Annotated in this window: 53 protein-coding genes and 1 riboswitch (2 of these 54 only partly in view); of the genes, 24 read left to right on the forward strand and 29 right to left on the reverse strand. The window is 69.5% G+C overall.

Annotated features, from left to right (window positions below):
• The 4 genes in view from dacB to hpt are tightly spaced (at most 10 nt apart) and all read left to right on the forward strand, a layout consistent with a single transcriptional unit that may run on beyond the window.
• On the forward strand, positions 1–852 hold the 3' portion of the coding sequence (dacB, locus tag ACSDQ9_RS04795; RefSeq protein ID WP_435144295.1) for a D-alanyl-D-alanine carboxypeptidase/D-alanyl-D-alanine endopeptidase. Its footprint begins 597 nt before the window's first position; only the last 852 of its 1449 coding nucleotides appear in the window; its start codon lies off the left edge, out of view; the stop codon is at positions 850–852.
• Positions 804–1889 (forward strand): zinc-dependent metalloprotease, encoded by a 1086-nt coding sequence (locus ACSDQ9_RS04800; protein ID WP_435144297.1) that lies wholly within the window; start codon positions 804–806, stop codon positions 1887–1889. Before dacB ends, ACSDQ9_RS04800 begins: the two co-directional genes overlap by 49 nt.
• Complete coding sequence (locus ACSDQ9_RS04805; protein WP_435144300.1) at positions 1889–3064, forward strand: tRNA lysidine(34) synthetase; 1176 nt, start codon at positions 1889–1891, stop codon at positions 3062–3064. The genes ACSDQ9_RS04800 and ACSDQ9_RS04805 overlap by 1 nt, the downstream gene beginning before the upstream one ends.
• Before the next feature lie 10 nt (positions 3065–3074).
• Entirely contained in the window at positions 3075–3626 is a 552-nt protein-coding gene (hpt, locus tag ACSDQ9_RS04810; RefSeq protein ID WP_435144301.1) for a hypoxanthine phosphoribosyltransferase, read from the forward strand.
• A 25-nt stretch (positions 3627–3651) separates the two neighbouring features.
• On the opposite strand, the gene ACSDQ9_RS04815 is transcribed toward hpt, so the two are convergent.
• Entirely contained in the window at positions 3652–4011 is a 360-nt protein-coding gene (locus ACSDQ9_RS04815; protein ID WP_435144303.1) for a DUF202 domain-containing protein, read from the reverse strand.
• Between the two features lie 14 nt (positions 4012–4025).
• Positions 4026–4415, reverse strand: a complete 390-nt coding sequence (locus ACSDQ9_RS04820) for a YidH family protein (RefSeq protein ID WP_435144305.1) — start codon at positions 4413–4415, stop codon at positions 4026–4028.
• A gap of 58 nt (positions 4416–4473) precedes the next feature.
• Here ACSDQ9_RS04820 and ACSDQ9_RS04825 point away from each other — a divergent pair, with 58 nt between their 5' ends.
• The 10 genes from ACSDQ9_RS04825 (at position 4474) to ACSDQ9_RS04870 (ending at position 14997) form a co-directional block, all read left to right on the forward strand.
• Positions 4474–6543 (forward strand): DUF2207 domain-containing protein, encoded by a 2070-nt coding sequence (locus ACSDQ9_RS04825; RefSeq protein ID WP_435144306.1) that lies wholly within the window; start codon positions 4474–4476, stop codon positions 6541–6543.
• A gap of 58 nt (positions 6544–6601) precedes the next feature.
• Positions 6602–7714, forward strand: a complete 1113-nt coding sequence (locus ACSDQ9_RS04830) for an alcohol dehydrogenase catalytic domain-containing protein (protein WP_435144309.1) — start codon at positions 6602–6604, stop codon at positions 7712–7714.
• Between the two features lie 28 nt (positions 7715–7742).
• Positions 7743–9116 carry an NAD-dependent succinate-semialdehyde dehydrogenase gene (locus ACSDQ9_RS04835; RefSeq protein ID WP_435144311.1) on the forward strand — a complete coding sequence of 458 codons (1374 nt, stop codon included), beginning with the start codon at positions 7743–7745 and terminating at the stop codon, positions 9114–9116.
• 122 nt (positions 9117–9238) lie between these two features.
• Positions 9239–11323 carry an ATP-dependent zinc metalloprotease FtsH gene (gene ftsH / locus ACSDQ9_RS04840; RefSeq protein ID WP_435144313.1) on the forward strand — a complete coding sequence of 695 codons (2085 nt, stop codon included), beginning with the start codon at positions 9239–9241 and terminating at the stop codon, positions 11321–11323.
• Between the two features lie 6 nt (positions 11324–11329).
• Positions 11330–11905 carry a GTP cyclohydrolase I FolE gene (folE, locus tag ACSDQ9_RS04845; RefSeq protein ID WP_435144933.1) on the forward strand — a complete coding sequence of 192 codons (576 nt, stop codon included), beginning with the start codon at positions 11330–11332 and terminating at the stop codon, positions 11903–11905.
• On the forward strand, positions 11902–12744 hold the full coding sequence (gene folP / locus ACSDQ9_RS04850; RefSeq protein ID WP_435144315.1) for a dihydropteroate synthase: 843 nt from the start codon (positions 11902–11904) through the stop codon (positions 12742–12744). Before folE ends, folP begins: the two co-directional genes overlap by 4 nt.
• 57 nt (positions 12745–12801) lie before the next feature.
• On the forward strand, positions 12802–13170 hold the full coding sequence (folB, locus tag ACSDQ9_RS04855) for a dihydroneopterin aldolase (protein ID WP_435144317.1): 369 nt from the start codon (positions 12802–12804) through the stop codon (positions 13168–13170).
• Positions 13160–13699, forward strand: coding sequence for a 2-amino-4-hydroxy-6-hydroxymethyldihydropteridine diphosphokinase (gene folK, locus ACSDQ9_RS04860; RefSeq protein WP_435144319.1), 540 nt, complete (start codon positions 13160–13162; stop codon positions 13697–13699). The genes folB and folK overlap by 11 nt, the downstream gene beginning before the upstream one ends.
• Entirely contained in the window at positions 13696–14214 is a 519-nt protein-coding gene (locus ACSDQ9_RS04865) for a DUF3180 domain-containing protein (protein ID WP_435144321.1), read from the forward strand. The genes folK and ACSDQ9_RS04865 overlap by 4 nt, the downstream gene beginning before the upstream one ends.
• 75 nt (positions 14215–14289) lie before the next feature.
• Positions 14290–14997 carry a hypothetical protein gene (locus ACSDQ9_RS04870; RefSeq protein WP_435144323.1) on the forward strand — a complete coding sequence of 236 codons (708 nt, stop codon included), beginning with the start codon at positions 14290–14292 and terminating at the stop codon, positions 14995–14997.
• A gap of 21 nt (positions 14998–15018) precedes the next feature.
• Here ACSDQ9_RS04870 and ACSDQ9_RS04875 read toward each other — a convergent pair whose 3' ends face one another.
• Entirely contained in the window at positions 15019–16095 is a 1077-nt protein-coding gene (locus ACSDQ9_RS04875) for an NADH-quinone oxidoreductase subunit D-related protein (protein ID WP_435144326.1), read from the reverse strand.
• Between the two features lie 209 nt (positions 16096–16304).
• Here ACSDQ9_RS04875 and ACSDQ9_RS04880 point away from each other — a divergent pair, with 209 nt between their 5' ends.
• Together ACSDQ9_RS04880 and ACSDQ9_RS04885 are read left to right on the forward strand one after the other, a co-directional pair.
• On the forward strand, positions 16305–16628 hold the full coding sequence (locus ACSDQ9_RS04880) for a histone-like nucleoid-structuring protein Lsr2 (RefSeq protein ID WP_435144329.1): 324 nt from the start codon (positions 16305–16307) through the stop codon (positions 16626–16628).
• A 182-nt stretch (positions 16629–16810) separates the two neighbouring features.
• On the forward strand, positions 16811–19312 hold the full coding sequence (locus ACSDQ9_RS04885) for an ATP-dependent Clp protease ATP-binding subunit (RefSeq protein WP_435144332.1): 2502 nt from the start codon (positions 16811–16813) through the stop codon (positions 19310–19312).
• A gap of 15 nt (positions 19313–19327) precedes the next feature.
• Here the strand turns inward: ACSDQ9_RS04885 and ACSDQ9_RS04890 are convergent, their stop codons facing one another.
• Complete coding sequence (locus ACSDQ9_RS04890; protein ID WP_435144334.1) at positions 19328–20014, reverse strand: Type 1 glutamine amidotransferase-like domain-containing protein; 687 nt, start codon at positions 20012–20014, stop codon at positions 19328–19330.
• Positions 20015–20095: 81 nt separating this feature from the next.
• On the opposite strand from ACSDQ9_RS04890, the gene ACSDQ9_RS04895 reads away from it, so the two are divergent.
• Positions 20096–23008 carry a DUF3604 domain-containing protein gene (locus ACSDQ9_RS04895; protein WP_435144337.1) on the forward strand — a complete coding sequence of 971 codons (2913 nt, stop codon included), beginning with the start codon at positions 20096–20098 and terminating at the stop codon, positions 23006–23008.
• The gene (locus ACSDQ9_RS04900; RefSeq protein ID WP_435144340.1) at positions 22981–23892 is read left to right on the forward strand and encodes a dihydrodipicolinate synthase family protein; all 912 of its coding nucleotides are present in this window, start codon (positions 22981–22983) and stop codon (positions 23890–23892) included. Before ACSDQ9_RS04895 ends, ACSDQ9_RS04900 begins: the two co-directional genes overlap by 28 nt.
• A 27-nt stretch (positions 23893–23919) precedes the next feature.
• Here the strand turns inward: ACSDQ9_RS04900 and ACSDQ9_RS04905 are convergent, their stop codons facing one another.
• The 5 genes from ACSDQ9_RS04905 to ACSDQ9_RS04925 form a co-directional block, all read right to left on the reverse strand.
• The gene (locus tag ACSDQ9_RS04905; RefSeq protein ID WP_435144343.1) at positions 23920–24558 is read right to left on the reverse strand and encodes a TMEM175 family protein; all 639 of its coding nucleotides are present in this window, start codon (positions 24556–24558) and stop codon (positions 23920–23922) included.
• Positions 24559–24628: 70 nt separating this feature from the next.
• Positions 24629–26164: an FG-GAP-like repeat-containing protein gene (locus ACSDQ9_RS04910; protein WP_435144345.1), complete on the reverse strand. Its 1536-nt coding sequence runs from the start codon at positions 26162–26164 to the stop codon at positions 24629–24631.
• Positions 26165–26360: 196 nt separating this feature from the next.
• Positions 26361–29462 (reverse strand): DUF3427 domain-containing protein, encoded by a 3102-nt coding sequence (locus ACSDQ9_RS04915; RefSeq protein ID WP_435144348.1) that lies wholly within the window; start codon positions 29460–29462, stop codon positions 26361–26363.
• Positions 29463–29532: 70 nt separating this feature from the next.
• Positions 29533–30951 carry an HNH endonuclease signature motif containing protein gene (locus tag ACSDQ9_RS04920; RefSeq protein ID WP_435144351.1) on the reverse strand — a complete coding sequence of 473 codons (1419 nt, stop codon included), beginning with the start codon at positions 30949–30951 and terminating at the stop codon, positions 29533–29535.
• A 97-nt stretch (positions 30952–31048) separates the two neighbouring features.
• Positions 31049–31690: a TetR/AcrR family transcriptional regulator gene (locus ACSDQ9_RS04925; RefSeq protein ID WP_435144354.1), complete on the reverse strand. Its 642-nt coding sequence runs from the start codon at positions 31688–31690 to the stop codon at positions 31049–31051.
• Between the two features lie 101 nt (positions 31691–31791).
• Here ACSDQ9_RS04925 and ACSDQ9_RS04930 point away from each other — a divergent pair, with 101 nt between their 5' ends.
• Complete coding sequence (locus tag ACSDQ9_RS04930; protein WP_435144356.1) at positions 31792–32424, forward strand: DUF4386 domain-containing protein; 633 nt, start codon at positions 31792–31794, stop codon at positions 32422–32424.
• Between the two features lie 15 nt (positions 32425–32439).
• Here the strand turns inward: ACSDQ9_RS04930 and ACSDQ9_RS04935 are convergent, their stop codons facing one another.
• From ACSDQ9_RS04935 to ACSDQ9_RS04950, 4 genes are all read right to left on the reverse strand, one after another.
• Positions 32440–32928 (reverse strand): glutathione peroxidase, encoded by a 489-nt coding sequence (locus tag ACSDQ9_RS04935; protein WP_435144358.1) that lies wholly within the window; start codon positions 32926–32928, stop codon positions 32440–32442.
• 48 nt (positions 32929–32976) lie between these two features.
• Positions 32977–33849, reverse strand: coding sequence for a phytanoyl-CoA dioxygenase family protein (locus ACSDQ9_RS04940; protein ID WP_435144361.1), 873 nt, complete (start codon positions 33847–33849; stop codon positions 32977–32979).
• Positions 33850–33950: 101 nt separating this feature from the next.
• A complete protein-coding gene (locus tag ACSDQ9_RS04945; protein ID WP_435144364.1) occupies positions 33951–34814 on the reverse strand; it encodes a phosphatase PAP2 family protein in 864 nt (287 codons plus the stop codon).
• A 31-nt stretch (positions 34815–34845) separates the two neighbouring features.
• On the reverse strand, positions 34846–35559 hold the full coding sequence (locus ACSDQ9_RS04950) for a PIG-L deacetylase family protein (RefSeq protein WP_435144367.1): 714 nt from the start codon (positions 35557–35559) through the stop codon (positions 34846–34848).
• 68 nt (positions 35560–35627) lie between these two features.
• On the opposite strand from ACSDQ9_RS04950, the gene ACSDQ9_RS04955 reads away from it, so the two are divergent.
• The 3 genes from ACSDQ9_RS04955 (at position 35628) to ACSDQ9_RS04965 (ending at position 39247) form a co-directional block, all read left to right on the forward strand.
• Positions 35628–37370: a pyruvate dehydrogenase gene (locus ACSDQ9_RS04955; RefSeq protein WP_435144370.1), complete on the forward strand. Its 1743-nt coding sequence runs from the start codon at positions 35628–35630 to the stop codon at positions 37368–37370.
• Between the two features lies 1 nt (position 37371).
• On the forward strand, positions 37372–38271 hold the full coding sequence (locus ACSDQ9_RS04960; RefSeq protein WP_435144372.1) for a TIGR01777 family oxidoreductase: 900 nt from the start codon (positions 37372–37374) through the stop codon (positions 38269–38271).
• A 91-nt stretch (positions 38272–38362) separates the two neighbouring features.
• Positions 38363–39247 carry a DUF559 domain-containing protein gene (locus ACSDQ9_RS04965; RefSeq protein ID WP_435144374.1) on the forward strand — a complete coding sequence of 295 codons (885 nt, stop codon included), beginning with the start codon at positions 38363–38365 and terminating at the stop codon, positions 39245–39247.
• A 98-nt stretch (positions 39248–39345) separates the two neighbouring features.
• On the opposite strand, the gene ACSDQ9_RS04970 is transcribed toward ACSDQ9_RS04965, so the two are convergent.
• The 11 genes from ACSDQ9_RS04970 to ACSDQ9_RS05020 all read right to left on the reverse strand — a co-directional run bounded on the left by ACSDQ9_RS04970 (position 39346) and on the right by ACSDQ9_RS05020 (position 49632).
• Positions 39346–40494, reverse strand: coding sequence for an RNA polymerase sigma factor (locus ACSDQ9_RS04970; protein WP_435144935.1), 1149 nt, complete (start codon positions 40492–40494; stop codon positions 39346–39348).
• 5 nt (positions 40495–40499) lie between these two features.
• On the reverse strand, positions 40500–40937 hold the full coding sequence (locus tag ACSDQ9_RS04975) for a YciI family protein (protein WP_435144376.1): 438 nt from the start codon (positions 40935–40937) through the stop codon (positions 40500–40502).
• Between the two features lie 74 nt (positions 40938–41011).
• Positions 41012–41473, reverse strand: a complete 462-nt coding sequence (locus tag ACSDQ9_RS04980) for a hypothetical protein (protein WP_435144379.1) — start codon at positions 41471–41473, stop codon at positions 41012–41014.
• Complete coding sequence (locus ACSDQ9_RS04985; RefSeq protein WP_435144381.1) at positions 41470–42009, reverse strand: nucleoside/nucleotide kinase family protein; 540 nt, start codon at positions 42007–42009, stop codon at positions 41470–41472. Before ACSDQ9_RS04985 ends, ACSDQ9_RS04980 begins: the two co-directional genes overlap by 4 nt.
• Before the next feature lie 53 nt (positions 42010–42062).
• Positions 42063–42812: an energy-coupling factor transporter transmembrane component T family protein gene (locus ACSDQ9_RS04990; RefSeq protein WP_435144384.1), complete on the reverse strand. Its 750-nt coding sequence runs from the start codon at positions 42810–42812 to the stop codon at positions 42063–42065.
• A complete protein-coding gene (locus ACSDQ9_RS04995; RefSeq protein WP_435144387.1) occupies positions 42809–44251 on the reverse strand; it encodes an ABC transporter ATP-binding protein in 1443 nt (480 codons plus the stop codon). Before ACSDQ9_RS04995 ends, ACSDQ9_RS04990 begins: the two co-directional genes overlap by 4 nt.
• Positions 44252–44272: 21 nt before the next feature.
• Positions 44273–44917, reverse strand: coding sequence for an ECF transporter S component (locus ACSDQ9_RS05000; protein ID WP_435144389.1), 645 nt, complete (start codon positions 44915–44917; stop codon positions 44273–44275).
• Between the two features lie 41 nt (positions 44918–44958).
• Positions 44959–45067, reverse strand: a riboswitch (TPP riboswitch).
• A gap of 186 nt (positions 45068–45253) precedes the next feature.
• Entirely contained in the window at positions 45254–46603 is a 1350-nt protein-coding gene (locus ACSDQ9_RS05005; RefSeq protein ID WP_435144392.1) for an ABC transporter substrate-binding protein, read from the reverse strand.
• A gap of 57 nt (positions 46604–46660) precedes the next feature.
• Entirely contained in the window at positions 46661–47572 is a 912-nt protein-coding gene (locus ACSDQ9_RS05010; protein WP_435144394.1) for a carbohydrate ABC transporter permease, read from the reverse strand.
• Positions 47569–48513, reverse strand: coding sequence for a carbohydrate ABC transporter permease (locus ACSDQ9_RS05015; RefSeq protein ID WP_435144397.1), 945 nt, complete (start codon positions 48511–48513; stop codon positions 47569–47571). Before ACSDQ9_RS05015 ends, ACSDQ9_RS05010 begins: the two co-directional genes overlap by 4 nt.
• Positions 48514–48726: 213 nt before the next feature.
• Positions 48727–49632, reverse strand: a complete 906-nt coding sequence (locus tag ACSDQ9_RS05020; RefSeq protein ID WP_435144399.1) for an A/G-specific adenine glycosylase — start codon at positions 49630–49632, stop codon at positions 48727–48729.
• Positions 49633–49698: 66 nt separating this feature from the next.
• Here ACSDQ9_RS05020 and ACSDQ9_RS05025 point away from each other — a divergent pair, with 66 nt between their 5' ends.
• Positions 49699–50403 carry a hypothetical protein gene (locus ACSDQ9_RS05025; RefSeq protein ID WP_435144401.1) on the forward strand — a complete coding sequence of 235 codons (705 nt, stop codon included), beginning with the start codon at positions 49699–49701 and terminating at the stop codon, positions 50401–50403.
• 8 nt (positions 50404–50411) lie between these two features.
• Here ACSDQ9_RS05025 and ACSDQ9_RS05030 read toward each other — a convergent pair whose 3' ends face one another.
• From ACSDQ9_RS05030 to ACSDQ9_RS05050, 5 genes are all read right to left on the reverse strand, one after another.
• The gene (locus tag ACSDQ9_RS05030) at positions 50412–51224 is read right to left on the reverse strand and encodes a GSU2403 family nucleotidyltransferase fold protein (protein WP_435144404.1); all 813 of its coding nucleotides are present in this window, start codon (positions 51222–51224) and stop codon (positions 50412–50414) included.
• On the reverse strand, positions 51217–52122 hold the full coding sequence (locus ACSDQ9_RS05035) for a hypothetical protein (protein WP_435144407.1): 906 nt from the start codon (positions 52120–52122) through the stop codon (positions 51217–51219). The genes ACSDQ9_RS05030 and ACSDQ9_RS05035 overlap by 8 nt, the downstream gene beginning before the upstream one ends.
• Before the next feature lie 339 nt (positions 52123–52461).
• Complete coding sequence (gene disA / locus ACSDQ9_RS05040; protein WP_435144410.1) at positions 52462–53526, reverse strand: DNA integrity scanning diadenylate cyclase DisA; 1065 nt, start codon at positions 53524–53526, stop codon at positions 52462–52464.
• Positions 53513–54955 (reverse strand): DNA repair protein RadA, encoded by a 1443-nt coding sequence (gene radA, locus ACSDQ9_RS05045; RefSeq protein ID WP_435144413.1) that lies wholly within the window; start codon positions 54953–54955, stop codon positions 53513–53515. Before radA ends, disA begins: the two co-directional genes overlap by 14 nt.
• Positions 54956–55003: 48 nt before the next feature.
• Positions 55004–55642, reverse strand: coding sequence for a VOC family protein (locus tag ACSDQ9_RS05050; RefSeq protein WP_435144416.1), 639 nt, complete (start codon positions 55640–55642; stop codon positions 55004–55006).
• A gap of 66 nt (positions 55643–55708) precedes the next feature.
• Between ACSDQ9_RS05050 and ACSDQ9_RS05055 the strand changes: the two genes are divergently transcribed.
• Positions 55709–56467, forward strand: the 5' portion of a protein-coding gene (locus tag ACSDQ9_RS05055; protein WP_435144419.1) for a sugar phosphate isomerase/epimerase family protein. The gene runs 222 nt beyond the window's last position; only the first 759 of its 981 coding nucleotides appear in the window; the start codon lies at positions 55709–55711; its stop codon lies beyond the right edge, outside the window.

Raw genomic sequence — 56467 nt, forward strand, 5'->3', positions numbered from 1 at the left:
CAGGCCGGGGTGACCAGCGTGAGCCTGGGCTACGACGACACCCTGTTCAGCGGCCCCGACTGGCACCCGAGCTGGCCTGCGGGCTACTCCGACCAGGTGGCCCGCATCTCGTCGCTCTCGCTCGACGCCGGCCGCACCGTCGACCAGGACGGCGTGCGGGTGCCCGGCACCGGGTTGTCGCAGCAACCGGCCGCCGAGACGGCCACCAGGTTCGCCCAGCAGCTGAGGGCGGCCGGCATCACCATCACCGGCAAGGTCGGCCGGCGCGCCGTCGGCGAGAAGCCGGCCACCGAGCTCGCCGCCGTGCAGTCGATGCCGCTGATCGACATCGCCACCGAGGTGATGGTGCACTCCGACAACTTCGGCGCCGAGGTGCTCTTCCGCCAGCTCGCCCTCGCCGCCGGCCAGCCCGGCTCGTTCGCGGGGGCCTCGTCCGCCCTGCAGCACGCCCTGACCGCCGACGGACTGTGGACGAAGGGCGCCGTCACGACCGACGGGTCGGGGCTGTCGCGTGACAACCGGGTGACCGCACTGATGCTGGCGAGCGCCTGGCAGAAGATTTCGCGCAACGATTCGCTGAAGGGTCTGCTGGTCTCGACCCCCGTCGCCGGGGTGAGCGGCACGCTGGCCGATCGGTTCCGCACTGACTCCGGCGCCGCGGTCGGGCGCGGCTGGGTGCACGCCAAGACCGGCACGCTGACCGGCGTCTCGACCCTGTCGGGCTGGACCGTCAGCACCGACGGGCAGCCGCTGATCCTGGCGATCATGGTCAACGACTCCACCAACGACTGGTTCGCCCGCCTGTGGATCGACCAGGTGGCGTCGGCCGCGACCGGCTGTGGGTGCCGCTGATGCTCGACTGGATCGACCGTGCCGCCGTCGAAACCATCGGACGAGGCCTGACCGGCCCCGGGCCCCACGCCACCAAGGCCGAACGCGACGAACTGGTTGCCGAACTGCACCATGCCGCCGCCTCGGTGCCTGAGCTGATCGCCCGGACGGCCGAGCTGCCGGCGACCGCGGGCACCGACGACCTGCGTGTGCTGGTGGTCGACCGTCGCCGCTGGGTGCAGGCGAACACCCGGATGAGTTTCTCGATCCTCGACCGGCTGGGGCATCCCGCGGCGCCCCGACATCTGGCCGACCGGGCCGCCGGTGGCGCGCGAGCGGTGCAGTTGGGCGGCGTGCTCGGGCTGGTCAGCCGCCGGGTGCTGGGTCAGTACGACCCGTTCTCGCCGCGGCCGGGGCTGCTGCTGGTGGCGCAGAACGTGCTCGAGGTCGAGCGCGCGTTGAAGCTCGATCCGTCGGACTTCCGGGTGTGGGTGTGCCTGCACGAGCAGACCCATCGGGCGCAGTTCCTGACGGCGCCGTGGCTGGTCGACCACGTGGTGGGCCTGGTGGCCGACGTGCTCGATGCCGAGGGGCAGGAGAACCTGTCCGCGGTGCTGCAGCGGGTGCGGGGTCGCCTGGCCAGAGGGGATGGGGCCGGAGCAAATGCGGAGCCGAGCAACGGGCTCGTCCTCGATCTGGCCTCCGGCCCCGAGGCGAGGCGGGCGATCGACCAGCTGACGGCCGTGATGTCGCTGCTCGAGGGCCACGCCGACGTGATGATGGACCTCGCCGCCCCCGAGGTGATCGGCACCCTCGCTCAGATTCGAGCGAGGTTCGAGGCCCGGCGGGGGGCCACCGGCGCCGGCGCGCGGTTCGGACGCCTGCTCGGCCTCGACGCCAAGCTCGCGCAGTACCGCGACGGCGCCGCCTTCTGCCGGGCCGTGATCCACGAGGCCGGGCTCCCCGGGCTGAACCTGGTGTGGCAGCAGCCGCGCAATCTGCCGCGCCGCCACGAGTTGGACGACCCGCGCGGTTGGTTGCGCCGGGTGGGCGGCTGATGGCGGCCCGCACCCTGTCGCAGGCGCAGCTGCGGGTGGTCGGGGCGGTGCAGGCGGGGCGGGAATCCGGAGCATTGGGACCCGGTGCGGTGGTGCTGGGCGTGAGCGGCGGCGCCGACTCGTTGGCCATGGCCGCCGCCGTCGCTTGGTGTGGGGAGTCGCTGCGGCGCCGCGGGTTGCCGGTGCCGGCGATCGAGGCCGTCGTGGTCGACCACGGGTTGCAGCCTGGGTCGGGTGAGGTCGCCGAGAAGGCGCGCCAGCAGGTGCTCGGGCTGGGGCTGGACTGCCGGGTGGTTTCCGGTGAGGTGCCGCGCGGCGATGCGGGCCCAGAGGCCGCCGCCCGCGACCTTCGCCGCCGCCTGCTGGCCGAGGTCGCCGAGCAGCACCGAGCGGAAATGGCGTCGCCCTGCGAGTTCTTGCCACCAGATGGCAAGAACTCGCAGGGTAACGCCGTTATGGATCGGTGTGGGTCAGGGAGGCGCGAGTCGGGGAGGCGCGAGTCGGGGAGGCGTGAATCGGGCCAGTGTGAGTCGGGGAGGGGCGAACACCAACCCGGCGCCGCACCCGTCGAGATCTGGCTCGCCCACACCCGCGACGACGTTGCCGAACAGGTCCTGCTCGGCCTCGCCCGCGGCTCCGGGGCCCGCTCGCTCGCGGGCATTCCCCCTCGTCAGCGGCTGGTGCCAGGTGTCGAGTGGGTGCGTCCGCTGCTCGGGGTGACCCGCGCCGAGACGCGGCAGGCGTGCCTCGATGGGGGCCTCACCCCCTGGGACGACCCGCACAACGACGACCCCCGGTTCACCCGCGTCCGCGTGCGCTCCCGGGTGCTCCCCGCCCTCGAGCGCGAGCTCGGCCCCGGCATCGCCGACGCCCTCGCCCGCAGCGCCGACCTGCTGCGCGACGACGCCGACCTGCTCGACACCCTCACCGCGGGCTGGCTGCGCGAGGCGAGCGAGCGGGACGACCTGCGGGTCGCCGCCCTCGTCGACCAGCCGGCGGCGCGAGTCTCGCGGGTCGTCCGGGCCTGGTTGCTCGAACGGGGGGTCGGCCAACCGACCCGGGCGCAGGTGATGGCGGTCGCCGATCTGGTCACCCGGTGGCACGGTCAGGGTGGCGTCGACCTGGCCGGGGGGCGGGTCACCCGACGGGGGCCGCACCTGGTCTTCAAGCGGTAGGGTCGGGTTCGTGGATGCCGCTGATCTCTCCTCCGACCTGACCGAGGTGCTGCACACCAGCGCCGACATCGACGCCCGCCTCGCCGAGGTGGCCGCGCAGATCGATGCCGACTACGCCGGCAAGGACCTGCTGCTGATCGGCGTGCTGAACGGCGCCGTGATGGTGATGAGCGACCTCAGCCGGGCACTGAAGAGCCACTGCACCATGGACTGGATGGCGATCTCGAGCTACGGTTCGGGCACCAAGAGCTCCGGGGTGGTGCGCATTCTGAAGGACCTCACCACCGACATCTCAGGCAAGCACGTGCTGATCGTCGAAGACATCGTCGACACCGGCCTGACCCTGAGCTACCTGGTGCAGAACCTGCAGAGCCGCGAACCCGCGAGCCTCGAGATCATGACCATGTTCCGCAAGCCCGAGGCGATCACCACCGACGTCGAGGTCAAGTACGTGGGCTTCGACATTCCCAACCAGTTCGTCGTCGGCTACGGCCTCGACTACGCGGGCCGCTATCGCAACCTGCGCGACGTGGGCATTCTCAGCCCCGCCGTCTACAGCTGAGCGACCCGCCCGCAGCCGAGTCGCCTCAGCTGACCAGGTTCGCCGCCACCGCCCCCAGGGCGGTCACCCCCATCACCAGGAGGGTGACCACCAGCAGCAGGGGGGTTCGTCCGCTCGGCAGGGTGGGCACGTCGCTGGTCGTCAGCGTGGTGTGGGCGCGGCGGTAGCGCTCGACCGACTGGTGCAGCACGACGACGCCGACCACCAGCGCGCACGCGCCGGCGGGCAACCCCCACCAACCGATGGCCGGCCAGGTGAGTCGCGGCATGGCCAGGCCGACGCCGATGATCGCGATCCCGAACCTGCGCCAGGCGAGCGCCGTCCGCTCGGGTTGCAGCCCCCGGTCCCAGGCCTCGGCCGAAGCCGACGGCTGTCCCGCGCCCATCTCCGGCCCCCGACTCAGGCCGCGACCACGGCGGCCAGCACCAGCAGCCCCGCGATCGCCAGGCCGACGGTCAGTACCAGTCCCATGGTCAGCGCCGGCAACGGACGATGGTCGCGCATGGCCGACTCGACCCGCATCCAGCTGAACCAGGCGTGCACGGGCACCGTGATGCCGAGCAGGATCAGCACTGCCGACGCCGCCAGCCGCAGCCCGTGGTGCAGCGTCAGCCCGAAGGCCTCCAGACCCACCCCGACCGAGATCAGCGCCAGGCCGGTGCTCATCCAGGCGAGGAAGGTGCGCTCGTTGGCCAGCGAGAAGCGGGGGTCGGGCTCCGATCCGTGGGCGTAGACCCGCGCGGGGAAGCGACGATCGCCTGAACCACGATTTGGGGAGCGTTCGGTCACAGGGTTCAACCTAGCGTCCCACCCTTCCGGTGGCCTCGCCCCGGCCTACCGTGGTCGCATGCTGCGCACCCTCGGTAGCTGGATTCGCTACCCGATCATCATCGCCCTGGTGATGCTCGCGGCCGCGATCCCGGCGTGGTGGAAGGCCAATCGCCACGACACCGGCACCCGCACGAGCGCCGACAACTTCGTGATCAACTCCTTCGTCGGCGACTACACCCCGGTGGTGCGCTCCGACGGCACCACCGACCTCGAGGTGCGAGAGGAGTTCGTCGTCACCTTCGCCAACGACGAGACCAACCACGGCATCGTCCGCTTCATCCCCACCGGGTACCAGGACCACACCACCCCGATCGGCACGGTCACCGTGACCGGACGAGTGACGACCACCCGACCCTACGAGCCGGACGACCCCCAGGTTGGCACCCCCGACTACCAGGTCAGCCGCGAGGACGGGGTCGTGGTGGTGCGCATCGGCAGCGCCACCCGGTATGCCGTCGCCGGCGAGCACCAGACCTACCAGCTGTCGTACACCATTCGCGACGTCGCCCTGAATGCCCCTGACCGGTCGCGCCAGCAGCTCTACGTCGACACCATCGGCACCCGCTGGCGGCAGCCCGTCGAGTCGCTCACCGCCCGCATCCACCTCGGTGGCGACCTGGCTGCGGCCACCGACGGTTCGCTCGCCTGCTACCGCGGAGCCGAGGGCAGCACCGACACCTGCGCCATCTCGCGCTCCGGCGACACGGTGACCGCCTCGACCAGCGACCTCGAGCCGGGCGAGCAGCTGACCTGGGCCGTGGGCTTCGCCAACGGCACCTTTGAGCGGGCCTACACGCCGTCGACCCAGGTCGATGCCCTCGGGCTGCTCGGCCGGTGGTGGGTGTGGTTGGTGCCGGCCGCCGGGCTGCTGGCCCTCGCCGTGCAGGAGGCCCGCCGCGCCTGGTTCCACCACGTCGGACGACCGAAGGTGATCGTCACCCAGGTCACCCCTCCCGAGGGCGTGCCGGTGTTCGCGTCGGCCGACATCATGGGCCGCGAGGCGCTCGGGCCCGCCGCCATGCTGATGGACCTGGTCGTCCGCAAGGTGTCGACCATCACCTCGGACGAACCGGCCGCCGCCCCCGACGCCGGCGCGGGTCACCCCACCGATCGGGAGCGGCTGTCGTGGTGGCAGCGCCGGAAGTTGCGGAAGTCCCTGGTGCTCGAGACGGGCGACCTCACGCAGGCCTTCCCCGATGAGTTGGAGCGCGCGGCCACGGCGGCACTGTTCGGGGGAACGGTGCCGGTGAACCGCGACGACGAGGCGTGGGAGCCTGCGGCCCAGGACGAGTACCGGGCCGGGATCGTCGTCGACCGCGGTTGGCGCGACTGGCCCCCGAACAGCCCGGCGCATTTCATGCCCGTGTTCGTGTGCCTGTACCTCACGGCCGGCATCACCGTCTTCGCCTCGGGGCTGCTGGGCACCCCGTTCTGGGTGTACGTCGCGCTCGCGGTGGTGGGGGTGGTGGCGCTGGTCGCGTCGATCTACCGCACCCCCTACAAGGGTCGGCTGACGGACGAGGGCCGTGCCGTGCGCGACCACCTGCTGGGGCTGCGGCAGTTCATGACGCTGGCCGAGACCGAGCGCATCCAGTGGTTGCAGAACGTCGTCGACGCGCCGCGCGAGAACGCGCAGGTCACGCTGTACGAACCGCTGCTGCCCTACGCGCTCATCTTCGGCATCGAGAAGACGTGGGCCCAGGTGATCGGCGAGCAGTTGCGGGCGGCGCCCGACCTGGCCGGCCCCGACGGGTCGTGGGCCGCCCAACTGGCGGGCTGGGGTGGGTCGTACTCCGACCTGACCTCGGCGATGACGTCGAGGCGCAGGCGTCATCACTACGTCGACAACGACGCCGGACGCGGTCTGTTCTCGAGCATGCACGAGCGGGCCGCGCAGTCGGCCAGTGACTTCGGTGAGGGCCTGTCGCAGTTCGCCAGCGACCTCAACGAGCTGAGTTCCTCCAGCAACGACGGCACCAGCTCCAGCTGGTCGTCCTCGTCGTCGAGGAGCTCGCGCGGTGGCGGCTCAAGCGGCGGCGGACGCTCCGGTGGTGGTGTCGGCGGTGGCGGCGGCGGGGGCTGGTGATCAGGAGTAACCTGAAACCAGATTCCACGTCCCCACACGTCAGTTCGCAGGAGGACCCATGCGCGTCATCGGTGCCGTGCTCGAGACCATCGGGGCCCCGGCCCCCTTCGCCGACTCCCAACCGCTGACGGTGGGGGAGCTCGACCTCGCCGATCCCGGACCCACCGAGGTGCTGGTCGAGATCGAGGCGGCCGGCCTGTGCCACTCCGACCTGTCGGTGGTCGACGGCAATCGTCCGCGGCCGGTGCCGATGCTGCTGGGCCACGAGGCGGCCGGAGTCGTCCGCGCGTTCGGCGACCAGGTGACCGACCTGCGTGAGGGGCAGCGGGTGGTGCTCACCTTCCTGCCCCGGTGCGGTGAGTGCGAGGCGTGCGCCACCGATGGGCTGCGGCCCTGCTCGGCCGGCAGTGCCACCAACAATGCGGGCGAACTGCTCGCCGGCGGGCGCCGATTGAGCCGCGACGGCGAGCCGGTGCACCACCATCTGGGGGCCTCGGCCTTCGCCACCCACGCGGTCATCGACCGCCGCTCCATCGTGCCGGTCGACGACGACGTGCCGCCCGAGGTGGCCGCCCTGCTGGGCTGCGCGGTGCTGACCGGCGGGGGAGCGGTGCTCAACGTCGGGCGCCCGGTGGCCGGCGACACCGTCGTGGTCGTCGGTCTGGGCGGGGTCGGCATGGCCGCGGTGCTCACGGCCAAGGCCATCGAGGGCGTGCGGGTGGTCGCCGTCGACCAGGTGCCCGAGAAGGTGGCGCTGGCCCGTGACCTGGGGGCGGACGAGGCCGGGTCGTCCGATGAGCTGGCAAGGGTCGATGGGGCGGGCATCAAGGGCCGCGTGGTCATCGAGGCTGCCGGCCACCCACGGGCCCTGGAGGCGGCGATCGCCATGACCGCTCCCGGCGGCATGACCATCACCGTGGGGCTGCCGCACCCCGATGCCCGGGCGTCGATCTCGCCGCTGGGATTCGTGGCCGAGGCGCGCAGTCTGGTCGGTAGTTACCTCGGCTCGGCGGTGCCCAGCCGCGACATTCCACGGTTTGCCGACCTGTGGCGCCAAGGTCGGCTGCCCGTCGAGAAACTGATCTCGGGGCACCTGCGCCTCGACGAACTCAACGCCGGGCTCGACCGGCTCGCGTCGGGGCAGGCGCTCCGGCAGATCATTCGTCCGTGACCCGCGCGGCCACCAGAGAGGTACTGACATGACGACGTTCGACGTGCTCGACCCGGCCACGCTCCAGGTGCTGCGGTCGCTGCCCGACCAGGGGGCGGACGACGCGACCCGCGCCGTCGACGCGGCCGCTGCCGCGCTGCCCGGCTGGCGCGAGACGGCACCCCGGGAACGTTCCGAGGTGCTGCGCCGCACCTTCGAGTTGATGCTGCGTGATCGCGACCGGTTGGCGGCGCTGATCTCGTCGGAGAACGGCAAGTCGACCGCCGATGCCACCGCCGAGGTCACCTACGCCGCGGAGTTCTTCCGCTGGTTCTCCGAGGAGGCGGTGCGCTCCGAGGGTGACTGGACGACGGCCCCCGCGGGCGGCACCCGCACCCTCGTGCGGCAGGTGCCGGTGGGGGTGGCGGCGCTGGTCACGCCGTGGAACTTCCCCGCGGCGATGGCCACCCGCAAGATCGCCCCGGCCCTGGCAGCGGGCTGCACCGTGGTGCTGAAGCCGGCGGCCGAGACCCCGTTGACGGCGCTGGCGGTGGCCGAGCTGCTGGCCGAGGCCGGGGTGCCCGAGGGCGTGGTCAACCTCGTCTGCACGACCGACGCCGAGACGGTGGTCGGCACCTGGCTGCGCGACCCGCGCGTGCGCAAGCTGTCGTTCACCGGGTCGACGGCGGTCGGTCGCCACCTGCTCGCGCAGGCCTCGGAGCGGGTGCTCAACTGCTCGATGGAACTGGGCGGGAACGCCCCGGTGGTGGTCTGCGCCGACGCCGATCTCGACCAGGCCGTCGAGGGCACCATGGTCGCCAAGTTCCGCGGCGGCGGCCAGGCCTGCACGGCCGCGAACCGGCTGTTCGTGCACGAGGCGGTCGCCGACGAGTTCGTGGCCCGCCTCGCCGAGCGGGTGTCGGCGCTGACGGTGGGGCCGGCGTCGTCCGGGTGTGCCATCGGGCCGGTGATCTCGGCGAAGGCCCGCGACACCATCACCGCCGTGGTCGACGAGGCCGTCGCCGCCGGCGCCGTCGTCGCCGGCGGGGCCGCCCTGCCCGAGGGCGAGGGGTGGTTCGTCCGCCCGATCGTGCTCGACCACGTGCCCGCCGACGCGCGGGTGGTCGCCGAGGAGGTCTTCGGCCCGATCGCGTCGGTGGTCAGGTGGTCGAACGAGGACGACCTGCTCACCCACGTCAACGGCACCGAACTGGGGCTGTCGGCCTACGTGTTCGCCGAGCTGGGGCACGCGTTGCACCTGGCCGAACGCATCGAGGCGGGCATGGTGGGCATCAACCGCGGCCTGGTCAGCGACCCGGCGGCACCGTTCGGCGGCATGAAGCAGTCGGGGTTGGGGCGCGAGGGCGCCCGCGAGGGGCTGCGCGAGTTCCAGGAGACGCAGTACTTCTCCATCGCCTGGTGACGCCTGAGTAACCCCCCCGAGTAAAACCCTCCGCGCAACACCCCAGGGGCCGCCGCACACCCCGCTGGTAGGCTCGGCCACGCTTCGGCACCGTCTCCCAGCCCCGTGACTCAAGGCAGGCAATGAAGAACCTCCAGAAGGCCTTCCGCGGTCCACTCGTGTGGATCCTGATCGCCGTCATGCTGATCGTGCTCGCGGTCAACCTGGCCACCCGCACCACCGGGGTCGAACAGATTCCCACGTCGCAGGCCGTCGCCATGATCAATGGCAAGGAGAAGCTGAAGGAAGTCGTTCTCACCGATGGCGAGCAGTCCATCGAGATCACGGGTGCCGACAACAAGCACTACCGCTCGGTGTGGGTGGGCAACCAGTCCGAGCAGTTGGTGGAGCGGCTCAACGCGCGCATCGCCGACAAGTCGCTCGAGAGCTGGCAGGGCAAGAACCCGCAGCCGAGCTTCTGGACGTCGCTGCTCTACAACTTCCTGCCGTTCCTGCTGCTCATCGTCGGCTTCTTCGTCGTGATGAACCTGGTGCAGGGCGCCGGCGGTGGCCGCGGCGTGATGGGCTTCGGCAAGTCGCGGGCCAAGGTCGCCACCAAGGACACCCCGCAGACCACGTTCTCTGACGTCGCCGGTTGTGAAGAGGCGATCGAGGAACTGCAGGAGATTCGCGACTTCCTCGCCGACCCGCCCAAGTTCCAGCGCGTCGGCGCCAAGATTCCCAAGGGTGTGCTGCTCTACGGCCCGCCCGGCACCGGCAAGACCCTGCTGGCCCGCGCCGTCGCCGGTGAGGCCGGCGTGCCCTTCTTCTCGATCTCGGGTTCCGACTTCGTCGAGATGTTCGTCGGTGTGGGCGCCAGCCGTGTGCGCGACCTGTTCGAGCAGGCCAAGGCCGCCGCCCCCGCCATCGTCTTCATCGACGAGATCGATGCCGTCGGACGACACCGCGGCGCCGGCACCGGTGGCGGGCACGACGAGCGCGAGCAGACCCTCAACCAGCTGCTCGTCGAGATGGACGGCTTCGACGTGCGCGGCGGCGTGATCCTGATCGCGGCCACCAACCGTCCCGATGTGCTCGACCCGGCCCTGCTTCGTCCGGGACGATTCGACCGCCAGATCGGCGTGGAGGCCCCCGACATGGCGGGCCGGGCGCAGATTCTCAAGGTGCACGCCAAGGGCAAGCCGATGGACGAGTCGGTCGACCTGGCCTCGGTCGCGCGGCGCACGCCCGGCTTCACCGGCGCCGACCTGGCCAATGTGCTCAACGAGGCGGCGCTGTTGACCGCGCGCCTCAACCTGCCGCTGATCGGCAACCGCGAGTTGGACGAGGCCATCGACCGCGTGCTGATGGGCCCGCAGAAGCGCACCCGCCTGATGAACGAGCACGAGCGGCTCGTCACCGCCTACCACGAGGGTGGGCACGCCCTGGTGGCCGCCGCGATGCCGGCGACCCGCAACAACGTGCAGAAGCTGACCATCCTGCCCCGCGGGCGCGCCCTCGGCTACGCCATGGTGATGCCCGACCAGGACAAGTACTCCCAGTCGCGCGGTGAACTGCTCGACCAGATGGCCTACATGATGGGTGGCCGCGCAGCCGAGGAACTGATCTTCGGCGACCCGACCACCGGCGCCGGCAACGACATCGAGAAGGCCACCAAGGTGGCCCGCGCGATGGTCACCCAGTACGGCTTCTCGAACTCGCTGGGGGCGATCACCCTGGGCGGAGGCGAGCAGGAACCCTTCCTGGGCATGGCCGGCACGGGCCGCACCGTCGACTACTCCGACGCCACCGCCCGCACCATCGACGAGGAGATGGCCGCCTTCCTCGAGGCCGCCCACCAGGAGGCCTTCGACGTGCTCAAGGAGAACCGCGACGTGCTCGACGTGCTGGTGCGCGAGGTCTTCGAGAAGGAGACCCTGCAGAAGGCCGAGGTGGAGCGCATCTTCGCCGACCTCAAGCGTCGCCCCGAGCGTGAGAACTGGACCGGATCGTCCCTGCGGGTGCCGTCGGAGATTCCGCCGATCGACCCGCCGAAGTCGGCCGAGCTCGCCGCCGGCCCCACCGACGAGGTGCCGCCGGGCGGCATCCAGCTGCCCCCGGGGCAGCCGGGCTCGTCCGACCTGCCCCCGGGAGCCTCGGGTGACGGTCACGGCGGCTGGGAGGCGCCCGGCTGGGAGGGTCCGCAGGGGCCCACCCCGACGCGCTGAGGCGTGATGGCCGAGATCGACCAGGCCCGCATCGAGGCGGCCGTCCGCGAGATCCTGCTCGCCGTCGGGGAGGACCCCGACCGCGAGGGTCTGCGCGAGACGCCCGCCCGGGTGGGCCGCGCCTACGCCGAGATCTTCGCCGGTCTGCACGCCGACCCCGCCGAGTTGTTGGCCACCACCTTCGACGTCGACCACGACGAGATGGTGATGGTGCGCGACATCGAGGTGTGGAGCGTCTGCGAACACCACCTGCTGCCCTTCACGGGCGTGGCCCACGTGGCCTACCTGCCTGCGGGCAACGGCCGGGTGACCGGCTTGAGCAAGCTGGCGCGGCTGGTCGACCTGTTCGCCAAGCGACCCCAGGTGCAGGAACGGCTGACGGCGCAGATCGCCGATGCGCTGGTGACGCACCTGCACGTCAACGGCGCGCTGGTGGTGGTCGAGGCCGAGCACCAGTGCATGACGATGCGCGGGGTGCGCAAGCCCGGCGCGCGCACCATCACCTCGGCCGTGCGCGGGCGCATGCGCGAGGCCGCCACCCGCGCCGAGGCGATGGCGCTGATCAACTCCGTGCGGCGATGACGCGCACCCTGGTGATGGGGATTCTGAACGTCACCCCCGACAGTTTTTCCGATGGCGGACGATGGGCCGCTCCCGCCGCCGCCCTCGACCACGCCCGGGCCATGCTTGATGACGGCGCCGACCTGATCGACATCGGCGGAGAGTCGACCCGACCCGGCTCGACCCGACCCGAGGTCGCCGAGGAACTGCGCCGGGTGATCCCGGTCGTCGAGGCGGTGGCCGCGCTGGGCGTCACGGTGTCGGTCGACACCATGCGTGCCGAGGTCGCCCGGGCGGCGGTCGAGGCGGGTGCCGGCATCGTCAACGACGTCTCGGGCGGGCTGGCCGATCCGCAGATGCTGGCCACCGTCGCCGCCCTGCAGCACACGCACCCGGGGGTCGACTACGTGGCGATGCACTGGCGCGCCCACGGTTCGGTGATGAATGACGAGGCCCACTACGACGACGTAGTCGCCGACGTCACCCGCGAGCTGCTGGCCCGCCGCGACGCCGCCGTGGCCGCCGGCATCGACCCGGCGCGCATCGTGCTCGACCCGGGCTACGGCTTCTCGAAGAACTCAGACCAGAACTGGACCCTGCTCGCGGCGAACGCCTCGTTCCTCACCCACGGCCACCGCGTGCTCGTCGGGGTCAGCCGCAAGCGGTTCCTCGGGGAGTTGCTGGCCACCGACGCGGGCCCTCGTCCGCCCGACCAGCGCGACGCCGCCACCGCCGCCCTCACCGCCTTGTGCGCCGCCCAGGGGGTGTGGGCCGTGCGCACCCACGAGGTGCGGGCCCAGCGCGATGCCGTCGAGGTGGCCGCGCGGCTGGCCGCCGGGGGCGTCACGGGCGTCCGGTAGTGTCGCCAGCGCACGTCAACGAGAGCGCACGTCAACGAGATGGGGAGGGGTGAGGGCATGGGTGAGCCGGTGACCATTCGGCTCGACGGTGTCTCGGGGCTGGGCCGGCACGGCTGGTTCGACTTCGAACGCCGCGAACCGCAGGTGTTCATCGCCGATGCCCTGCTACGGGTCGACTGTGACACCGACTCGGACGACTTGGCTGGCACCGTCGACTACGGTGAGGTTGCCACTCGTCTGCAGCGCCATCTCAGCGGCGAGCCGGTGAACCTGATCGAGACCCTCGCCGCCCGCATCGCCGCCGACCTCGTCACCCTGCCCCGGGTGCGTGAGGCCGAGGTGACCGTGCACAAGCCCCACGCCCCCTTATCGACCCCGTTCACCGATGTCGCGGTGACCGTCACGAGGAGTAGCCATGGTGATTGACGTCGACACGCTGGGAAACCTGCGTCCCATCTCGAAGGTGGTCTTCAGTCTCGGGTCGAACGTGGGCGACAGCCTCGAGATCCTACAGTCGGCCATCAACGAACTGGCCACCACCCCCGACCTGATCCCGGTCGACATCAGCTCCGTCTACCGCACCGTTCCGGTGGGCGAGGTGATCGACCAGGACGACTTCTACAACCTGGTGCTGGTCGCCGAGTCGACGCTCGAACCGATGACCCTGCTGGAGCGGGCCGAGGCCCTCGAGAGCGCCTTCGGTCGCGTGCGCGACGTGCCCGGCGGACCCCGCACCCTCGACATCGACCTGGTCATGGTCGGCAAGCGTGAACGCATCGACGATCGCCTGACCCTGCCCCACCCGCGCGCCCACGAGCGTGCGTTCGTGCTGGTGCCCTGGCTCGAGGCCGACCCGCTGGCCGAACTGGCGGGCCACGGTGCGGTCGCCGACCTGGTTGCCGGGCTCGACACCTCGGTCGTCAGCAAGATCGACGAGCGCGTCGACCTGCCGTGACCCGCGTCTTCGACGACGAACCGGACGAGCGCCCGTCCCCCGACGAGGACGCTCCCGGCGACGGCGACCAGCACTCGCCCGGTCTCGGGCCCACCACCTGGTTCCAGTTCGCGGTGGCGGTGCTGGTGGGCGGTGTGGTCGGTTGGTTCGTGGTCGAGACCATGACCTCGTTGCACCAGGTGGTGCCGGTGACGCCCTGGGTGATGTCGGTGCTGATGGCGGCGTTGGGCGTGCTGGTCGGGTTCTATGCCCGCCGGCGGGCCCGCGCCCACATGGATGCCCACCCCGACCGCGCGGCCTCGATGGGGGTCTTCCTGCTCGCGCTCGGCAAGACCATGATCTTCACCGGTGCGCTGCTGGCCGGCGGTCACCTGGTCTACGCCCTGCTCAATCTGGGTCATTGGGCGATCCCGATGCCCCGGCAGCGGGTGATCTTCGGTTCGGTGGCCGTGGTGGCCTCGCTGGTGCTCGCGGCCGGCGGGTGGTTGGCCGAGCGGGCCGCTCGTGCCAGCTGAGAGCTTCTGGGGTTCTCGAGATTCCCCGGCTTGTCCGTACGGGTTTTGTCGCACTGCGGCCGTATCATGTGACCCGTGAGTGCCAAGCATCAAGCCAACATGTCGAGGGAGCGCAAGTCCGCTCTCGCCGTGCTGATCGCCGCGAGCGTCGTCGCCGTGGCGTGTGCCTTCGGGCCCATCTGGATCGTCCGTCTCGGACTGGTGCTTGCCGTGCTCGGTGCCGTCGGGTCGGTCTGGTTCGCCTTCCGTGAGTTGGCCCGCATGGACGTGGTGCACCGCACCGAGTTGAAGGCCGAGCGGCTCGCCCGCACCACCGCCGACCGCGCCCACCACGCCGAGTCGATGGAACTCATCAACACCTTCAAGACCCGATACCTCGCCCACGCCACCCAGGTCGACGACCTGCGCGGCACCATGGCCGGGCTGCAGCAGGAACTGTCGACGGTGCGCGGCAACCTCGTCTCGGCCCGCGCCGAGGCCATTGCCAAGGCTCAGACCATCGCCGACCTGCAGGCCTCGCTGGCCGAGCGGGAGGCCGTGCTGGTCGAACTGCAGCAGCGCCTCGAGCACGCCGAGGCCCTGGCCGCCGACGAGTCCGAGGTCGTCACCCTGCCCAGCCGCGGCATCGCCCGCAAGACGCTGGCCGAGAAGCTGCCCACGGCCGCCGAGCTGTGGACCAACGGTGAGCACCCGACCAGCGTCGACTTCGATGCGCTCGACGTCGCACTGCTCGCCAGCGGTCGGGTGGCAGGCGGTCGCGCCGCGCGTCGCGAGGCCATCTGAGCTGTCAGAGCCTGAGCGGCCTCACTTGTCGAGGTCGCCGATCGTCCAGCCCAGGCCGGCGACCACGATGCCGACCTGATCGAGGCGGCACCCCACCAGCAGTGCGTGCAGCACGTTCACGTTGGCGAACGTCGGCGTGCGCAGCGCCAGCCGCCACGGGGTGGTGCCGCCGCGCGAGACCAGGTGGAACCCGGCGATGCCCTGCGGGGCCTCGATCTCGGTCCACGCCTCGGCGTCGGGCAGCTTGATGATCTTCGACAGGGGCACGTTGACCGGGCCGGTGGTCGTCCGTGCCTCGTCGGCCGACCGACGTACCTGCGCGGACGACTGCCCCAGTTCGCGCACCCACTCGTCGAAGCGGGCGGTGGTGGTTCCGGTGCCGCCGTTGCCCAGCGCCGATCGGGCCGCGGGGCCGGTCACGCCGTAGCCGGCGGCCACCTCGCGAGTGAGGGTGCCGACCGCGGTGTCGGCCCGCCACTGTTCGTCGCCGACGGCCTCGGCCAGGGCGCGCGTGGTCTCGTCCACCAGAACCAGCCAGGCGTCGAGGCGGTCGAACCAGCCCTCGGGGGCGTCGGTCGCCAGGCCCCCCAGGCGGTTGAGCATCGGGTGCAGCCGATTGCCCGTCCAGGCCAGCATCAGGGTGCGGGTCTCGTCGCGGGCGCGGCGCACGAGTGAGGCGAGGTCGTCGCGTCGCTGGTGGAATGGCACGAAGGTGCAGAACCCCAGATGGGAATGAATGCGGGCGACCTCGGCCAGCAGTGTGCGCAGCACCGTCGCCCGGGCGGGGGGAGCGAGTCCGAGCAGGTTCTCGCAGGCCAGTGCCACCCCCAGTTCGCCGAAGAATGGCGCCTGCCAATCGTGGCGATCGGCCAGCATCAGCACCTGTCGGTAGTCGCGCACCTCGAAGAGCTTTTCAGCGCCGCGGTGGAGAAATCCCGGCTGGATGTCGACCTGGGTGATGAGCCCTTGGTGGTCGAGTTCGACCGCGATGCGCACCAGGCCGGCCCGGGTGGGATGTTCGGGTCCCAGATCTGTCACCACCCGATCGGGATCGGGTCCGCCGGCCTGGGCGAGAGAGCCGAGTTCGAGGTACACCATGGGGGCAGTCTGTCACTGGCAGTGGGGTGTCCGCCCGCCGCCGGGTGGGGCACCATGGACGATCATCGTCCATGCCATGGACAAATCACCCACGTTCGTCTGCGTGGCTTGCCTGAATATTTCATGACAAGAACTTGAATGGTGGGCACTTTATTTGCAAGAGTTGTCGTGCCAACCGGCACAGCTGACCCCCAATGAGAGGAACCTCTATGGCCCAGAGAGTCCACGTGGTGCTCGAGGATGACATCGACGGCACTCCCGCCGAAGAGACGATCTCCTTCGTGTTCGACGGAACGTCCTACGAGATCGACCTCAACCAGGCGAATGCCAAGAAGTTCCGCGATGCCGTGGCGCCGTGGGTTTCGCACGCTCGCAAGAAGGCCCGTGTTGCCGGCGGACGGACCCGTGGCCCTCGCCGCGGCGCCGGCTCGACCAGCGAGGTCCGCGAGTGGGCCCGCAGCCAGGGCATGAAGGTCTCCGACCGCGGCCGCGTGCCCGCCGAGGTCAAGGAAGCCTACGACCGGGCCCACTGATCGCCCAGTCCCCACCATCGTCCGGCTCGGACATCGTCCCCGAAACCCCTCGCCGCCCTGCGGTGAGGGGTTTCGTCGTGTCTGGCACACTGTTGTGCTCTCAGCAGATGAGGGAAGCTGGGGACTGACAGGGGCGCTCACTACACTGGATCCACTGGTGGATTCACCAACGAAGGAGATTCATGTTCGAGCGATTCACTGACCGGGCACGGCGCGTGATCGTGCTGGCGCAGGACGAAGCCAAGTTGCTCAACCACAACTACATCGGCACCGAGCACATCCTGCTCGGCCTCATCCATGAGGGCGACGGGGTGGCTGCCAAGGCGCTCGACCAGATGGACATCTCGCTCGAGGCCGTGCGCGAGCAGGTCGAAGAGATGATCGGCCCGGGGCAGACCGCGCCCTCGGCCCACATTCCGTTCACCCCCCGCGCCAAGAAGGTGCTGGAGCTGTCGCTGCGCGAGGCGCTGCAGATGAACCACTCCTACATCGGCACCGAGCACATCCTGCTCGGGCTGGTGCGCGAGGGTGAGGGCGTGGCGGCGCAGGTGCTGATCAAGCTCGGCGCCGAGCAGAACCGCGTGCGCAACACCGTGCTGCAGCTGCTGTCTGGCTACCAGGGCAAGGAGGCCGCGACCTCGGGTGCGCCCGAGACCGGGCCGTCGCCGACGTCGGGCACCGTGCTCGATCAGTTCGGCCGAAACCTCACCCAGGCGGCGCGCGAGAGCAAGCTCGACCCGGTGATCGGGCGCGAGAAGGAGATCGAGCGCGTGATGACCGTGCTCAGCCGTCGCACCAAGAACAACCCGGTGCTGATCGGTGAGCCCGGTGTCGGCAAGACCGCCGTCGTCGAAGGGCTGAGCCAGGCCATCGTCCGGGGCGACGTGCCCGAGACGCTGCGCGACAAGCAGATCTACACCCTCGACTTGGGTGCGCTCGTGGCCGGTTCCCGCTACCGCGGTGATTTCGAGGAGCGCCTGAAGAAGGTGCTGAAGGAGATCAAGACCCGCGGCGACATCATGCTGTTCATCGACGAGATCCACACCCTGGTGGGTGCGGGTGCGGCCGAGGGCGCGATCGACGCGGCGAGCATCCTGAAGCCGATGCTGGCCCGTGGCGAGCTGCAGACCATCGGCGCGACCACGCTCGACGAGTACCGCAAGAACATCGAGAAGGATGCGGCGCTCGAGCGTCGTTTCCAGCCGATCCAGGTGGCCGAGCCGTCGATCGCGATGACGATCGACATTCTCAAGGGTCTGCGTGACCGCTACGAGGCGCACCACCGCATCACCATCACCGACGAGGCCCTGTCGGCGGCCGCCAACCTGGCCGACCGCTACATCCAGGACCGCTTCCTGCCCGACAAGGCGATCGACCTGATCGACGAGGCCGGTGCCCGACTGCGCATCAAGCGCATGACTGCTCCGCCCGACCTGCGCGAGTTCGACGACAAGATCGCCGCCGTGCGCCTCGAGAAGGAGGCCGCGATCGACGCGCAGGACTTCGAGCGGGCCGCCGGGCTGCGTGACGACGAGCAGAAGCTCGCCAAGCAGCGCGAGAAGGCCGAGGAGGAATGGCGCGCCGGTGACGACTCGGTTCCGGCCGAGGTGGGTGAGGAAGAGATCGCCGAGGTGCTCTCGTCCGCGACCGGTATTCCGGTGTTCAAGCTCACCGAGGAGGAGTCGGCTCGCCTGCTCCACATGGAGGAGGAACTGGGCAAGCGCTACATCGGTCAGCACGATGCCGTGAAGGCGCTCTCGCGTTCCATTCGGCGCACGCGTGCGGGTCTGAAGGATCCGAAGCGTCCGTCGGGCTCGTTCATCTTCGCCGGCCCCTCGGGTGTCGGAAAGACCGAGCTGACCAAGGCGCTCACCGAGTTCCTGTTCGGTGACGAGGACGCGCTGATCACCCTCGACATGTCGGAGTACTCCGAGAAGCACACCGCTTCGCGGATGTTCGGTTCGCCTCCCGGCTATGTGGGCTACGAAGAGGGTGGGCAGCTCACCGAGAAGGTGCGCCGCAAGCCGTTCTCGGTGGTGCTGTTCGACGAGATCGAGAAGGCCCACCCCGACATCTTCAACTCGCTGCTGCAGATTCTCGACGAGGGTCGCCTCACCGATGCGCAGGGACGAGTGGTCGACTTCAAGAACACCGTCATCGTCATGACGACGAACCTGGGTACCCGCGACATCTCGAAGGCCGTGAACCTGGGCTTCTCGGGTCGCGGTGACACGGAGTCGAGCTACGAGAAGATGAAGGCCAAGGTGGCCGATGAGCTCAAGCAGCACTTCCGCCCCGAGTTCCTCAACCGTGTCGACGAGATCGTCGTCTTCCACCAGCTCTCGCAGGAAGACATCGAGCGGATCGTTGACCTGATGGTGGCCCAGATCGAGGGTCGCCTGAAGGACAAGGACATGGGCATCGAGCTCACGCCCGCCGCCAAGACCCTGATCGCCAAGCGCGGTTTCGACCCCGTGATGGGTGCGCGTCCGCTGCGTCGTGCTCTGCAGCGCGATGTCGAAGACGTGCTGGCCGAGAAGATCCTGTTCGGCGAGCTGAAGTCGGGCGAGGTCGTCGTGGTCGACGTGGCCCCCGAGGGCGACGAACTGCCGTTCTCGTTCACGGGCAACCCGAAGGCCGAGGTGCCTGACACCGCCGAGTTGGCGATGGACGGCCAGGCCTGATCGTCGCCTGAGACGTCACGAACGAAGGGCGCGACTCCCACGGGGGTCGCGCCCTTCGGCGTCTCCGGGCACGCCTTCTCCGAACACGCCTTCTCCGAACACCAGGGCCTCGCCGTCGCGCAGGGCGAAGTACGGCTGGCCCACGGCGTCGAACCGGCGGGCCACCTCGCCGAGCAACTCGGTCTCGGGGTGGTCGGGTGAGTCGAGATGGGGCACGATCGGGCGGTCGAGCACGCCCAGCCCGTCGAAGCGCACCTCGCCGTACTCGGCGACGCACGGTTCCACCGGGTCGCAGTGCTCGAACCCGCGCAGACTGGGGGCCAGCACGCACGGGCCGGCGCTGAAGCCGGCGTAGACGAACCGGTCGTCGGCCAACGCGTCGACGACCCAGCGGTCGAATCCCGAGCGCGCCATCGCCATCCGCAGCGTGAACACGTTGCCGCCGCGCACCCACACGAAGTCGGGCTCGCCGACCGCCTGGTCGATGGTCGAGGGGTCGTGCCGGCGCAGGTCGAGCACCTCGGCCTCGAGCCCGAGGGCGGCCAGGGCCCGTCGCTGCAGTCCCGCGTCGTCGCGTCGGCGGTGCTCGTCCTGACCGTCGAGAGCGTTCTGCACGAGCCACCCCCGCCGCTCGCCCGTGACCAGCCCCGCGAAGAGGTGGGCGGGTCGTCCGAGCTGGTAGCTGGAGAGGTACAGACGCATGGGGTCACCCTGTCACGGCGGAGGGGAGTCCGCCCGACGATTTCCACGTGGAACGGCGTTCCGTGTGGATAGGCTGAGGAAATGTTGCTGGCCTCGTTGCGCACCGCCCTGCACGCCTACCTGACGGCGCTCGACGAGGGCCGCGCCAGCGCCGAGCTCGATGCCGCCGCCCAGCGGTTGGTGCCCCTGAACCTGTTCACGGTCGACGAGGCCGGACGAGCCGCCGCCCTCGATGCCTGCGCCACCCTCGAGGCCGCTGCCGCGGAACCCGCCGCGGACGACCTCGCCGGGGACGGGCTCGCGCTCGTCCAGCGGCCGCTGACCGGGGAACTCACCGCCCACTCCCCGGCGGTCTCGTGGAGTGCCGACGGCGGGCTGCGCACCGACTGGCTGACCTTCGCCGGTGGCGGCACCGATCGACCCGAACTGGCGCCGGTGCTGGCCGGTCGGTGGCGAGTGGGGTCGTTGCAACGGTCGGGTGAGTGGGTGGTCGAGGTCACCGATCTGGACGATGTGTCGGCCGCGGCTGAACGGGTCGGGCGCGAGCACGCGATTCATCCCACCGCCGCCGTCGACCGCGAGGGTCGGCTGCACGTCGTCACTCAGGAGAACCACGACGGTCACTGGGTGCTGGTGCACCACGTGCGAGCCGGCGGGCCCGGTTCGGGCTGGAGCGAGCCGCTGTCGCTCACGCTGACGACCGAGAACTCCTGGGACCCCTGCCTGGTTGCCGATGACTCCGGGCTGTGGCTGGTCTGGGTGGCCGCCGTGTCCGAGGCCGGCGGGCGGCGGTTCGTGCCCCTGGTTCGCCGGTTCGAGTCCGGGGGGTCGCGGGGCGGGCGGTGGCTGCCGGCCGAGCGGGTCCCACTGCCAACCGACGGTCCTGGCGAAAGCGGCACGGGACAGGCGCTGCACCCCAGCGCCTGCGTCGATGCCAGCGGCCGGTTGTGGATCGTCTGCGACCTGATCGACCACGCCGGGCTGGGGCTGAGTGGCCCGACCGCCTCGACCCCCACCGAACGGCTGCGCGGCTCGGGCGTGCACCTGCCCAGCCGTGGCTACTCCATCAGCACCCGCATCGCCGTCGTCGCCCGCGCGGACGACGGCTCGGGGTGGGGGGCGCCCGCCGGAGTCCCGGTCGTCGAGCAGGCCGCGGCCACCCATCCGCGGCTGGCGTGCACTCCAGACGGCGGTCTGGTGCTCGTGCACCGCACCATGCGGCAACTGCCGCTGCGCAACTTCGTCACCCACCTGGTGGTGCGCACCCTCGGGGTCGACGGGTGGTCGGGGCCCTCGCTCGTGCCCCACTCCGGGGCCGGCGACGAGGGCTTCGCCGTCGCCTCGACACCCGGCGGGGTGGCCATCGTGCACGCGGACGAGCGCTACCGCGATCGCCTGCTGACCATGTTCGAGCGTCCGGACGAGCCGAGCACCAGCCGCGACCGGACCGCCCTGCCCAGCCTCGACCGGATGGGCACCGGTGGTCACCGCGGCACCGGGGCGATGCTGCTCACCGAGGTGAGGCCGGTCGCCGAGCCCGAGGCGGTGCTCGTCCCGCTGCCGGCAGCCCCCGCAGCCGGACAGGGTGGGCGAGGGCCAAGTGGTCAGGGGCTTGGGTCGTCCGTGCCCCCAACCGACGGCATCGGAACCGACGGCATCGTCTGGGGCGACCTGCATCGGCACTCGAACATCTCGCGGTGTGCCGCGGGGCTCGACATCTCGACCGCCGATCATCATCGGTTGGCGCAGGACGTGCTGGGTCTGGACTTCTGGGCGCTCACCGATCATTCCGAGAACACCTCCGACGCGTCGTGGCACCAGCTGCAGACGCTGGCGAACGCGCATCTGCGGCCGGGGCATCACGTTCCGCTGCTGGCCTACGAGTGGACGTCGTTCACCGCAGGGCACGTGAACGTCGTCTTCGATGCCGACAGCGCGCCGCTGCTGGCGTCGTCCGACCCCAGGACTGACACCCCTCCGCGGCTGTGGGAGACGCTCGAGCGTGAGGTGGAGGGCACGGTGCTGACCATTCCGCACCACCCGGCGGCGCTGCCGTACTCGACCGACTGGACCTATCACCACGATCGTTTCGTGCGGCTCGTCGAGGTGTTCCAGTCGGCCACGGGGTCGTATGAGTCGGACTGGTGCCCGCGGCAGCACCACGATGCGGTGGCGCCCCGGTCGACGGTCGCCGACGGGCTGGCGGCGGGGCGCAGGCTGGGGTTCATCGCCAGCAATGACCACCGCAACGGGGCTGCCTACCTCGGGGTGCGCACCGATGAGCTGACGCGGGGTGGGGTGATGCGGGCCCTTGACGATCGGCGCTGCTTCGCTGCCACCCGCCGCGGCATCGTGCCGACGCTCGAGGTTGATCAGGGGGTGGTGAGGTTCGGGGGCGATGGGGCCGGGGTCGAGTTGGCCGCGGTCGAACTCATCAGCGATGTCGGCGGATCGGGCGGCGCGATCGTCGCCAGTTCTCGCGATGGTGGTGCCGGTGTGCCCGTCGACGTGCGCCTGTGGTCGGCCCAGGACGGTCCGCGGTTGTGGTCGGGATCGCTCACCGTCGAGGCGCCGGGACGGGTCGTGCCGGCGGGCCACTGGCCGGTGGTGGTCGCGAGCGTGGACGACCACCGGGTGGTCTGGGAGGCCGCCCTGCCCGATCCCTATGCCGGGGTGTGGGGGGCGCCTGGGGTGATCGTGCTCGGGGCGACCATCGAAGGGCCCGACGAGACCGAGGTCACGGTCGAGGCGGCCGGTCGACGGGTGGTGTTCCGGCTGGGTGACCTGCGTGGTGCCGATGCCGGGGTGCTGACCGACGGACGAGACGCCGGCGAGCTGGCGGTACGGCGTGGGTCGGGTGGTCTGGATGGGCTCGGGGCGAGCACGTGGGCCTCGTCCGTTCCGGTGCCGGCGCGTTCGGGCTGCTGGTACTACACGCGAGTGACAAGGGTGGATGGAGAGATGGCATGGTCGAGTCCGGTCTGGCTCGAATGAAGGGCGTGTGGGCGGCGCTGCCGATCCCGTGGCAGGGGGAGCACGTCGACCAGGCGATGGTGCGGGAGCTCGTCCACCGGTATGCCGACGCGGGGTTGCACGGTGCCTACACCGCCGGTACCGACGGGGAACTGCACGTGCTCGATGATCGGGCCTTCGACGAGTTGACCGAGGCGCTGGCCGCGGCGAGTGCCGAGACCGGGTTGGCGGTGCAGGCGGGGTGCACGGCCTCGCACACGTCGGCGGTGGTGCGGCGGGCCAGGTTCGCGTCCGATGCCGGCATTCGGGTGGTGCAGGTGGCGTTGCCCGGGTGGATTCCGCTGTCGGACGACGAGGTGGTCGACTTCTTCGGCGGTCTCGCCCAGGAGGTGCCCGAGGTCGGGGTGGTGCACTACAACATCGCCACGTCGGGGCGGTTCCTGCTCGGCGCCCAGTACCGGCGGCTGGTCGAGGCGTGCCCCACGTTGGTCGGCACCAAGACGACCGGGGGCGACGTCTCGCAGCTGATCGACATCGTCGACGGCGCTCCCGATCTCGCGCACTTCGTGGTCGACCACCAGATCGTGCCCGGGGCGCAGTTCGGGGCGGTCGGGTTCTACAGCTTCCACGCCAACCTGGTGCCCCGGGTGTCGCTGGCGCTGTGGGAGGCGTGCGAGCGACGCGACTGGGACGAGGCGGTGCGGTTGCGTCTCGCCATGGAGGTGTTCCTGCGGGAGTGGCGGGCGGCTCGTCCGAAAGTGTCGTCGCCGGCGTTGGCGAAGATCGCCACGTCGGCGGGGTTGCTGCCCGGGTTCCCGTTGGGGGTCAGAGCGCCGTACCGATCGGGGTCGGACGAGGATGTCGCCGCCCTGGTGGAGCTGGTGGGGAAGCACTTCGGCGGCTGAGTGGCCGGTGCCGGTCGGTGGTCGGGGTCAGCGCATGACCTTGCCGATGACGGGCTTCAGGACGCGCTGCAGGGGGCCGATCAGGCACAGCGTCAGCATGCCGAGGTAGCCCAGCGGGGTGGTGACGATGATCACCCAGGCGAGCACCAACAGCAGTGCCGAGGCTGCGGTGGCTGCCAGACGACCCACTTGTTGGGGGTTGCTGGTCTCGACTTCGGGGTGGCGCATGGTCTCGATCTCGATCCAGGCGAGGGCGATCACGATGAGCAGCAGGTCGCCGACGTAGATGGCGGCCTGCAGGGGTGAGTTCTCGAAGGCGATGCTGACGGTGCTCGTGACGGGCAGGATCACGATCGCGAACAGCCACAGGAAGTTGGCGACCAGCATGCGGCCCTCGAAGCGGCGCACCAGCTTCATGGCCGAGTGGTGCATCGACCAGTAGACCGCGACCAAGGCGAACGACATCACGAACGCGAAGATGCGCGGCCACTGGCCTTGGAGCCAGGCGACCAGGTCGGTCTCTTCCGGGTCGGCGACGGCCTCCATCAGGGGGAGCACCAGCAGGGTGAGAGCGATGGCAACGGCGGCGTCGGTGAAGGCGATCAGGCGGTCGGCCTGGGGGTCGCGCTCGAAGGGCTCAGTGTCGGTGTCGGACTGCTGGGGCATGTTCCTCCGATGGCTCGTTGACGGCCCGGGCGACCGCTTGTTCAGGCTAAGGCACCGGGGGCGTAGTCCCTCAGGCGAGGAGCAGGAAGGACTGGGTTCCGTACATCACCTGGCGCTTGGTACCCCAACTGCCCATGCGGTTGGCGTAGACATACACGACGCCCGCGCTCGACCTGCCGATCAGGTCGGGTCGGCCGTCGCCGGTGACATCACCAGGAGAGAATGCCTGCGTGAAGGTACCCCAGCCGTAGCCAACCTGCCGACGGGTGCCTAGCGTGCCCGAGGTTGTGCCGGCGTACACCCACAGCTGGCCTGCCATGTCGATTCCGAGCACGTCAGAGCGGCCGTCGCCAGTGAAGTCGCCGACGCTCAGGAACTGACGGATGGTGTTCCACCCGTATCCGATCTTGGTCTTGTTGCTGAGGGCGCCATTCGAGAACGTGTAGCGGTACAGGTAACCGGTGCTCGTCTCTCGCGCGAGCAGGTACTGCGTTGAACCACCTGCCAGGTTCCCTGCGGGAATGATCTGGTCCATGATTCCCCACCCGTTGCCGATCTGGCGAGAACCAGTGATCGTGCCGTTGGCACCCGCCGTGTACACCCACAGGGTGTTGTCGGCTCGCTTGCGGGCCAGCAGGTCTGACCAGCCGTCCCCGTTCATGTCGGCGACCTGAGTGAGGTAACTGATGGTCTGCCAGCCGGTGCCCCGCTGGCCGACGAGGCTGAACGATCCACTGGTGCTGCCCCGGTAGAGCAACAGGTTTCCGGCGGAGTCCGCACCATAGACGTCTGCGATTCCGTCGCCGGTGTGGTCGCCGAGAGCGCGGCGAGTCGGAGTGGTGGGGGCGGCGGTGACCGTTTGGACGAACCGTCCGCTGAACACGGTATTGAAGGAGTTGGTGTCGTCACCCTGGAAGCTGAGGGAGAAGGTGCCGGCCTTGGCGTAGACCAGTCCTGACGAGGTGCGGGTCACCCCCGCTGGCAGAGTCAGCGTGGTGTTGCTGCCGTCGCGCTTCCGGCTGACCAGTGGGTAGGCCTTCCCCGTCGTCCAGGCCGGCAGCGTGACCGTTTGGTTGTAGGCGGACACGAGAACCTCGCGGGGAAGCCAGCTCAACTGATGCAGGCTGCCGATGCTGTTGTTGTCGAGGTAGATCTCCTCAATCTGGGCGAGGTTAGTGGGCAGCGAGAAGCTCGTCAGCTCATTATCAGAGACGTCGATCATGCGCAGGCTCGTGAGCGTACTGGGCACGGTCACGCTTGTGAGGGCGTTGCTCCACAGATCGAGGGTCCGCAGGCGCGTCCACTGCTGAGGCAAAGTCAGGGCGCCCGACAGTGCGCCGAAGGCAAGGTCAAGTTCCTCGATGTTGGTGGCGTACTGCAGGCCGGTGATGGAGCGGAACTCTCCCCAGCAACTCAGGGTGGTGATAGACCGCATGGCGACATCGGTGATCGCCGCGTCTTCGGGGTTGCCCAACTCGGCATTGATGCAAGCGCGCAACTCGACGTCGGGAACGTTGACAGTGACCGCGGCGGCGGGCAGGGGTTGGGCGATCATGCCGAGGGCGAGGGCCGCAGCGGTGACGAGGCCGGCAAGGGTGCGCTTCATCGGGGTCCGTTTCTGGTGGTGACTCATGAAGGTGGTGCGCGAGTCACTGTAGGGGCACGCTTGGGCGGTTGGGAATAGGGGGCAAGGTAATTGTGGGAAGTGTTTGTCGAGCGCCTGGACGGGGCCGTTACAGGTGGCCAGTCGCAGGCCCGTGGAGCCTTGCAGGCGCGCTCCGCGGCAGGTCTTGCCGACCGAGTCAGATGGCGCTGACACCGGCCTCGTGGAATACGTCAGCGGGCATGGGTCGATCGAGTTGGTAGTTGATGGCGATGGGCCGCTCGCCACGGTGGCTGAGGTAGTGGGCCGTCCCGAGGCAGGTGTATGGCGCGCCCTTTCCGAAGGCGTTGGCACCCGTCACGCGACTGAACAGCACCACGTTGGTTCCATCGGCATTCTGATTGAGATACCTCTGACCGGTGCGAGACGCGATGCTCGTGCCTGCCTGGCTCTCCCAGTGGAACTCTGTGGCTGACACGGCGTAGTCGTGGTACATCGTGGTGGCCGAGAACTGCTTCTCGTCCTTCTTCAGCGTGATCAAGAAGGCGTCGGTGTTCAGCGATTCTGACCAGAGCACGCCCTCGCGGAAGTTGCCTGGCAGTCGGGAGAGGCTGGCGTAGTCGAGCGCGGGAAGCAACTCTTCACGCGTGTACCGGGCATGAGAGCGCAGCGGCGTGAACGCAAGGCCCCTGGGTAGCGGCTTGGCTTCGTGCTGCACGGCTGACCACACGTAGTCGAGCACTTCCACGGTCTCGGAGCGGAACGACTCCTCGACCTTGAGCGCGGCCAGCGATGAAGCGTAAGAGGGGAAAGGAAGGGTTGGCCAGATGTTGAAGAGGAGCATCCGGGCGAACGCCTGCTCGCGGGGAGCGAGCGTGTCGTAGTCGAGATCTCCCGTGAGGATGGAGCGATAGGTCTGGTAGCGGTCGTGGTCGTCAACGTGAGCAAACGCTCCCACGCGCGCGAGCAGATCCTCCTCGCGAGGACCCTTGGGTCGGAGGACCTTCCCGGCCTCTCGTTGGAGCCGCGTCCAGCCGGGCTTGGCGCCGTTCTGTCCTTTGGCGATGAGGTCGGACAGTTCGAGCCCTTGCTCGGCGAGGAATTCGGCCAGGGTCGTCGCTGACGAGAGGCGAAGTGCCTGCAGAAGACGGCTGCGGCTCCCGGTCACCCGCCGCTTCACGTTTCCGAGGACAAGTTGCTGCGACTTGCGATCGAGCAAGATCTGGCAGCCCGACGGCAGGGTCGGGAATCCGGCTTCCACCTCCTTGGCCAACCGGCCTCGCGGGATACCGGTGACGGCCGTGAAGCGTTCGTCGTACCGGAACTCCGCTCTGTGATGCCCCACGAAGTCCAAGACGGTGAGTACAGGCTTGTCCATCGTGCGGCGGAGGCCTCGTCCGAGCTGCTGGAGGAAGACCGTGGCGCTCTCGGTCGGGCGCAGGAACAGGACCGTGTCGACGTCTGGAAGGTCGACCCCCTCGTTGTAGAGGTCCGCCGAAAAGATGATGTTGATCCGTCGCGCCATGAGATCTTCGAGGATCTGCTTCCGCTCCGGTCCGGTGAGGTTTCCGTGCGCGACAGCCGCCGGAACCCCCGCCTGGTTGAAGACTCGAGCCATGTAATGCGCGTGTTTGACCCCCGCGCAGAACCCCAGGGCCCGCATCTGGGACAGATTGGAGATCTTGTCCCTCAGCTCCTTCAGCACCAGCCGTGCACGAGCGTCGTTTCCCGTGAAGAGGTTGTCGAGTGATGCCTGGTCGTAGCTGCCTCGCCGCCAATCGATGTTCGACAGATCGACGTTGTCGTGGACGCCGAAGTAGTGGAAGGGGCTCAGCAGCTCTGCTTCGAGCGCATCCCAGAGGCGGATCTCCGCCGCCGTGCGACCGTCGAAGAACTCTCGCACGTCGAGACCGTCCGTGCGCTCCGGGGTCGCGGTGAGCCCGAGCAACTCTTGCGGAGTCAGTTGGGTCAGCAACTGACGGTAGCTGTTCGCGGCCGCGTGGTGGAACTCGTCGACCACAACTATGTCGAAGGCGTCGGGCGCCATCTCGGCGAGCGCTTTGCTGTTGAGGCTCTGGATCGAGGCGAAGACATGCTCCCAGCGCTCGGGGCGTTGCCCGGCGACGAGGGTCTCTCCGAACGAAGCATCGTTCAGCACCTCGCGGTACGTGCGTAACGCCTGTAGCAGGATCTCTTGCCGGTGAGCGACAAAGAGCAGGCCCGGGCGTGTGCCGGCCTCCGCGGCGAGGTTGCGATAGTCCAGCGCAGCGATCACGGTCTTCCCGGTGCCCGTGGCTGCGACCACCAGGTTGCGGTGTCGGTCGTGCACGTGGCGCTCGACTGCCAGAAGTTCGAGGATTTGCGCCTGATGTGGGTAGGGCCTCACCTCGAGACCAGAGAGAGTCAGTGTGACGCGATCGCGACCCTGTCCACCGGCCTCGGCGATGGCCTGGTCGAAGCGCTCGGCATCCGTATCTGGGTTGTATGACTCAAACGCCGGGTTGCTCCAGTACGACTCGAACGTTGCGTCGAACTTTCGCAACAGCGCGGGGGAGGCTGACTCGGTCAGCCGCACGTTCCATTCAACTCCATCGAGCAGAGCCGTCTTGGAAAGATTGCTGCTGCCCACGTAGGCCGTGTGGTAACCGGTGTCCCGTTCGAACATCCAGGCCTTGGCATGAAGCCGGGTTCGCTCGATCTCGTAGTGAACCTTGACCTCGGCGCCGAAGTCGCGGACCAAGCGATCGAGAGCCGTACGATCCGTGGACCCCAGGTAGGTGGTTGTGATCACCCTGAAGGGAACACCGCGGTCCGCGATGGCTCGAAGGGGGCCCTCGAGAGTCCTGAGCCCGTACCACTTGATGAAGGCGCAGATGAGACGGACTGAATTGGAGCTCGCCAACTCACCCCTGATTTCGTGCCCGACCGAGGGCTCATCAGGGCCGTTGGTGAGCAGGGCCAGCTCGCCGACGGGAAGGACCGGATGAGTGGCGAACCCCCCGGCCGCTGAGCGCAAAGCAAGGAGTCGCTTGAGCGTGTGCGGGACGGACTCGCCATCGCGCCGCAGTGCGTCCAGGGCTTGGTTGACGGCGGCAATCTGCTCGGATTCCTTCATCCCCGACAGGCTGACGATCGCCTGCTGCTGAAGGTGATGAGCGAGGAAGGCAGGAGCTTCGGCCTTTCCGACATCCTCGTACTTGGGCTGCAGACCAGCCTGTTCGAGCAGGCGCCCCAACTCACGTTCGACACGCGACGTCACAAGCTCGTCGTAAAGGCCCTCGGGGCGCTCAGCTCCGTTCATGCGGATAGTGTGGCAGGGGACGCCGACAGAATCACCCGTGAGATCGCCTTAGTAAGGCAAAGGTCCCCGGTCACGTCCGCAGGATCCTCATCAACATCGCCTCCGCCCGGGACGTCTCATTCGTCCCATCGAACCACGTGGCATCGGAGTGCCGCTCATACCGGTACCCCAACGGAGACACCCACGCGAACACACCCTGCGACTGCGTCACCTGCCAGCCTCCGAAGGTCTTGGCGCGATGCTCCCGACGACTCAACGGACCCAGGTTGTCCGGTCTCGTCTGCCCCGGCGGTCCGCTCGTCGACCAGGGTTTCGTGTGGTCCTGGTCGAGCCGGCGCGAGATTCGGGTGGAGTAGGGGAACACCGACGTCGGGTTCCGCAGATCCATCAGCTCGCGCATGCGTCCGGGAACCTCGTACGCACTGGTCGGCATGATCGACGCCGTGTCCAGCACCGGCCTCACGGTCACCCGCGTGTGTCCGAGCCACTGCTTGACCGTCTGCGCCAGCTGCGCGCCGCAGTGCGAGGTCCGCACGACGGTGGCGCCGGCCTCGTCCTTGATGGACTCCTCGGACACGTGCACGACGAGCTCCACCTTCGGAAGCAACAGCTCCGGATCGGTGGTCACCTGGCCACACGCGTGCCCGCGCAACCCCCGGGACGGGCACTCGCGCTGCTCCTCGTCCTCGAGCCCCAGCGGCAGCTCGTCCGCGGCTTCATTCTCGTGATCCCGAGCGACCGCTCCCTGTAGCAGCTGCAGACTGCGCGCCGGCGAGCTGAGCAGGCCCAACGCCTTCGACCGGCGCACGTCGCGACTGCTGTCGTCGCCGGCTCGTCCAAGCTCGGTCGCCAGCCGGTTGAGCTGGGCCTCGAGGAAGAGCCCATCGGCCTTCGACACCCGCGCATACACGTCGGCGAAGTGCTCCTCCTGCCTGATCCAGACGAATCGCGACGCGAGGGCCTGCTCCTCGTCCGTCAGCCGCTGGGGTGCCGTGATGGCCAGGACCAACGCCTTGGCCGTCGCGAGGAATGCACTCGGCGACAGGCGGGGCCACTCCTTCTGGAGCTTCACCGACACGCCGCGCGCCTGCTCCCATGACAGCTCCCGCGTGGCGAAGGCCACCTTGCGCGCCACCCAGACCGGCATGCTGAGCGTGTCGACGAGGGCCAGCAGCTCGGGCAGACGATGGGCCAGGTCGAGCGCGACCACCAGCGCCGAGAAGCCGGACTCGGGTCGCATGCCCAACCGGGCCGCATACTCCAGATGGCAGAACTCGGGCACCTCGGGCGTGCCGTCGGACCCGATCTGAATCATCGCCTCGCGGGTGGCGTCCGACGGCTCGATCGCGGCGAAAGCCTCCGCATAGCGCAGGGCGTGGAAGACCTCATCGGCCTCGGCCCGGCGCCTGTGCAGGGACGCGGCAACGGCGTCGTCCAGAATGCTGCGTCGCATCTGGGCGCCGGTTCCGTCGTCGGTGGTCGCCTCCATGTGTTGAGTCTGCCAACCGCCTCTGACATTTTTCGTCGGCCCGGGTGGGTGACATGGGTGGGTGTGGGGAGTGGTCTCGAGGCGGTCGCCTCGCTCCCTACTCGACCCGGGAGCTCACCCCATCGAGGATCAACCGCAGGGCGAAGTCGAACTCCGCATCCTCGTCGCAGCCCAATCCCGGCCGGCGCGCCTGCGCCTCCGCAGACACAGCCAGGATGCCGGGATAGTCGCCCGGATCGGGCTGCGGGGCCGTCGTCCGCGCGGGTGCCGGGCCGTTGAACAACTCGGGACTGAACCCCCAGATGCGATTGCCCAGCGCGTGCATGGCGTGATGGACGAGGTCGGCGCCCAGTCCGCCGGCGAGCATGATCGAGGTCAGTGCCTCCATGTAGCCGAGCACGGCAGGGGTGCGCACGGTCCGGGACTCGATGGCCCGCCGAAGCCACGCATGCTGCAGCACGGCAGCCCGGGCGGCGCGCACGCGCGCGGTGAAGGCGTCCTGCCAGGGCTCCGTCGGCGAGCCTGCCGGCACCTGGTAACCCTCGATCACGGCGTCGACCATGCCGGTGACCAGATCGTCCTTGTCGTCCACGTGCTTGTAGAGGGCCATGGGGACGACGCCGAGTTCCCCGGCGAGCCGGCGCATGCTGACCGCGTCCAGACCCTCGGCGTCGGCGAGGGCGATGGCCGCGGAAAGCACGGCGTCGCGGGTGAGCGGCGCGCGTCGCGAGGGGGTCATGGGGCTCCTGCAACACAGACTGCTTGACGTGGTGTACAACGTACACCTACCGTGGATCCACCGCAGGTGTACGGCGTACACCACACTGGTTCGGGGGACCCATGTCAGCACGCCAACTCGAACGCCTCGCGGGCGTTCTCTACCTCATCACCCACGTCACCTCGGTTGCCGCGGTGATCCTGTACGGCACGACCGCCGGGCCGTCCGCTCCGCTCGCCGGCCGCACGCCGGTGCTCTGGGGAGCCGTGCTCGAGATCGTCCTGGCGCTGGCCGTCACCGGCACCGGCATCACGCTCTACCCCTTGCTGCGTCGTCAGGCGCCGACCACCGCGGCCGGCTACCTCGCCCTGCGCACCCTCGAGGCGTCGGTCATCCTGGTCGGCGTCGTCGTGCTGCTGCCGATCGTGGCCGCACCGGCGACCCCGGCCGCGCCGGGGCTTTCGTCCGATGTCGTAGCGGCCCTCAGGCTCGTGCACGACTGGACGTTCCTGGTCGGGCCGGGGCTGATCGTGCCCGTGCACACGGTGCTGCTGGCCGCGCACCTGTGGGTCAGTCGGGCGGTGCCGCGCTGGATCCCGCTGCTGGGGCTCGTCGGGGGTCCGCTGGTGGGACTGGCCAACCTGCTGCAACTGGCCGGTCTCTCTCAGGTTGCCGTGGCCGCGATTCCCGTGTTCGCGTGGGAGATCTCGTGGGCCGTGTGGTTGCTGGTGAGGGGTCTGCGGCGCCCGACCTGACCCGCACGGGGGGGCCTACTTGGCCAGTTCAGCATCGACCGCGGCGACGAGCGACGGATCGTCCGGGGTGGTGCCGGGGCGGAAGCGGGCCACCACCTCGCCCGTGCGCGACACCAGGAACTTCTCAAAGTTCCACTGGATGTCGCCGGCGACGCCCTCGGCATCGGGGGTCTCGGTGAGGATCTCGTAGATCGGGTGGCGGCCCTCGCCGTTCACCTCGACCTTCTCGGTCATCGGGAAGGTGACCCCGTAGGTCGCGGAGCAGAACTCCTGGATCTCTTCGGCGCTGCCCGGCTCCTGCCCCCCGAACTGGTTGCAGGGGAAGCCGACGACCGTGAGCCCCTCGGCGTGCTTGCTCTCGTGCAGCTTCTCGAGGGTGGCGTACTGCGGAGTCAGGCCGCACTTCGAGGCGACGTTGACCAGCAGCAGCACCCGTCCGGAGAAGTCGCCCAGCGAGGTCGGGTCGCCCGCGAGGGTGGTGAGGGGAATGTCGTAGAGGCTCATGGGGTGAGGCTACGCGCGCGGCCGACACTTGGGAGCGGTGATCGAGGCTCACTCGTGCTCGAGCTTGTTGCCCTCGAGCCCCTGCTCCTCGATGACCGGCTGACCGTCACGGTCGACCCACACCCCGCACGAGCCGCCACCCTCGGCGATCTCGATGGAGTACTCCGACCCGTCACGGCGCAGCATCGGCGAGTAGAACTTCGCCACCTTCTCGGCGTCACCCTGGATGTAGTGCCCGATCAGCGAACGGCGGAAGCGGTCGTCGGTGGTGTTCGGCGTCGACCCGTGCACGACCTGCCCGTTGAAGAACAGCATGTCGCCGGGCTGCATGTTCATGACGACCGGCTTCACGTCGTCGGGCAGCGGCACCGTCACGTCGGTGAACGACTCGGTGGTGTCGGCCTTCACGGTGCACAGCAGCGGCCACGTGTGCGAGCCCGGCACCATCATCAGGGCACCGTTGTCGGCATCGCAGACGTCGAGCGCCAGCCACGCCGCCGCACAGGTGCTCGGCTCGGCGCGCAGGTAGAAGTTGTCCTGGTGCACGGCCTGGCCGCGGGCACCCGGGGGCTTGAAGTAGAGCATCGTCTGCACGGCGTACGGATCGGCGCCGAGCAGCGTGTTCAGCGCATCGAACACGCGCGGGTCGAGCAGGAACTCGCGGGACAGGTCGTCCCACCGGTGCATGTGGATCATGCGCGGGTACTTCTTCAGCGGGTCGAACTCGCCCCCGCCGTCGACGCCGGCGAAGTCACCGTCGTGGGTGCCCTGGGCGTTGAGCTCCATGTAGTGGGCGCGGAACTGCTCGACCTCGTCGGCATCGAACATGCCACGGGCGATCGTGAATCCGTCGCGGTTGAACTGGTCGAGCTCGGTCTGCGAGATGCCCCGCACGATCTGCTGTTCCAATATGTCAGTCATGATCCCTGTCGTTCTGGTGTGAAGGTTCGTTCGTGGGTCTGGCGGCGTTGCCGTTCCTTCAACGCTAGCCCCGTCAACCTGCCGAATCATGGAGCATCCGGCTACCCAACTGGACGAATCCCCGACTCGCCGTCGCCCGACCGGGGCTCCAGGGCAGGCGGATCCTCACCCGCGGCGATCTCGGCGTGGTAGCGGTGGTGCGTCAGATGCAGACGATGCCCGGTGATCACCATCGCCAACCAGGCCGCGCCGATCGCCCAGCCGGCCATCACGTCCGAGGCCCAGTGATGCCCCAGATACACCCGGCTCGCCCCGATGCCCAGCGCGTACAGCACCGCCACGGTGACGATCACCGCCCGCGTGCTCGCCCGGGTGGCCCGGGTCAGCAGCAGGTAGGCGATGATTCCCGCCACCACCACGGCATTCGTCGCGTGGCCGCTGGGGAAACTGAACGAGTGCTCGTAGGGCGGCACGGCCTCCGCCAGAGGAGGGCGGTCTCGTCCGACGGCAGCCTTGCCGGCAATGGTGATCGCCAGCGAACCGACCCCCGCCAGCAAGCCGAGCACCGCCGGAGTGGGCGTGCGCCAGCGCCAGGTCATCACGGCCAGCACCACCACGGCCACCACGGGCGTCACCACCGGACCCCCGATCGCCGTGAACCACGTGATCGCCCGCGCGACGTCGGCCGGTCGATGGTCCACCGACCAGGTCAACAATGGACGATCCCACGGCCCGAACCCGTCCCGCCCGTCCTCGACGGACTCGTAGACGGCCGCCGCGGCGTAGGCGGCCGAACCCACCACCATCGCCCCGCCGAGGGTGAGCACGATAGAGAGCCAGCGCCAGGTCGTCCACCGGCTCGCCCGCATGACGGCCCGCGCCAGCAGCCGCCCCACGGGGGTGCGCCAGTGGGTGAGGTCGCGTCGTCCGATGGACTGCTCGAAGGGCCTGTTGGTCAGCTGCACCCGGACCATTCTGCCGCAGGAGTACGTGCCGTCAGCGGAAGAGGAATTGCCGGAAGCTGACCGCCAGGTCGACGCCGGCCTCGGCGCCCTCGGCGCGCAACACCTCGGGGATGAAGTCGGCCGGAGTGGGGTGGTCAGGCAGGTCGGCGAGGTAGGCCTCGTGGCACTCCAGCGACCTCACGCCCTTGGCCATCTCGTCGGGCGACACCTCGACGGCGACCGTGGGGGTCATGCCCGAGACGAGCAGCCGGGTGACCTTGTGGGGCTCGAGGCCCTCGTCGATCAGCTCGGGGAAGATCCAGCGGTTGTCGGCGGCCGGGATCGCGTCGACCACGCTCAGGCCGGCGACCCGGTGGTCGGCCTGGTTCAGTCCGCCCCACCCGGGCTCCACCTCCCAGGTGCCGGTGACCACGGTGTCGGGCTGGAAGCGGCGAATGTGGCGGGCGATGTCGCGGCGCAGGTCGAGGGTGAACTCGAGCACACCGTCGCGGTGGTCGAGCATGGTCAGGTCGGTGACGCCGACGGACTCGCAGGCGCGGCGCTGCTCCTCGGCGCGCACCGGAATCGTCTCGTCGGGGTGGCGCTGCATGCCGGCCTCGCCACGGGTCAGCAGCAGGTAGGCGACGTGGACGCCACGGGCCGTCCAGTGGGCGACGGCAGCCGAGGTGCCGTACTCGACGTCGTCGGGGTGTGCGACCACGCACAACACCCGCTTCACCTCGTCGGTGAGCAATTCGATGGCCATGCCATGAGCGTAGGCCGTCGGCGAACGGACCGCGCGTTCCCTGCGAACCTGCGAGTAGCGTGGGCGCCATGGCGACCAAGCTTGCAGACCAACTCGTCGGGCAACTCGTCGACGCCGGGGTGCGCCGCATCTACGGCATCGTCGGCGACTCGCTCAACCCCATCGTCGACGCCGTCCGCCGCACCGGCGGATCGAAGAAGGGCGGCATCGACTGGATCCACGTGCGCCACGAGGAGGCGGCCGCGTTCGCCGCCGCCGCGGACGCCCAGCTGACCGGCGAGCTCGCCGTCTGCGCCGGCTCGTGCGGACCCGGCAACCTGCACCTCATCAACGGCCTCTACGACGCCAACCGCAGCCACGCGCCAGTGCTGGCGATCGCCTCGCACATCCCCAGCCCGCAGATCGGCCTGGGCTACTTCCAGGAGACCCACCCCGACCGGCTGTTCACGGAGTGCTCGGTCTTCTCGGAGATGATCAGCTCGCCGAAGCAGTCGCCGCGCGTGGTCGCCTCCGCGATCCGCCACGCCGTCTCGTTGCGCGGGGTGTCGGTCATCACGCTCCCGGGTGACCTCGCCGACGAGGACGCCGCCGGAGTGGTGCCCACGTGGGTGCCGGCGGCTCGTCCGTCTCTCGTACCGTCGGACGAGGTCGTGGGCCAGCTGGCGACCATGATCAACAAGGCGCGCAAGGTGGCGATCTTCGCCGGCGCGGGAGTCGAGGGCGCACACGACGAGGTGATCGAGCTGGCGCGCGTGCTCAACGCGCCGATCGGGCACTCGCTGCGCGGCAAGGACCACATCCAGTACGACAACCCCTTCGACGTCGGCATGACCGGGCTGCTCGGCTACGGGGCGGCCGCCGAGGGCATGCAGGAGGCCGACCTGCTGCTGCTGCTCGGCACCGACTTCCCCTACGAGCAGTTCCTGCCCGACGTCACCACCGTGCAGGTCGATGCGGCTGGCGAGGTGCTCGGACGACGCACCGGCCTCGACCTGCCCATCCACGCCGACGTGCTGGCCACGGTGGCCGCGGTGCTGCCGCTGGTGGAGCCGAAGAACGACCGCTTCCTGAAGGCGACCCTGAAGCGCCACGAGAAGCTGATGACCAAGGCCGTCGGGGCGTACACGCGCAATGTCGAGAAGCACAAGCCGATCCACCCCGAGTGGGTCGCCTCGATCCTCGACGAGCTGGCCGACGACGACGCCGTCTTCACCGCCGACACCGGCATGTGCAACGTCTGGACCGCCCGCTACATCAACCCCAACGGACGCCGCCGCCTGATCGGCTCGTTCCTGCACGGGTCGATGGCCAACGCCCTGCCGCACGCGATCGGGGCGGCGGTGGCCTTCCCCGGACGACAGGTCGTCTCGGTGTCGGGCGACGGTGGCCTGTCGATGCTGCTGGGGGAGTTGGTGACGGCGGCCGCCTACGACCTGCCGATCACGGTGGTGGTGTTCAACAACTCCACCCTGGGCATGGTCAAGCTCGAGATGCTCGTCGACGGACTGCCCGACTTCGGCACCGACGTGCCCATGGTCGACTACTCCAAGGTGGCCGAGGCGATCGGGTTCCAGGCCGAGCGCGTGGACGACCCCCGCGACGTGCGCGAGGCGCTCATCCGGGCGCTGAGGCACCGCGGACCGAGCCTCGTCGAGGTGATCACCGACCCGAACGCACTGTCGGTGCCGCCGGAGGTGAGCGGTGAGCAGCTGTTCGGGTTCGCGACGGCGATGAGCAAGATCGTGCTGAACCGCGGCGCCGGCGAGGCCGTCGCCATGGCCAAGTCCAACCTGCGCAACCTCCCCCGCTGACATGCGCATCGCCATCACGGGAAGCCACGGCCTGATCGGCCACGCCCTCACCCAGCACCTGCGCCGCGGCGGGCACGAGGTGGTGCGGCTGGTCAGGTCGGCGCCCGTCTCACCGGACGAACGCCGCATCGACCTCGCCGCGGGCCGCATCGAGGCGCCGGGGTTGGCCGACGTCGACGCCGTGGTGAACCTCGCCGGGTCGGGAATCGCCGGGGCCCGGTGGACGGCCGCCCGCAAGCGCGACCTGCGGTCGTCCCGGCTGTCGACGACGCTGACGGTGGTGAACGCCCTGTCTGAGCAGGGTGAGGAGGGCCGGTGTCGGGTGCTGCTGTCGGGGTCGGCCATCGGCTTCTACGGCGACCGCGGCGACGAGGTGCTCACCGAGACCAGCGCCGGCGGACGAGGATTTCTCGCCCACCTGGTGCGGGACTGGGAGCAGTCGGCGGGCCAGGCGCCCGAGGACGTTCGCGTGGTGACGCTGCGCACGGGGCACGTGATCGCCGCCACCGGTGGGCTGATCGGCAAGCAGGCCCTGTTCTACAAGCTCGGCCTGGGCGGACGGATCGGGTCGGGGCGGCAGTGGGTCAGTTGGATCTCGCTGCGCGATTGGTGTCGGGCGGCCGAACATCTGCTCACCTCGCAGGTGGCCGGCCCGGTGAACCTGGTGGGTCCGGCGCCGGTGCGCAACGCCGACCTGACGAAGGCGCTGGGGCGGGCCTACCGGCGGCCGACCTGGCTGCCGCTGCCGTTGCCGGTGGCGCGGCTGGTGTTCGGGTCGGAGATGGTGGCCGATGCGATGCTGGCGGGGCAGCGGGTGATGCCCGAGGTGCTGGCGGGTGACGGGTTCGCGTTCACCGACGCGACGATCGACGAGGCGCTCGCGGGGGCCGGGGTGCGCTGAGTTGTCCACAGGGGCGAGACGGGTCCAACAGTTGTCCACAGCCTGAAAGCTCCCGTGGGACGATTCGGGCCTCGCCGACCACAGTCCCCACATGGGAGACACAGAACTTCAGCGAGAGCTCGAGCGGGCGGGCGGCTGCCTTCGACTGGCGAGGGTGCCGCACTTGGCGCACCAGGCGAGGCGGGCCGTGGCCAAGGGGGCGTGCGTGCGCCCCTTTCCCGGGATCCTGATGGATGCCGGTTTGGCCGACGACCCACTGGCCCTGACCCGCGCTCTGTTGTTGTGGCGACCTGACGCCGTGCTGCTGGTGCGATCGGCGGCGCGCCTCACGCATTGGCCCGCTGTACCACTCGTGGGGGTGGACGCCTCGGTGCTCCGGCTCACCCTCACGCCCCCGAGCCACGTGAGCCTCACCCGTGAGGTCTGGAACGACGCAGCCGTGCAGTTCGACACGGTCGCGCGCACCCTGAGGCTGGCGGCCGGTGCTCTGTGGGCTGCCGAACACGGCGACCTCGACCTGGCCTTCCACGGGCTACGGGAAGGTATCTTCACCCCCGAGGACCTCCGAGCCGCCGCCGAGGACGCATCGCACGGGCACCGCAAGAGCTGGGTGGCGCTGGCACGCCAGCTCCGATCGAATCCCTGGTCGCACCCAGAGCTGGAGACCCACCAGTTGCTGCGCGGGCACGGCATTCGCGGGTGGACCGGGAATCATCGCATCCGTCTGGAGGGGAGTTCCTACATCGGCGACGTCGTCTTCGTGCAGGCCCGCCGCATCCTCGAGGTGGCCAGCACGCTGCATCACTCGTCCGAGCGGGCCGTCGAGATGGACTATCGCCGACATCTGCGACTGGAGGGGGCCGGCTGGCGAGTCGCCTACGTCACCCCGCGTCGACTCAGGAACGAACCGGAGGCGGTGGTGCGCGAGGTCAGGGCCTTCCTGCGGCGCACGGAATGCGGGTTGTGGATCATCTGACCGCTCCAAAAACGTCTGCTGGCGACACGGATTGCAGAAATATGCAATCCGTGTCGCCAGGGAACACTTTTGGAGCGGTCCGGTCTGACCACTCGCGGTCAGGTGCGGCGCAGTCGCCCCGCCTGCTTGGCCAGGTGCTGGCGCTCCCGCTGGCTGGTGGCCAGGGTCGAGGCCTGGGCGTACAACTCGGCCGCTGCCTCCCGGTCGCCAGCGCGTTCGGTGAGGTGGGCCTTCGCCGCCACCCACCGCGGCACCGATGAATCCACCTGTGACAAGGCCTTCAGCCCCGCCTGCGGACCATCGGCCTCACCCACGGCCACGGCCCGGTTGAGCCGCACCACCGGGCTGTCGGTGATCCGCACCAGCTCGTCGTACCACTCCACGATCTGCACCCAGTCGGTCTCGTCGGCACTGGGGGCATCGGCGTGCAGGGCCGCGATCGCCGCCTGCACCTGGTACTCGCCCAGTTCCTGCCCCAGTTCCTGCCGAGCAAGGGCCCCCTGCAGCACCTCCACCCCCTCGGTGATCAGGGCCGTTTCCCACAGTGACCGGTCCTGCTCGGCCAGCGGAATCAGCTGCCCGTCGGCCGCCAGCCGGGCGGGCCTCCTGGCGTGGTGCAGCAGCATCAGCGCCAACAGCCCTTCGACCTCGGGGTGGGGCAGCGCCGCCGCCAACTGCCGCGACAGCCGGATCGCCTCGGCGGCCAGGTCGACGTCGCCGGAGTAGCCCTCGTTGAACACCAGGTACAGCACCTTCAGCACCGTCGCCACCTCGCCGGTCCGGTCAAGCCTCACCCCCGCCACGGTGCGCTTGGCCCGGCTGATTCGCTGGGCCATCGTCGCCTCCGGCACCAGGTAGGCCTCGGCGATTTGCCGCGTGGTCAGCCCGCCCACCGCGCGCAGGGTGAGCGCCACCGCCGAGGCGGGCGTGAGCGACGGATGCGCGCACAGGAAGTAGAGCCGCAGCGTCTCGTCCGCATCGCTGACCTCACCCGCTGCCGGCTCCGCGTCGACCCGTTGCTCGCGGCGACGGCGGGCGTCGTCCGATCTGAGGGTGTCGAGGAACGAGCGCCAGGCCACGGTGACCAGCCACCCCTTCGGGTCGCGCGGCGGGTCGGCGGGCCAGGCGTCGAGGGCTTTGATGAGCGCCTCCTGGGTGGCGTCCTCGGCGGTCGCGAAGTCGACTCCGCGCCGCACGAGGACGCTGATCACCGCGGGCACGAGCTCCCGCAGCGATGCCACGCCCAGGTCGGTCACTCGGTGACCACCGGCGGGTCGTAGAGGAAGGGGCGCAGCTCGAGCCACTCGTGGATCGGCTTGCCGTCCTTGCCCGGCGCCGCCGACAGTTCACCCGCCAGCTCGAGCGCCCGCTCGTAGGAGTCGACGTCGATCACCATCCAGCCGGCGATCAGGTCCTTGGTCTCGGCGAACGGCCCGTCGGTGACCGGCGGTCGTCCTTCACCGTCGTAGCGGACGAAGGTGCCCTCGGGCGACAGCGCCTGCCCGTCGACGTACTCCCCGGTCTTCTCCAGACGGGCCGCGAAGTCGTTCATGTACTGAATGTGGTTGGTGACCTCGTCGGGGGTCCACTGGTCCATCGGGAAGTCGTTCACCCCGCGCGGGGCGCCGCGGTAGTGCTTGAGCAACAGGTACTTGGCCATGATCAACTCCGATTCTTCGTGGGCGGTCACTGCGACCGTCTCACTTCAGGGACGAGGCCGTGGCCCGGTTCTCGACATCGGTGTCGAAATACATCGAGGAAATTTCAGAAGGCGCCCGGACGAACCCAGGCGTCCTTGACCCGGGGGATGCAGGCGCTCAGCAGTGTCAGCAGCGCCCCAAGCGGCAGGGCGAAGGCGCCGATGCCGGTGCGGGCCTCCTGGGCGACCGCGAAACCCAACAGCAGCAGGCTCGAGAAGAGCATCACCACCGAACTCATCACGATGGCCACGACCCACAGCACCTGCCCGACCAGCCGGGCCAGCCCGAGCAACAGCAGCAGGGCCAGCGCGAAGGTCGAGGTGAACAGCCCCACGTAGATGACCATCTGGTCGAGGGCGCCGTTGAGCAGGTGGGGCCCGAACTGCGAGAGCACGATGCCGCCCTGCCACCGGCTGACCGAGTTCGGCGGCTGGGCCAGCGGCAGGAACATGCCCGCGGCCAGCACCAACACCGAGACGCTGAGCATGGTGACACCCGCGACGCTGGGGCCAGACGGTCTGCTCATGCCTTCCACTGTAGGGGCTGGTCAGCACCGCCCATCGGCAGCACCAACTGCGCCAGTGACCACGGACGATGGGCCCGCCAGTGCTCGTGTTCCTGCTCGGCCCAGGTGTCCCACCACGGCGCGAAGGCGTCGCCGTCGCGCGCCAGTGCCCGCCGCTTGCGAGTCGCCGCATCGAGCTCGCACCAGATCGTGGCGGTGGCGAGGCGGCTCGACGCGGGGGTGAGCGCCCCACAGCCCTCGATCACCAGGTCGCGGTCGGCCGGCACGTCGACCCAGCCGCCGTCGTCGGGAGGTACCGGACGATCGCGCTCCCAGTCCCACCGCGGATGCCCCTCGCCGGCGATGATGCCGGGCACCCACTGCTGGGCTCGCGCGAGCCCTTGCCAGCCCGGGTAGACACTGTCGAGGCTGACCAGGTCCGCCCCCAACTCGTCGGCCAGCCGCGTGGCCAGCCCGGTCTTGCCCGCACCGGACCCACCGTCGATCAGCAGCACGGTGCGTCCTCCGTTCGATCGGATGCGCACCCAGGTGGACACGCCGGGCCAGAATGTGTGGGGTCGGATCGCCGGGGTCCGGATCACGGGGGGCATCAGTAGACCCAGACCGTTCCGAACCACACGGCGGCGCCGACCGCGACCCCGGCCACCACCAGCGCCACCGCGAGCGCGATCACGTCGAGGAGGCCCAGTCGCGACGGACGAGCCCAGCTGCGCTCGTTGCCGCCGAAGCCGCGCGCCTCCATGGCCGTGGCCAGCACCGTGCCCCGACGCACCGCGAACACCAGCAGGGCGAACGCCATCGTGAACCAGCGCCGCAGTCGTCCGCCGTCGCCGAGACCGCGGGCTCGCCGGGCCTGGGCGAGGGCGTGCCAGTCGTCCACGAAGAGGCCGAGCATGCGGGCGCCGGCGACACTGCCGAGCACGAACCGGGGAGGCAGCTTGAGCACCTGCGAGAGCGCATCGGCCAACCGGGTGGCGTCGAAGCCCGAGGTGAGGATGATCGCCGACCAGCCCAGCGCGAACACCCGCACCAGCACCGCGCCGGCCAGCACCAGCGACTGGTCCGACACCACGGCGGGGCCCCATCGCCACCAGATGCGTCCGCCGGTCTGGCCGTAGAGGGCCATCGAGATCGCCCCGATGGGGGCGACCACCACGAGCGGGATCGAGCGGCGCAGCAGCGGGACGATGGGCACCCGGCAGGCGAGGGCCGTGACCAGCAGCGCCACCAGCACCACGGCCGCCGACAGCCAGTCGATGGTGATCACCAGCGGCACCAGCAGCACCACGCCGATGGCGAGCAGGGTGACGGGGTTGAGTCGGTCGAGTCGCGAGGTCATGCGCGCCCCTGACCATGATCGAGATCCAGCCGGTGCTGCCCCATCACGTCGATGAACGCCCGGTCGTGGGTCACCGAGACGAGGGCGTGGCCGTCGTCCGCCAACCGGGTGAACAGGCGCACCAGGTCGTGCCAGGTGGTGCGGTCCTGCCCGAAGGTGGGCTCGTCGACCATGATCAACTGCGGTCCGGCGCCGAGCACGACACCCACCGAGAGTCGCCGCTTCTCGCCTCCGGACAGGCTGAACGGGTTCGCGCCGGCCACTCCGGTGAGGTGCAACTGCTCGAGCAGCTCGTCGACCCGGGCGGCCTCCAGCCCGGAACCCGAGCGCTGGCGCACCGCCAGGGCGAGCTCGTCGCGCACCGTGGCGGCCACGAACATGTGCTCCGGTTCCTGGAAGACATAGCCGATCCGTCCGGCGAGGTGGCGCGACTTCCACCGCAGCGGGTCGGGGGAGAGCCCCTCGCGCAGGCGATCGCCCGCGACCACCCGGCCCGACAGCGGACGAAGCAGCCCCGCCAGGGTGAGGGCGAGGGTGGACTTGCCGACGCCGTTGGGCCCCGTGACCACGGTCGAGGCACGCTTCAGGTCGACGTCGATCGGCCCGCCGGCCGACATCGGCGCCGGCCGGTCTCGACCCACCACCAGCGCCTCGCCGACCATGATCGACTCTGTTGTCTCCGGGGCGGGAAGCGGCGCCACGTCGAGCCCGACGCCCGGCACCCACACGCCCGCCTCGAGCAGGGCGTCGCGTTGCTCGCGCAGCACCCGGTCGGCGGGTCCGTCGGCCAGCACCCCACCCGCGGACGACAGCACGATCACCCGGTCGACCAATCCCAGCCAGGCGTCGACCCGGTGCTCGACCACCAGCAGGGTGGTGCGCCGGTCGGCGACCAATGAGGCCACCGCATCGACGACCTCCTCGACGCCAGCGGGGTCGAGATTGGCGGTGGGCTCGTCGAGCAGCAGCACCTCGGCGCGCATGGCGATCGCCCCGGCCAGCGCCAGCCGCTGCTTCTGACCACCCGACAGGTGGGCCGTGGAGTGGTCGCGGCCCACGTCGAGCCCGACCCGAGCGAGGGCGTCGTCGACCCGCGGCCAGATCTCCGCCGGCGGCACCCGCAGGTTCTCGGCACCGAAGGCGACGTCGTCGCCGACCCGCCCGAGCACCACCTGGGCGTCGGGATCCTGCTGCACCAGCGCCTGGCGGCCGATCGTCCGCGTGGGATGACGCCCGTCGATCAGCAGTTGACCAGCGGTTTCACCGTCGTCGGAGTCGCCGAGCACGCCGGCGAGGGCGCGCAGCAGGGTCGACTTGCCCGACCCGGACGACCCCAGCACCAGCACGCGCTCGCCCGCCTCGATGGTGAACGACACGTCGCGGAGTGCCCAGGCCCGGCGGCCGGCGTGGCGCCAGCCGAAACCACGGGCGCTGATCACTGGTGTTCCTTGGTCAAGGGCTCAGACCCGTGCCCGCTGCTCGCGACCCACGGCAAACCGCGACAGGGCACCCGAGGCGGCCAGGGCCTTGGTCAGCGCCCAGCCGAGCACGCCGGCCAGCACGGCCCCCGAGACCACCAGGCAGCCCAGGTAGGTGAGGTTGAAGATGGCCGACTTGGCCCGGTTGCCGAAGAAGGCGAACTCGTTGACCCAGGCACCCACTGCCGCCCCCGCGCCGGCGAGCATGGCCACGGGCAGGGTGAAGCGGCGGTAGAGCACGGCCAGGAAGACCAGTTCGGCGCCGAGCCCCTGCATCGCTCCCGAGGCCAGCGTCGACCAGCCCCACTGGTTGCCGATGGCGGCGCTGACGGTGGCCGCGACCACCTCGACGAGCAGGGCGGCACCGGGGCGGCGGATGATCAGCCCGCCGATCACGCCGCCGAGCAGCCAGGGCCCGACGACCAGACCACCGACTCCGGGGGTGAGGGCGTCGAGGGTGCCGAACAGGGCGCCGCCGACGGAGTTCCAGATCCAGAAGATGAAGCCGATCGCGACGCCGATGACGGCGGCGACGACGATGTCGACCACCCGCCAACCGCTGCGGTCGAGCGGGGTGGTCTCGTCGGTGCCAGAGGTGGTTGGTTGGGTGCCGGTGTTGGTGGACATGCGTGTGCCTCCTGAGGGATGGCACGGGTGCCGCGGCGACCTTCGCCGCGAAGAGGTCTCCCTGCGCTGGCATGACCCAGATCAGGTTCGACGGTCGAGGGCGGCAGCCCTCCTCTCAGCCCGGTTCCCCGGACTCCCGTGTTCTGCCGAGCAGCATAGCGCCACCGGACGAGGGCCGCCCTCGTCCGCCCGGCCTCGTCCAACCCACGCCCTCGTCCCGCCGAAACGCTCCCCGGATGCGCAAACTCCGAGGAAGGAGTGCGACCCTCAGGAAACTTCCTGAGGGTCGCACTCTTTGGTGCCGGTTTGCGGCCGGCGGGAAGGTGGAGGCGAGTGTCAGCCGAGCTTCGGCTTGACCTCCTTGGTGTAGATGCCCTCGAGGGTTGTCTTCAGCTCGTCGAAGCGAGCCTGGGCGTCCTTGGCGGCACCAGTCATCACATCGCTGTGGGCCTTGCCGATCTCACGGTCGGCGCCGGGCAGGAACACGCGGGCATTGTCCTGCACGCGGGTGTGGGCCAGCTGCTCGACGGCCACCTTGGCCTGGGGGCGGGTCGAGAACACGCTCGACATGTCGGCCGACTTGCGCACCGGCATGTAGCCCGTCGCCGTGGCGAACTTGGCGGCGTTCTCGGGCGTGGCCACGAACTTGAGGAAGTTGGCGGCTGCCAGCTGCTCCTCAGGCTTGATGTTCTTCGGAATGCCCAGGCCCGCACCACCGGTCGGGCAGACCATGTCGGTCTCCTTCGGGCCGCCGGGCAGGTAGGCCACGCCCACCTCGAACTGGGCGGCATCGAGAATGCTCACCAGGGCGCCGGTGGAGGCCACCGTGCAGGAGACGGCCTTGGCGGCGAAGTCGGCGCCAGCATCCTTGGCCGAGATGCCGGCCCACTTGCCGGTGAACACCGAATCCTGCGAGTACTTGACGGCGGCCACGGCCTCGGCGGAGTTGCAGGTGATGTCGAAGTCCTTCGACAGCGCACCACCCCAGGCCCAGATCTTGTTCTGCAGGGTCCACGAGTCGTAGTCCGAGGCGGCGGGGTGCTGGTAGACGTTCTGCAGACCCGAGTTGGCCGACTTGAGCTTCGGAGCCATCTCGGCCAGTTCGTCCCACGTCTTGGGGGCCTGCACGCCGGCGGCCTTGAACATCTCGGTGTTGTAGTAGAACAGCGGCGTCGAGCGGGCGTAGGGCACACCCCACTGCTTGTCGTTGTACTGGTAGTCCTTGAACAGGGCGTCCTGGTAGTCGGCGGTGTCGAACTCCACGGCGGCCATCACGTCGTTCATCGGAATGATCAGGTCGTTCAGCATGTTGCGGAACCACCACACGTCCGACTGCAGGATCACGCCGGGCAACTGCCCGCCGGTCTGGGCGGTCTGGAACTTCTGGGCCACCTCTTCGTAGTTGGAGCCGGCGGTGACCAGGCTGACCTTGGTGTCGGACTGCGAGGCGTTGAAGGCGGTGATGATCGCCTGCTCGACCTCCTTCGACTTGCCCGGGTGGTTCGACCAGAACTGGATCTCCTTGGCCGGCTTGACCGACTTCCAGTCGACAGCCTCGGACGATGAGGTGGCATCACCCGAGGTCGAGGGACCCCCGCAGGCAGCCAGCGCGGTGGCGCCGGCGGCGACCCCGGCCAGGCCGATGAAACCACGGCGGTTGATGTTCGAGATGTCGAACAGAGACATGACGGACCTTTCTTGGTTGACCTGGGCGGGTGCCCAGACGTGGTGGGGAGTGACGGTTCAGTTGGAGAGCGAGCCCTGGGTGAGGCCCGCGACGATGTAGCGCTGCAGCATCGCGAAGATGACCAGCACGGGAAGGATGACCAGCACCGAGCCGGCCATCATGACGCCCCAGCCCTGCGGGCCCGACTCGTTGCTGGCGAGCAGGGTCAGGCCGACCGGCAGGGTCATCTTGTTGGGGTCGGTGGTGATGATCAGCGGCCAGATGTACTCGTTCCATTCGCTGACGATCGTGACCAGCGCGACCGTGGCGATGCTGGGGCCCGAGACGGGCACGACGATGCGCCACAGGCGGCGCCAGTGACCGGCGCCGTCGACCTCGGCCGCCTCGAGCATGCTGGCCGGCAGCGTCTTGAAGTGCTGGCGCAGCAGGAACGTGCCGAAGGCGGTGCCCAGCCCGGGCAGCAGGATGCCCCAGTAGGTGTTCTCGCCACCCATCGAGGCGATCAGCACGTAGTTCGGCAGGATCGACACCTGGCTGGGCACCATCAGCGCCACCAGCACCATCACGAAGATGACGTTCTTGAACGGGAACCGCACGAACACCAGCGCGTAGGCGGTGAGCAGGGCCAGCACCACCTTGATGGACGATCCGACCGTGGTCAGCATCACCGAGTTCAGGAAGATGCGGCCGAAGGGCACGTTGCGCATCGCCTCGGAGTAGTTGCTGAACTTCCACGACTGCGGCAACAGGGTCGGGTGCAGGGTGACGATCTCGTGCACCGACTTGAAGCTCGACAGGATCATCCACAACAGCGGCAGGGCGACGATCACGGTGGCGACGGTCAGCGGCAGGGCGCCTCCCACCAGGGTGGAGACGAGGTTCTTGCGCGATGACCAGCCGGTGTTGCGCAGCCTGACCTCACCGGGAACAGACGTTCCGGGAGAGAGCGTTTCGGGCGTGGTGCTCATGCGTAGTGCACCTTCTTCTCGACCCAGGTGATCTGGATGATGGTCAGGGCCAGCAGGATCACGAACAGGATCACCGAGATCGCCGCCGAGTAGCCGGCGCGCTGGTAGGCGCCGAACGCCTGCAGGTAGGCCTCGTAGATGAGCACCCGGGTGCCGTCGGAGGTGGGCGTCATGATCTTGATCAGGTCGAAGGCCTGCAGCGAGTTCAGGATCGTGGTGATCGTCAGGAACAACGTCGTCGGGCCGAGCAGCGGCAGCACCATGTGACGGAAGCGCGCGAAGCCCGAGGCGCCGTCGATCGAGGCCGCCTCCATCACGTCCGACGGCATGGACTGCAGGCCGGCCAGGTAGACCACGGCGCAGTAGCCGAGGTTCTTCCACACGTAGACGATGATCACCATCGCCAGCGAGTAGCCCGGGTCGGTGAACCACGCGGGGCTGGAGTGCCCGAACTTGCGCAGCCAGAAGCTGAGGGCACCGTAGGTGGGGTCGAAGATGAACGACCAGACCAGGCCGACGCCGACACCCGAGAGCACGTAGGGGGCGAAGACGGTGGCGCGGGCGAAGGTTCGTCCGGGCACCTTGGTGTTCAACGCGAGCGCGACCAGCAGGCCCAGCACCATCGCCCCACCCACGGTGGCGACGGCGAAGATCGCCGTGGTGCGCAGCACGAGGGCGGCGTCGCCGCTGGTGAACCACTCCACGTAGTTGTCGAGACCGATCTTGGTGGCCGTGCGCGAGCCCAGGGTCCAGTTGAGCGTCGAGTACTGCAGGTTGACCAGCAGCGGACGGTAGGTGAAGGCCGCGATCAGCACCAGGTTCGGCAGCGCCATCAGCACGAAGATGAGGGCGTCGCGACGGTTGCGCGGGCTGGAGAAGTACGGCCGTTTGGCCACCTTGCCAGGTGGTGTGGTCGTGCTCGCCGGGTCAGCGACAGTCATGAATCGAGTTCCTTCTGGACCCGCCGGGGGAGGCGCGTCCTTCGTGAGTCCACCAATGAAACGAGCGGCGCGACAAGCCGAGGGAGGCGTCCGGGGCGAGGGTTCGCCAAGGATTCACGGAAGGGCGTTCCCGAGGCGGGAAAATGTCATGTCCGCGTCACCTGCTCGACAGCTTCTTTGCTGCCCACAGCCGAAGCTAGCGCCCTCGGGGGCTCACAACACGTAACCGGTTCGCGTTTCGTGGATCAGCCCCTCGGCCAGCAGCGACGCCAGGCAGCGCTGTGCCTGGGCGCGGTCGCGCGGCCAACCGGCGGTGAGTTCGTCCTCGGTGAGCGGACGAGGGGTCTCGCGCAGCGCGGCCATGATCACGCCGCGGCACTGCCTGTCGGTGCCTTGCCAGGCCTGACCCCGGCGCGGTTTTCCGGCGTGGGCGGGGCGACCGGCGGCGAGCCAGGCGCAGTGCGCTGGTGAGCCCTCGAGCTGGGAGACCGGGCATTGGTCGCAGTCGGGGGTGCGGGCGGTGCAGACGAGTGCGCCCAGTTCCATGGACGCGACCGCCCAGGTCGGCGCCGACCCCAGCGAGGCGGCCGCCTCGGCCCAGGCGGCGGCCTGGTCGCGCTCGGCCCGGGTGAGGTGATCGGCGGGGAACTCCTGACCGTTCTCGAGGCGGGTGAGCACGCGGCGCACATTGGTGTCGAGCACCACGGTGGTGTGGCCGAAGGCGAAGGCGCCCACGGCGGCGGCGGTGTACTCGCCGACTCCGGGAAGGGCGAGCAGGTCGTCCGCGTCGTGGGGGACGACGCCCCCGTGGCTCTCGGTGATGGCGACGGCCGCGGCGTGCAGGCGCAGGGCCCGGCGCGGGTAACCGAGGCGCCCCCAGGCGGCGACCGCGGCCGAACTCGGCTCGGCGGCGAGGTCGGCTGGTTCGGGCCAGCGCTCCATCCATGCCAACCAGACGGGCAGCACCCGCGCGACGGGGGTCTGCTGCAGCATCACCTCGCTGACCAGCACCCCCCACGGGGTGCGGTCGTCCGCGCGCCACGGCAGGTCGCGGCGGTGGGTGGCGTACCAGTCGAGCACGGTGCGCACCGTCGCGGCACGCCTGGTCTGATCGGTCACGTCGGGACTCTAGCGAGCCCGGCGTGTGCGGGCCCGCGCGGCGACCAACCTGCCTAGCATGCGGGCATGAACCCGTGGCTGCATCCGCAAGGGCCGGCGTCGCCGCTGACGTACTGGCTGAGGCGAGGGTTCGTGGTGGTGGTGCTGGTGGTGCTGGTGGCCGTCGCGGTGAAGGCCTTCGGGCGGGACGGGCAGTCGTCCGCGCCGATCAGTGCGGTGCAGTCGACGGCGGCCTCGGCGGCGGCCTCGGCGTCGGCTTCGACGGCGTCCTCACCCGCCACGTCGGCATCGTCCTCCTCGAGTGCATCCCCCTCGACGTCATCGGCGAGCCCGTCAGCCAAACCCACCCCCACACCTACCCCGACGCCGACTCCCACCCCGAAGCCCACGTGCACGGTCGCCGATCTTCGGCTCGACCTGCGCGGAGCCCGGCAGGTGCGGTCGGGTCGCACCACCAGCCTGTACGTGCGGGTCATCAACACCGCCGAGGCCGCCTGTGCGGTGCCGCTGGCGACGACCCCGCTGACCCTGGCGATCACCTCGGGCAGCGACAACATCTGGACGACCCAGCACTGCGCCGCTTGGGCTCCGCACGGAACGTTGCGGCTCAAGCCGGGCGAGGAGCGCGTGTTCCCGATCAACTGGACGACGCAGCGCTCACGCAGCGGGTGCGTGCTCGTCGACCAGCGGCTCGGTGGCGGCACCTACTGGGCGAAGGCGTCGCTCGGAAGCCAGAGCGCGAGCTTCCGCACGGTGCTGTACCTGGCGTGAGGGCCGGCTCACCGTCCCAGTTCGGTCAGCAGATCCTGTGACAACAGCGCCACGCTCGCAGACACACCAGCTGGGTCCCCGACCAACTCCTCGGCGGCACCAGCCATGCTGGACCCAAGGGCATCTGGTCCATCTCCGAAGAGCTGCCGTAGGTGGACGAGCGCCTCGCGGGTCACCGCTTCGCTCACGTGGGTGTGAAGGAGGCTCTCGAGCGACGCGGCCAACGTGGGCGTCTCGATGGCCTGAAGCAGTCGGTAGACGTCATGGGCGTCCTTGTTGTCTCGCCTCGATGGGGAATCGACTCGGTCGTGGAGCTTGTGCAGCTTGGCCACGAGCAGCGCGGCGGGACCGGCAACTGAGACCTCGAACGCCCGCCCGTCCCGACTGGGCTCGAGCGACCCGATGACCATCGGGGAGTTGTCAACCATTGACGCCTCGATGCCACGAGCCCTCCTCATCGACCTCCTGCTGTGCGGAGGTACGCGAACGCCTCGTCGTCCCGACCCGGCAAGAGCCTCAGGCACCATCAAGTCGACGGGTACTCCTCGAGGTGAGATCCATGACCCGACTGCGCTTCCCCGCGGATCCGGTGTGAACCCGGCGGCGGTCATGGCTCCCTCCATGAGGGGGTCGGAGCTCAGCAGACTGGGGTCCACGGCGATGTCGCCATCGGTTGTGAACTCGGCCAGGGCAATCTGGGTCGCGCCAGTGTGCAGGTAGACAGCCTGCGCCCCGATGACGACGAGTGCGCCGAGGTGTCTCTCCAGCGCTTCCAACGCGTCGAGCAGGCCCATCCTCGCGAGCGTGACTGCGTCAGTCACGGCGCCACTGCGCTTCGTGGGTCTGCAGCCACTGGATCAGGTGGTCGCCTTCCGCGGGCTGCCTGCCCGGGCCGTTGAGCAGGTCGGCTGCCACTTGGGGCGGCGCCGCAACCGTATGGCCCGCCTGAGATCGAACGGTGTTGACGAACGGCACGTCGTCAGTCGAGCTCGGCTCCAGAAGGATCACGTTGGGCGCCGCGGAGTTGGCGCGCAGACCCCAGTGCTCGGCGGCCTGCTCGATCGATGCGACGTAAACCTGGGCAACCTTGGCCGGGGCGTAGGTGACCCACTCCTGTGCAGCCATCGAGCCTGTGAGGGCAAGGGCGAACGGTGGGTCGTCCGCCAGTTTTCGGAGGAAGGTTTCGACGCCCCGAGGCTCGATGAACGACATGGCGCGGCTCGTCACGTGGAAGGGCGCGTCGTTGCTCCACTCACGGAGCAGCCGCTCCCAGTCGGTGACGCGATAGCGCGTGGAGTCCTTGGTGACGAGGTCCTCCCGTGACAAGTGCTCGAGGACTCGGTAGGTGCCGCCGGTGGAGGCGCCCGAGGCGGTGACCAGCTCGCGCACACTCCAGTCGCGACGGTAGTCCAGCAGTGCGCGAGTGACTCGCGCTGCTGGCTGTCCCTTCAGCGTTCCGAGTGGGCGACCCCTGCGCCAGGGATCGCGATCCTCGCCCCGGTCCGACATGAACATGGCGGGTTCATCGATGGCAATGCGGATGTTGCCGGTGGCATCCACGTACGAGACTCCTCGCTCGGCCAGTGCCTCGCGAACTGATGCGTTCAGATACCTGGCGGCGACGGCCGGAACGTCGGTGGGGTTCAGTGCGCTGGTTCGGGACGGGTCCGCGATCTGGCCAACGTCACGTCGGTCCAGAGACTGCTTGATCTCGAACACCAGGCGAGCCCTACGCCCATCCGGGGCTTCGATGGTGAGTGTCAGGTTCGGGAGAGCCGATGCTCGGGCTGGTTCGAGGGTCTCCACGGTCTTCCACGTCTGCGGAAGACGGGAGCGGACGGAGGCAATGGCTGTTCGTGCGATCTCGGCGGCTGTCGGTGCCTCCCTGCTTGTCACGACGGGGCTCCTTGTCACGACTGGGTCTGTTCTCGAATCCAAACCTGTTCCGCCGGCGACGGAATGAGTGAATTACCAGAACAGCTTAGCAGGGTGTTCGCACAACGCGCCCTCTCCGTCGGCAGCGGAGCCAAGTGCTTTTCAGAACAGGGCTGGGTGGGCTCAGCTGCGACGGACGTCCTGCAGGGCGCCTTCGGCCATGCGCAGCAGTCCCTCGCGAATCAGGCGGGCGCGCTGCTCGCCGATGCCGTCGACCTCGAGCAGTTCGGGAATCGTCGCCCCGATCAGGGCCTGCAGTGAGCCGAAATGGTCGATCACCCGGTTGACCAGCACCTGCGGCAGGCGAGGGATCGCCGACAACTGCCGGTAGCCGCGCGGGGTGATCGGGCTGTCCAACTGTTCCGAGGTGAAGCCGAACACCCGGGCCACCTCGATCACGTCGAAGAGACCGTCGGTGTGCAGACCGCTGAGGCCCGCCCAGCCGAAGGGGGCATCGGACTCCTGCGGGCGGTAGTCCTCGGCGAGGGCGTCGGCCAGGTCGTCGAGACCCTGGTTTTGCTCCCGCAGTTGCAGTTCCAGCAGTCGTCCCTCAATGCCCAAGGCGGTGACATAGCCGGACAGTTCGGTGGCAAGCCGGCGCAGCATCGCCAGCCGCTGGGCGACGAGGGTGACGTCGCGCACCGTCACCTCGTCGGCGACCTCGAGCGACGTCAGCTGGGTGGTGAGCTGGTTGAGGCGCTGGCGGTACGAGGCATGGGCAGACAGCGCCTGGTTGGCGCGGCTGATGATCTGCTCGGGCTTCTCGACGGCGTGGCGCTCGCCCTCGAGGAACAGGGCGATGGTCGACATCGACGCCGACACGGTGACCACGGGCACCCCAGTCTGCTGGGCCATGCGGTCGGCCGACCGGTGCCGGGTGCCGGTCTCGGGCGTGGGCAGCGAGCCGTCGGGCACGAAATGCACCCCCGCCCGCACGATGCGGTCGAGGTCGGTCGACATGATGATGCCGCCGTCGAGCTTCGACAGTTCGCGCAGCGCCTGCGGGGTGAACTCGACGTCGATGTCGAACCCGCCCGAGGAGGCGTTCAGCACCGCCTTGGAGTTGCCGAGCACGATCAGGGCTCCGGTGCGTCCGTGTAGGATCCGCTCCAACCCGTCGCGCAGTGAGGTGCCGGGGGCGAGCAGGGCCTGGTACTTGCGCAGGCGGGAGTCGTCAGCCACGGCCACCACTGTAGTCGGACGACTCCTGCCGGCCTCGGCGCAGGTCGAGCACCCCGAGAGCGTCGGCGAGGGTGGCGCACTCCACCACCTTCAGCCCGTGCATGCGCGGAACCCTCTGGCTGGAGTCGCGCGAATTGGCCGGGACGATCGCCAGCTCGAACCCCAACCGGGCGGCCTCGCCGACGCGCCGCTCGAGCCCCGGAACCCGGCGCAGGTCGCCCGCCAGCCCGATCTCGCCGAGCGCCACCACCCGCTGGGGGAAGTTCCGGTCGACGGCCGCCGACGCCACCGCGATCGCGACCGCCAGGTCGACCGACGGGTCGCCCACCCGGGCCCCGCCGACGGTCGAGACGTAGACGTCGTGCTGGGCCAGCGGCACCCGGGCCTTGCGTTCCAGCACCGCGAGAATCATCGCGACCCGCGACGAGTCGATGCCCGAGGTCGTCCGCCGTGGAGAGGTCTGGTAGGGCGACGGCGCTACCAGGGCCTGCACCTCGGCGAGCAGGGGGCGTCGTCCCTCCATGGTGACCGTCACGCAAGTGCCGGGCACGGGTTCGCTGTGGTGACTGGTGAACAGCCCCGACGGGTCGGAGACCTCGGTGATGCCGCCCTCGTTCATCTCGAAGCAGCCGACCTCGTCGGCGGGCCCGAAGCGGTTCTTGGTGGCGCGCACCATGCGGAAGCCGGAGTGGCGGTCGCCCTCGAAGGCCAGCACGACGTCGACCAGGTGTTCCAGCAGGCGCGGACCTGCGATGGCGCCGTCCTTGGTGACGTGCCCGATGATCACCACGGCCATGCCGCGGCGTTTGGCCACCCGCACGAGTGCGCCCGTGACCTCGCGCACCTGGGTGACTCCGCCGGGGGAGCCGTCGGCCTCGGCGGTGCCGATGGTCTGCACCGAGTCGATCACCAGCAGGCTGGGGGAGACTTCCTCGACGTGCCCCAGCACCGTGCCCAGGTCGGTCTCGGCGGCCAGGTACAGATCGTCGGCGAGGGCGTCGGTGCGGGAGGCGCGCAGGCGCACCTGGGCGGCGGATTCCTCGCCGGTGACGTACAGGGTCGGACGACCGGCCCCCTCACCCTTGGCCTGAACACCGCGCGCCCACCGCGCTGCGACCTCGAGCAGCAGCGTCGACTTGCCGACCCCCGGCTCGCCGGCGAGCAGCACCACCACGCCGGGCACGAGGCCGCCGCCGAGCACGCGGTCGAGCTCACCGATGCCGGTCAGCGAGCGGTTGGCCTGGCCCTCGGGAATCTGCGAGATCGGCACCGCCTTCGTGGCGGGCACGCTGCTGGCGACCTGCTGCAGCTTCGGTGCGCCGCGTTCGGCGACCGAGCCCCACGTCTGACACTCGCCGCAGCGCCCGACCCAGCGCACGGTCGTCCAGCCGCACTCGGTGCACTGGTACGCGTCCTGGGTCTTCGCCTTCGCCATGCGCCCGACTGTAGGGGAGGCCTCCGACAAAACCCGCCGACGCCGGGATCAGATGCGGACGGTGCCCTTGCCGGGAACCTCGAAGTTGACCGCCTGGATGCCGGGCTGGCCGTTCTCCGAGAGGAAGGTGAGGGCAACCCCGTCGAGGTCGTCCCCGATCTCTTCGCCGACCCACTCGTCGACGCGATCCTTCGAGCCAGCCAGGTCGAGACCCAGCAGGGTGATGTCGCCCTGCAGTGCGCTCGGACGAACGTCTTCACCCGACTCCCACTTCAGGAAGTACGGCAACTGCGGGTCGGCCATCAGCCCCTTGATGCCGATCTGCTGCCACTCCAGCAGCCGACCGTCGGGGAAGTGGCGCGAACCGGGAACAGCCTTGCGATCCAGGCGCTGCTCGTAGGGGGCGAGGTCGTCAACACTGATGACCCACCCGAGCCAGCCGCCGCCCATCTCGGAGCGGGCGCGCACGGCCTGACCGAAGACGGCCTTCTCGGCGGCGGGGTGGTCGAGCACCTCCACCACCTCGAGGTAGCGGCCGCCCGTGAGCGGCAGGATGTTGTTGCGGGTGCCGAAGCGGGGGTGGAAGCCACCGTCCTTGAACTTCTCACCCAGAAGGTCGCTGAGCTGCTCGACACGGGCCTGCAGGCCCTCCGGTCCGCAGGCAAAGATCAAGTGGTCGACATGCATGTGTTCATCATGGCCCGATGCTGTGACAATCACGAAACTGAGCGGGGGCCGAGTACCGTGGTTGCGGTGAATGACACCCCAGTCAGTCCAGATCCGAGCGCGTCGAGGGTGGTGCTGTCGACCACCTCGGTCTATCCCGACGGTGTGCAGGCGGGCTTCGAAGTGGGGGCCGCCCTCGGTTTCGACGGCATCGAGTTGATGGTCGGCATCGACCCCCTCGCGGCCGACCTCGACGCTGTCGAACGGCTACGCGACACCCACCAGTTGCCGGTCACGTCGGTGCACGCTCCCTGCCTGCTCGTCACCCAGAAGACCTGGGGACGAGACCCCTGGACCAAGCTCGAACGCTCCGGAGAGGCCGCGGCCCGCCTGGGTGCCGGCACCGTGGTGGTGCACCCGCCCTTCCGGTGGCAGAAGGCGTACGGCAGGGGATTCGTCCGCGGTATCGAGCGGTTGAACCACGCGTTCCCCACCGTCACGTTCGCGGTCGAGAACATGTACCCGTGGCGGTCGTTCGCGCGTCCGTTCAAGGCGTACCTGCCGGCCTACGACCCCTCGGAACTGCCCTACGACCACCTGGTGCTCGACTGCTCGCACGCGTCGACGGCCCAGCAGAAGTCGCGCGAACTCGCGGCCGCCTGGGGCGACCGGCTGCACCACCTGCACCTCACCGACGGCGACGGCTCGATCAAGGACGACCACCTGTTCCCCGGCGAGGGCGACCAGGAGGCACTCGATCTCTTGGGCGACCTGCGCGAGCGCGGGTTCACCGGCGACGTCGTGCTCGAGGTGAACTCGCGACGGTCCGGGGGGCGTGCCGGACGA

The organism is Aestuariimicrobium soli, assembly GCF_051192575.1.
GTDB lineage: Bacteria > Actinomycetota > Actinomycetes > Propionibacteriales > Propionibacteriaceae > Aestuariimicrobium > Aestuariimicrobium soli.

Coding starts and splice junctions, on each gene's coding strand:
- ACSDQ9_RS05050 (WP_435144416.1), bottom strand. CDS start 55,642: ATGCATGTCGACCACTTGATCTTTGCCTGCGGACCGGAGGGCCTGCAG.
- ACSDQ9_RS04935 (WP_435144358.1), bottom strand. CDS start 32,928: ATGAGCCTCTACGACATTCCCCTCACCACCCTCGCGGGCGACCCGACC.
- ACSDQ9_RS04825 (WP_435144306.1), top strand. CDS start 4,474: ATGCTGCGCACCCTCGGTAGCTGGATTCGCTACCCGATCATCATCGCC.
- folE (WP_435144933.1), top strand. CDS start 11,330: ATGGCCGAGATCGACCAGGCCCGCATCGAGGCGGCCGTCCGCGAGATC.
- folK (WP_435144319.1), top strand. CDS start 13,160: ATGGTGATTGACGTCGACACGCTGGGAAACCTGCGTCCCATCTCGAAG.
- ftsH (WP_435144313.1), top strand. CDS start 9,239: ATGAAGAACCTCCAGAAGGCCTTCCGCGGTCCACTCGTGTGGATCCTG.
- ACSDQ9_RS04930 (WP_435144356.1), top strand. CDS start 31,792: ATGTCAGCACGCCAACTCGAACGCCTCGCGGGCGTTCTCTACCTCATC.
- ACSDQ9_RS04815 (WP_435144303.1), bottom strand. CDS start 4,011: ATGGGCGCGGGACAGCCGTCGGCTTCGGCCGAGGCCTGGGACCGGGGG.
- ACSDQ9_RS04875 (WP_435144326.1), bottom strand. CDS start 16,095: ATGGTGTACCTCGAACTCGGCTCTCTCGCCCAGGCCGGCGGACCCGAT.
- ACSDQ9_RS04940 (WP_435144361.1), bottom strand. CDS start 33,849: ATGACTGACATATTGGAACAGCAGATCGTGCGGGGCATCTCGCAGACC.
- ACSDQ9_RS04895 (WP_435144337.1), top strand. CDS start 20,096: ATGTTGCTGGCCTCGTTGCGCACCGCCCTGCACGCCTACCTGACGGCG.
- ACSDQ9_RS04980 (WP_435144379.1), bottom strand. CDS start 41,473: ATGAGCAGACCGTCTGGCCCCAGCGTCGCGGGTGTCACCATGCTCAGC.
- ACSDQ9_RS04910 (WP_435144345.1), bottom strand. CDS start 26,164: ATGAAGCGCACCCTTGCCGGCCTCGTCACCGCTGCGGCCCTCGCCCTC.
- ACSDQ9_RS04835 (WP_435144311.1), top strand. CDS start 7,743: ATGACGACGTTCGACGTGCTCGACCCGGCCACGCTCCAGGTGCTGCGG.
- ACSDQ9_RS04920 (WP_435144351.1), bottom strand. CDS start 30,951: ATGGAGGCGACCACCGACGACGGAACCGGCGCCCAGATGCGACGCAGC.
- ACSDQ9_RS04880 (WP_435144329.1), top strand. CDS start 16,305: ATGGCCCAGAGAGTCCACGTGGTGCTCGAGGATGACATCGACGGCACT.
- folP (WP_435144315.1), top strand. CDS start 11,902: ATGACGCGCACCCTGGTGATGGGGATTCTGAACGTCACCCCCGACAGT.
- ACSDQ9_RS04950 (WP_435144367.1), bottom strand. CDS start 35,559: ATGGCCATCGAATTGCTCACCGACGAGGTGAAGCGGGTGTTGTGCGTG.
- ACSDQ9_RS05015 (WP_435144397.1), bottom strand. CDS start 48,513: ATGACTGTCGCTGACCCGGCGAGCACGACCACACCACCTGGCAAGGTG.
- ACSDQ9_RS05000 (WP_435144389.1), bottom strand. CDS start 44,917: ATGTCCACCAACACCGGCACCCAACCAACCACCTCTGGCACCGACGAG.
- radA (WP_435144413.1), bottom strand. CDS start 54,955: ATGGCGAAGGCGAAGACCCAGGACGCGTACCAGTGCACCGAGTGCGGC.
- ACSDQ9_RS04915 (WP_435144348.1), bottom strand. CDS start 29,462: ATGAACGGAGCTGAGCGCCCCGAGGGCCTTTACGACGAGCTTGTGACG.
- ACSDQ9_RS05005 (WP_435144392.1), bottom strand. CDS start 46,603: ATGTCTCTGTTCGACATCTCGAACATCAACCGCCGTGGTTTCATCGGC.
- ACSDQ9_RS04830 (WP_435144309.1), top strand. CDS start 6,602: ATGCGCGTCATCGGTGCCGTGCTCGAGACCATCGGGGCCCCGGCCCCC.
- ACSDQ9_RS04965 (WP_435144374.1), top strand. CDS start 38,363: ATGGGAGACACAGAACTTCAGCGAGAGCTCGAGCGGGCGGGCGGCTGC.
- ACSDQ9_RS04905 (WP_435144343.1), bottom strand. CDS start 24,558: ATGCCCCAGCAGTCCGACACCGACACTGAGCCCTTCGAGCGCGACCCC.
- ACSDQ9_RS04925 (WP_435144354.1), bottom strand. CDS start 31,690: ATGACCCCCTCGCGACGCGCGCCGCTCACCCGCGACGCCGTGCTTTCC.
- ACSDQ9_RS04805 (WP_435144300.1), top strand. CDS start 1,889: ATGGCGGCCCGCACCCTGTCGCAGGCGCAGCTGCGGGTGGTCGGGGCG.
- ACSDQ9_RS04885 (WP_435144332.1), top strand. CDS start 16,811: ATGTTCGAGCGATTCACTGACCGGGCACGGCGCGTGATCGTGCTGGCG.
- ACSDQ9_RS04900 (WP_435144340.1), top strand. CDS start 22,981: ATGGTCGAGTCCGGTCTGGCTCGAATGAAGGGCGTGTGGGCGGCGCTG.
- ACSDQ9_RS04960 (WP_435144372.1), top strand. CDS start 37,372: ATGCGCATCGCCATCACGGGAAGCCACGGCCTGATCGGCCACGCCCTC.
- ACSDQ9_RS04990 (WP_435144384.1), bottom strand. CDS start 42,812: ATGACCTCGCGACTCGACCGACTCAACCCCGTCACCCTGCTCGCCATC.
- ACSDQ9_RS04890 (WP_435144334.1), bottom strand. CDS start 20,014: ATGCGTCTGTACCTCTCCAGCTACCAGCTCGGACGACCCGCCCACCTC.
- ACSDQ9_RS04955 (WP_435144370.1), top strand. CDS start 35,628: ATGGCGACCAAGCTTGCAGACCAACTCGTCGGGCAACTCGTCGACGCC.
- folB (WP_435144317.1), top strand. CDS start 12,802: ATGGGTGAGCCGGTGACCATTCGGCTCGACGGTGTCTCGGGGCTGGGC.
- ACSDQ9_RS05025 (WP_435144401.1), top strand. CDS start 49,699: ATGAACCCGTGGCTGCATCCGCAAGGGCCGGCGTCGCCGCTGACGTAC.
- ACSDQ9_RS05010 (WP_435144394.1), bottom strand. CDS start 47,572: ATGAGCACCACGCCCGAAACGCTCTCTCCCGGAACGTCTGTTCCCGGT.